Below are 57,671 nucleotides of genomic sequence, written 5' to 3'. Positions count from 1 at the left end.
CGCCCGTATTGAGAAAGAAGTCCACTTTTTTCTTTTTCACCTCCTCCAAACACTTCCTAAACCGCGCAGGAATGCCATTTTCGGGGCGAATATGAACGTCGGTAATGTGAGCAATCGTTAAGGCAGGTTTAGGAGCAGACGCCGTAGGAGGATTCATCGACGAATTGACCCCCGCAGCGGCGGTCATGGCTAAGGGAAAGTTCTTGACAAAATTTCTTCTTTTCATGGAAATGGTTGCCCTATATGAGCTTATAATTCTTATATGGTTCCAAAAAATGCGTCTAAAAAACCAAAGATAGTTCACAAATATTAAACAATAGTTTACAAAATCAAATACTAGGCCCCATTCATCCATTTTCCTGCCTGTTCATTTGCCTAAAAAAACTTTTCATCAGCCCATAACGGCATTTTATCCTTTCGATTTTGGGCTTTATCCTTTTTTGTTTCACGAATGCCTTTTTGTGTTCCAACTTTGTAACGTTAAAACCAAACGGCCATGAAACAATTATCTTTACTTCTCGCCATTACGCTTTGTATTTCTACTTTTTCGGGTTCAGTACACGCCCAATTTCCAATGGGTGGAGCGGCTCCTGTCAAAGCACTCCCTGGCACAGCAGGTGACCAAACTCCCAAAGGAAGCGCCAAAATCACAGGCTTCGTCGTTGATTCCTCGGTGACCAAAGCCGTTGAATTTGCGAGCATTGCTCTCTACAACAAAACGACTGGTAAGGCCGTTGACGGTACCATTGCCGACGAAAAAGGGAAGTTTATCCTCAACAAATTGGCCGATGGAAATTACCAAATCTTGATTTCTTTCCTTGGTTTTAAAAACAAAACCATCGACAACATCACCTTAGCCAAAGGACAAGACCTTGACTTGGGCGTCATCAAACTTTCGCCTAGTGTGCAGACACTCAACGAGGTAGTCGTAACGGGACAGGCTGCAATCATTGAAGAAAAAGTGGACCGCTTGGTCTATAACGCCGATAAAGACATCGCAGCCAAAGGCGGTGACGCCACCGACGTGTTGCGTAAAGTACCTTTGTTGACGGTCGATTTGGACGGAAACGTATCACTTCGTGGTAGTTCAAATATCCGCGTCTTGATTAACAACAAACCAAGTACTATCATCGCCAGCAGCATTTCGGACGCGTTGAAACAAATTCCTGCCGACCAAATTAAGACCGTGGAGGTCATCACGAGCCCATCAGCCAAATACGATGCGGAAGGTTCGGGTGGGATTATTAACATCATCACGAAGAAAAACAGTTTACAAGGATTGAACCTCAACGTGGACGCTGGGGTAGGTAACCGTGGTTCTTCGCTGTCACTCAATGGCAACTACCGCAAAGGGAAAGCTGGACTTACGTTGGGAGGTTTTGGTCGTGCCAACTACAACACCATCACCAAAACCAACATGGACCAAACAAGCATTTCAAACGGAGTTTCGACGCTCATTCGCCAAAAAGGGGATGGCTACAGCGAGTTTTTGTTTGGCCAATACAACTTAGGGTTTGACTACGATTTAGCCAAAAACCAAAGCCTAACGGCGGGGGTTCGCTACGGTGCTCGTAACATGAAAAGCCAACAAGACTTGATTACCGAACTTTACAACAACGGGGTAGCAGGTACAGGCTCTCGCCGCGACGTGGACGTTAAAAACTTGTCGGGTACGGTCGATGTCAATTTGGATTACCTTCATACGTACAAAAAACCACAGCAAGAATGGAGCGTATCGACGCTGTATAGCCGCAACGATTTGACCAACAACTTCGACGCCAACATTTTGAGTGGCGAAGGCAACTTACTAAGCCGTCAGCGCAACTTGAACTCAAACTTGAACCAAGAGTTTACCCTCCAAACCGATTACCAAACGCCCATCAAGAAAAACCAAATGATTGAGTTTGGGGGAAAAGGCATCTTCCGTCAAGTAAACAGCGACTACCGCTTTTTGGCCGCTGGCTCAACTGGTGATTTCACTACCCAAGCAGGTCAGCCTGCGGGTGAGTTGCTTTACCACCAAAACATTGCCGCAGGATATACCTCTTATACTTATACCACCAAAAAACGCTATACGTTCAAAGGAGGTTTGCGTTATGAGCATACGTTTATCGACGCCTCTACTCGCGAAGGCGGGCCAATTGGAGTCGCAGATTATGGCATATTAGTCCCTAGCTTGAACGCCTCAAAAACCATCAAAGGAACTACCCTAAAATTAGGTTATAACCGCCGTATCCAACGCCCAGGTTTGCAGCAATTGAACCCTAACTTCAACTCGGCTAACCCTCAAAACATCAGCGTTGGTAACCCAGCATTGCGCCCTGAGTTGACCGACAACATCGAATTAGGCTTGAGCAAAACCATCAAGAAAGTGTTCATCAATGCCTCGTTTTTTGGACGTTATACCGACAACGCCATCACGCAAGTACGTCGCCCCTCTGATACCCTGTCGGGTGCTATCATCACCACTTTCGAGAACATCGGTCGTCAACAAGCGTACGGAACGAATATTTTTGCCAACATTGCTTTCACCTCGAAGTTCAACGTAGGATTGTTCTCTAACATCTTCTACACCAAAATGACAGGACAAGCCCTTGGTTTGAACGGTGTAACCCAAGACTTTACCAACGATGGCGTCAACGTAAGCGGTGGTTTGTTTTCGCAAGCACAGTTCAAAAACGGTTGGGGAGTACAAGCCTTCGGATTTATGCAAGGCCGCCAAGTACAACTTCAAGGGTTTCAGGGCGGATTTGCTTTCTATACCTTCGGGGTCAAGAAAGATTTCAAGAACAAAAAGGGAAGCCTTGGCTTAGCGGGGGAAAACTTCTTCAGCAACCGCTTCAACATTCACTCGGAGCTAAAATCACCTGTGTTTAACCAAGTGAGTAACGTGTATCTTTACAACCGTGGGGTGCGTTTGACCTTCACTTACAAACTCGGAAAAATGACTACCGACGCACCGAAGAAGAAAGCCCGCTCGGTCAACAACGACGACGTAAAATCAGACGGCGCAGGCCAAACAGGCGGCGCTCCTGGAGGAACCCAACAACGTAACCGATAGTCACTTTTTAATAATATTTTCGTCTATACAAAAACAACCATAACTAAAATGAAAACTAACAAATTCCTTGCCGCAGCCCTCGTTGCCTTTGTATCAGTTGGTGCTTATGCCCAAAACGTAGATGAAATTGTCGATAAACACGTAGCTGCCTTGGGTGGCAAAGACAAATTGAACAGCGTAAAAAGCCTCATTATTGAGCGTTCGCTTGCCGTACAAGGCATGGAAATTCCTAACAAAACGATTTTGGTGGTGGGGAAAGCTGCCCGTTCTGAATCGTCGGTCATGGGAAATACCATGGTGCAAGTGTTTGATGCTACCTCGGGCTGGATGGTTCGTCCAACGATGATGGGCGGAACGGGCGAGCCTGAAGATATGCCTGCCGAAATGGTAAAACAACAAGGCGGTCAGCTAGATCCGTTTGGTGGATTGGTCAACTACAAAGAAAAAGGGAATAAAGTAGAGTTGATTGGCACAGAGAAGGTGGACAAAAAAGACGCCTATCACCTTAAACTTACCACTAAAGACGGACAAATAGTAGATGAATACATCGACGCTGCCTCGTACATGATTGTTAAAGTCAAAGTATCGGCGGGTGGTCAAGACAGCGAAATTTCTTTCTCTGATTACAAAGCCGTAGAAGGCATTCCGTTTGCCAATACCATGGAAATGACAAGCCAAATGGGTGCCCTTTCGTTTGCTACGACCAAAGTAACCATCAATCCTCCCGTTGATGAGTCTATTTTTAAGAAGCCTGTGAAATAACTAGCACGCACTACAGTTGGCCGTTAATTGTTATCAGTTAACCGCATTATATAACACAAAAGCCACCTCGAACGGGGTGGCTTTTATGTTTATAACTTTATCGTTTTTCCAAACCGACTAGCCTCTGCGGTAAGGGCGGTTGTCAAAACGCTGTGAGTGATGATACGCGGTCCAGCGGTCGCGTTGGGCTGGCGTCAACACCGACCAAATGTCTTGTTGTTTTTCGCGTTGCAAACGTTGGTATTCAAACTGGCTCAACCGACGGTTTCTGAACAAACGGTCGTAGCGGTCTTCGATGCGTTTGATTTCATTTTCTTGCTTCCGCGTCAACTTCACTACGTTGTCGAGTCGGTTGATGTTTAGCTCTTCCAACGCATTATCTACGCGAGGATTCGCCGCTTGAGGAGCAGCAGGAGCTGGACGATAATCGCGTTGAGCGTTTACATTGGCAATGCCCAAAATGGCGAAAGCGGCGATGGTTACGATGGTCTTTTTCATGGTTGTTGCTGTTTTAAATTGTGTTTAAGTAATTGCTTTACGATTCTTAGAACAATTATGCCCCCTATGGTTTAAGACCTCTATGTTTGCAATCTGCCAAACGCCATTTCGTATCGATGGCTGGGAAAAGTTGACCGATAAATCCCCCATACCTACCTCGTGCTTATTCATTATCTACCCCACCCCTTATTCCAATAACTTACTCAATACTGTTTTAATGGTATTTCCAGAGGAAGGGCGCGGTGCTTGCCTGTTGATAATTTGTCCTTCTTTACTGATAATCATGTACGTAGGAAACCCCTCCAATTTCAGCCTGCTCTTTAGTAATTCTGATTGATCTTTGTCAAAGAAATAATTTTCTCCCGCTATTTTTTGTTTTTCAATCGCGTTTTTCCACGCTTCTCGATCAGATAATAGACACAAGTTTACAAACACGATGGGTTGATTTTTGTATTGATTGTGCAAATCAATGGCGTGCGGAACTTCACTTCGACAGGGGCCACACCAAGTAGCCCAAAAATCGAGGTAGATGATTTTTCCTTTGTGTTTTGCGATAAGGCCATTCATAAAATCGCCTACAATTTCTTTTTCTTCTTTAGAATCTGACTTAAAAAATGAGATGTGATACTTGGCGTGATTATCGTCCTTTGTCATCTTTTCATTTAGAATCGACGTTAGTTCTTTGGTCGATACGTACACCTTACTGTTTTTCATTAGCTCCCGAAAAACGTTATTTGCTTCTTCGGAAAGCATGTACAGAATTTGATAGCAAACAATATCTCTGCCGATGCCAGGTTTTTCTGTTGCCATAATTTTTTTTAGAACAGCACGATACGTTTCTCCCTTTTTTTGCTCTTTTAGAAGCCCCTGTATAACCGAATCGCGTTGGATGTATTTATTGGTAGCATACTGCCACAGATGGTACTGGTACCAAGAAGAAACAATGGCGTCTGTGTCATTGACAGGAAACACATTGGTATCATAAAGTACGCCTTCAAACTTCGTTTTTTGCATCGAATGATGGTATTCAAAATCAACGAGGTAATTGGCATTGCGGTAGATAATATCCTTTTTTGCCCAAACTTTGAATGCTTCCGTCGGTTGAAATTTTAGGTTAAAAAGGGCAAGGAGGGAATCTTCAGTAGCAATTCGGCGTCCAATAGCTGCTACGTATTCTTCGGTGGACTTATGAGCGGGGGCAGGCTCAAAATGCTTGAGTTTGTTAAATAAACGATAGCTCAGCATGTCCTTCGATGTTTGAGCATTTTTCCCTGAAACAACAAAATCTGGGTATTGATTTTTTTGAAAATCCTCCGAATTTAATTGAACATCCAAGCTATCTAACGGCCTGACATACAGCAGCGAAGTTCCTTTTTCATACCTTAACGTAATATCATGCGGATGTAGAATTTCAAACTCAAACTGGAAGTATCCCGTCGAATCAAGAATGGCGCTCAAGCGGGTTGGAAAAGCTGACAATTGTGAATAAATCAAGGAAATCACCTTGGAAGAGCTTTTGGCCAATTGTACATGTCCATTGATGATGACTTTGCCCTTTTTGACTTCAGTGGCTTCTTTTGCAAAACCATAAGAAAGGCTCAATGCAAGTACGAATAAAAGTACAGGCATTGTTTTAAAAGATTTATTTTTCGGGGAGATGGCCATAATGGGATTCCAGTAGATGTAATATAAAAATAAATTATATATACAAATAAGAGACAACTCTTACACATCTACTGGAATTTCACCAAAATATGCTTGCGTGGCTGGTTGCCAAAGCTATCACCGTTTCTTTTTCAGCTGCAAATAATCCAAGAAGTAAATCACTTTTACCGAAATATTGTTGTTTTGGTCGGCTTGGAGGGTATTTTGGAGATTATCAAAATAGCGTTCGTCCACGAGGTTAGAGCTGTGGAAAGTAGCATTTTTCCAAACAGCATTGAAGAAACTACCTGGTGCAAACTGCCACGTATAGACCATGTCCACGTTGAAGAAATTTACGTTTCGGTTGAGTTGGTCGCTCAATTTGGCGCGAGATTCTAGCGAACCATCCTTTTGCAAGGTAAAAAACTCCTTGTTGTTGACCACACTCGAATAATGCCGTGCTCTGAACGTCAACCACATTTTGTTGGTAAAGCTGTATTTGAGGTTCACGACGTTGTTGATGGTGTTGACTTTACGCAGCGCCATCACGATGCTGTTATCGTCCAAAATCGTGGTAAAACCAATACTGCGCGGCCGAGGTTCTAACCCAAGCAGGTGACTTACCGATAATTTACTGTTGAATCGGTAGGTTTGGTTGATGTACAAATCCAAGCCGTTTAGCTGGTAGAAATTGACGAAAGCTCGCTCAAATGCCTCCACTGAATAGGAGTATTTTTTGGCAGGGTTGCTTTCTATCCAGCCGCCGATTGTCACGCTATTGCCACGGGCATACATATAACCCGTTTTGCGTGGCTCGTAGAAATCGTTCTCTTTCGGACGGAAATTAAGCATCAGTCCAAACCAAATCAGTTTTTTGGTTTGGGCATTAAAATTAAACTGCACCCGCGATTGCTGGTACTTCGATTTGATGTCGCCGATGGGCGAATACAACGAACTTATGTTGGCATTAAGATTTAAAAAAATGCGGTTGTACCACCCTTTGGGCTCCGTGTAGCGGTAGCCGACATACATGCGGTGATTGATGAAGTTGTTGTTGGTAAAATACCCCAAATCATTGCTCGTAAACTTGGTATCCGTCAACTCTTGGGCGGCATTGAACGTAAAACGGCCACTGGTTTTGGCAAACGAAATGGTATGGCTGTAACCTGTGCTGTTGTCGGCTGCACTTTTAAAATTTAAGCGACTAATGGCCGCGCTTCCCGCCAAGTTGTAGGTATTGGTTTTATCAAAAAAACTAAACAAACCCGCACTCACGTTGGCGTTGTAGTTGTTGTTTCCTCGAATAACGCTCGTGTTAACAAAACTCACGCTTGAGTTGTGTTTGAAGGTTTGGTCTAACACCGCAATGTTGTAATTGGTGGTTGGGTCGGTTTCAAAGCGGCGGGTTTGGCCCGTTTCAGTATTTTCAATCAGGGCGTATTGGGGGCGAGTAATCGCGTTTAGAATCCCAATTCCCAGTCCATTTTTGGTACGTCCCGAGATTTTGGTGGCGTTGAGCAGCTTCGATTCCGTGGGGTTTTTCGTTACCCGTTCTCCCGCTTCCAAATCGTCATACACTTTTCCCAAATGAATCGGTGTTCCACCAATTCGGCGCGAATAGAACAGATTTCCTTTGTTAAACAACTCCGTTCCTTCGGTAAAAAAGGTACGGTTTTCGTTGAATTTTACCTCAAACGGGCTCAAGTTTAGCACTTGATTATCGCTTTGGACTTGTCCAAAATCGGGAATTAGCGTAGCGTCTAACGTAAATGCTTGACTCAGTCCTACTTTTACGTCCATCCCGCCCGATACTTGGTGCGTCCAATCTTTTTGGGCGGGTTGACTCGTTGGAAAATGATTGGCATACACCGAGAAATAAGGTGAAAATTGCAAACGCAACGGCGGTTTTATGTCCTTAATGCCCGTCCATTGTCCTTCTTGGGTCAAAAAGCCATTGACGTTGGGGTCAATGGCATTCCAAGTATATTGTTGTTCGGTTTTTCGACGGCGGCGGGTGATGTTTAGCCCCCAATCTTGTACGTTGGATTTGCTAAAACGAATGGCCGAGTAGGGTAAAAACACCTCAAACGACCAGCCTTTGTCGTGCATCACCACGGCGCTTTGCCATACGGCATTCCAGCTAAAATCTTCCCCGCCGTTATCGCTGTTGGTGTTAGACGTCATTTTGGCGTCCCATTGCTCGCCCAGCGGCGTGACAAAATACTCAAAGCCATTGAGTTTGTCGTTGTAAGTATCGAAGATAATACCGATGTAATCGTTCATCCCAAATCCATCCCGACCTTTGAGTTCTTTTGAAATACTGTCGAGGCTACGTTCGTAACACGTTCCACCAAAATAAATCCCTTCGTCGTTGTACATCAAGAAGGTTTCGGTATGGTTGCCTTGCTCTTCTTTGCGTCCAATTACGGGGCGAAATTCGGTGTAATCGTCGGCTTTGGCGGCTTCCTTCCACGCAGGGTCGTTTAGTTTTCCATCAATCAATACGGGCAGGGTAGTGCGTTGGGCGGGAAGTTTTTTGGGAATTACTTGCCCCATGAGGAGAGAGGTTTGCACCAACGCAAACCCCCAAAAAAGAATAAATGTCTTTTTCATCGACTGTTTAGGTAACGAGATAGGCTGTAAAAATTAAGTACACAAAGCTACTTCAAACTTTATTGGGGGGCTGTTAAAGAATCTTAAAAAATGGCTGTTGGGATAAAGATGTATTTCGGAGGGCATTCGTTGCATGAGTAAAAAAAAAGTTACCGAAGAATGTTTCTTTCCTCGGTAACCGGTGGATATAGCCGCAATTGATGCGTTCTTTATTCTGACTTCAAACTCTTAACAGGATTGGTCAACGCCGCCCGAATCGACTGGTAACTTACCGATGCAAACGTAATGACGAGGGCAATGATACCCGTGGCGATAAAATACCACCATTCGATGGTCGTTCGATACACAAAATCATCGAGCCACTGCTTCATCAAGTAGTAAGCGACGGGAAATGCAATGAACATCGACACCACCACCAGTTTGATAAAATCTTTGGAAATCATCAGGGTGATGTGGCTCACGGTGGCTCCCAGCACCTTCCGAATACCGATTTCCTTAACGCGCTGTTCGGCCACAAATGTCACCAATCCAAATACGCCCAAACAGGCAATGAAAACAGAAAGCAGCGAAGCAATGCGGTATAACAAGCCCAGTTGTTGCTCGGTTTTATAGTATTTCTCCAGTTTATCCTCGTAGAAATTTCCGTTAAATACTACTTCTGGAAAGACCTCGCTGTAAATCTTTTCGATTTTGGCAACGGTTTCGGTGAGGTTGGCCGACGTTATCTTGATTCCACTTCTCCAGTGGTATTTTTCTAATTTGGCAATCATCACGGGGCGTATGGCATCGCGGGCGCTACCCACCTGAAAGTCTTTGACGACTGCCACAATCGGCGCGGGCTCCCACCCTCCTACTCTGACCATTTTACCAATGGCGAGTTCAGGATTTTTGACGTTTAATTTTTTCAAAATGGTCTCATTCACAATGATTTTACGCAAAGTATCACTCACCAAATACGGATTACCTGCAATGATTTTTAAGCCATAAGTAGCGGCATAGTCGCCATCGGCAAGTTTCAAATCAGAGTTAAAAGGAGCATCTTTCGGCGAATTATCGTATGAAAAATTCACCTGCCAGTTGTTTTGTGAAGAAGGCTCATCGCTCGAAAACGACACCGCTTCTACTTCCGAAAGTTGCTTGAGACGGTTGCGAAAGAGGTCATAACGGTTTCGGTACTCCACGTCCATCGCCAAGGTATATACGCCCGTTTTTTTGAAGCCTAAATCCATTTTACTGATAAACTCCATCTGCTGAAAGTTGACAATGGTGCCAAAAATCATCACCAAGGCAATCGTAAATTGGAAAACAATCAGCCCCTGACGCAACGAAACCCGCCCTGTCCAATTGGTTTTGGCTTTTTGCCGAAACGCATCCAACGGTGAAAATGACGAAAGAATCGACGCAGGATAAATGCCTGACAAACTATTAATCACAAAGAACAACACCCCCACAAATACCCAAAGAATGGGCTCTGAAAAAGGCCTGGCCTCGCTCGGAAAGTCAAATAACTGCGTAAGCAAGGGCAATGCCATCGACGCCAAGGCCAGCCCCAACCCTATCGCAATGCCGACTACCACCACGGTTTCAATCATAAATTGACTGACCAACTGACGATTGGCACTGCCGAGGGTTTTGCGAACACCCACTTCTTTGGCGCGCTTGCTGGCAATGGCCGTAGAGATGTTGATAAAATTGATGCAAGCCATCAAAATAATCAATACGCCCACAAGTGCCACCCCGATAAGCTTGTTTTTGGAAACAACACGGTCGCTGAAATTGCCATAACGGTCGTCGTAATGCACCGTTGATAACGCTACGATTGCATGTTCTTTTTTATCGTTTGTATCGTCTTTATAATGTTTTTGACCGAAAGTTTTTAACAATTTATTGGCGTTTTCGGCTGAAAATCCTTTGGGCATCAACACGTAAATATTATCCATGCTACTGGTAGAGCCCCAATTGTCAAACGTACCGAAACCAAAGGTGGCAGGGTTTTTCCGCTTTGATTCGTACGAAAAAAGGATATTGACGGGGAAGTCGGTGTTGAGGGGTACGTCCTCCAGGATACCTGCCACGCGCATCGTTACTACGTTGTTGACTTTTACGTATTTTCCTACGGCATCCGTATAATTTCCAAAGTACTTATTGGCGTATTTTTTGGTCAACACTACCACATTAGGCTCTTTCAGCACCTGAGGTGTCCCGATAAGCCACTGATAATCAAATACGTCGAAAAACTCAGGGCCTGCACAAATCCCCTGTTTTTCTTCATTAAATTTCACGGAAGTATTGGTGCTTTTGGCGTCGTTGCCAAGCACCGTAATCTGCGGGTCAATCGTTCCGCACAAAGGCACTACCTTTTCAAACTGCGGAATGTCTTGCGGCAAGGCATCCACCATGGCCAAGGGCGCTCCCGACGTATGTTCTACATTCCCATCGGCGTAGGTATTGGTCCGAACAATGCGGTAAATGCGATCACTTTTTTCGTGAAATGTATCGTAGCTCAGTTCAAAATGAATTAAGGAAAAGAGCAGCACAACTGCCGCCACACCAATCGCCAATCCCGCCACATTAATGACCGAATAGACACGATTTTTTGAGAGGTTTCTCCACGCGATTTTGAAGTAGTTCTTTAGCATAGGTTCTAGTCTCAGTTCTTACAGAATACTTTTCCTAAAAAACCGTCAAATAGTTTGCCAACTACCAAGAAATGAAATAAAACACTGATTATCAGTATTATAGAAAAGAAAAATTCAACCATAAATGTCCGTTTTCGTACACATTTGTACGGCATAGGACATTGTGGTGTTTATTCCGACTTCAATGATTTAGCGGGATTGGTTTGTACCGCTCGCCATGAAAAATAACCCACGATGGCCAACGAAACGCCCAAAACAACTAAAAGAAGAGCCGCCATCGTGAAATAGCTAACGCCGTTATGAAACACAAGGTAACTATTCATGTACAGCCCTATCGCCACTCCCAGCGGAACTGCCACAACAGCCGCAATGCTGAGGAGTTTGATAAAATCGGCGGCCAACAGCCTCATCACTTCTTCCGCAGTAGCCCCGATTACTTTACGGATACCAATTTCTTTGGTTCGTTTTTCTAAACTGTACGTCAGAATGCCAATCAGTCCTAGAATCGCTACCACAAAAATGACAATGCTCTGCATACCCGCAAACTGCATGTCTTCGTAGGGATAGTAACGCTCATACATGTCGGTATCAAGCCACGACGCATTCATTTCGACGTACGGATGGTGTTTTTTCCAAAGCGAGGCCAAGGTAGCTTCCAAAGATGCTCGGTCGGTGGCAGGCGAAGTTGTCAGGCACATAACCCTGAACGCAGCAGGCTGGTACTGAAACACGACGGGTTCGATTTTGTGCTCATAATCGTAGTGACAAAAATTGGCCACCACCCCAACAATCGTTGCCGAAACGGTATCGTTCAAAACGATGAGTTTGCCAATCGCCTCTTGGTCAGCCCCTAAGTGCAAATGCTCTACCGCTTTTTGATTCACTACCACCATGGGCAAAGCCATTTCGGACTTGGTTTCGGGCAGGTTTTTGCCAGCTACTATTTTTAACCCCATGTTGTCGATAAACTGGCGGTCAGCCGCGTAAAAAAACGCGGGCTTTGGGGCGTCATTTTTGGTGTTTTTTATTTCGATGTAAGGCGGAGTATTGCCAAAACTCAGCGACGTGTAGCCGATTTTTTCCACTTCTTTGACGGTGCTTACCTCCGCCGCAAAACGCTCGTTCGACGTTCCTGTCAGGTGAATGTTCAGCCTATTTTCGCGCTGGTAATTTACGTTGTCATTCGCCATGTACTCTATTTGGTGGTAGGCGTGCCCAATGAAGAAAATATACACCAGTGCAATCGTAAACTGAACAATTATCAGCGATTTACGAAAACCGATTTTACCAAAACTCGCGGGCGAAATAGTGCCTTTTAGTACTTTGACAGGCTGGTAGGACGACAATACAAGGCTAGGAGAAGCCCCCGCAACAATTCCCAAAACGAAGTTAAAGGCCAAAAACAGCAAGATAAGGTATTCCCAATGGTCAATCTCCCACGTAAGCCACGAAACGTGAATAAACGTTTTTATCATCCACAGTAAAAACAAACCCATGCCCAGTGCGAGGTACGAAATCAGCACCGATTCGGTCAAAAACTGAAAAATGATTTGCGACTTGGTCGCTCCCGCTACTTTTCTCACGCCTACTTCACGGCTTCGGTTCATCGAACGAGCCAGCGTAAGGTTGATGTAGTTTAAGGCTGCGAGAACAAGAATAATTAACTGAAACCCAAAATTGATGTAAATGCTTCGGACGTCTTGAACGTACGGGTCGTTTTTTAACTCATTTTCCGACGGAGAAATGTCACCCAAGGTCTGTGCCTGAAAAGCCAAACCCTTTCCCGCCGCTGCGTTCAGTAATTTGTTGACTTCGCTCGAAGTTGCGCCCAATTGTTTGTTAAATGACGCGATGCTCCGCCCTTTCGATAGTTTGACAAAGGTATGGGCATTTAATTCCGACCATTCTTTTGCTTTATCACTACCGTTCGAGTACCCCGCTAAAGGCACCAGCACATCGGTTCTGAACTGCGTTTTTTGCTGGTTAAAAGGCTTGAGAACGCCTACTACTTTAAAACCACCGTAGGTAGGGTGTTCCAAAATACGCCCGATTGGATTTACTTCTTTAAAAAACCACTCGGCAGTTTCGTGGGTAAGCACCACGGTATGGGCTTCTACGGGATAGCTCCCTTTTTCCAAAGGAAAATGAAAGACTTGAAAAAAGGCCGCGTCGGCGTAAATCGCCCGTACGTTTTTTGTTTTGATTCCACTGCTCAACACCCATTTAGAATCACGCACAAGCGTCGTGGATTGTTCGACACCCACCCATTTTTCCTTGATGTATTTCCCCAACGCTACGGGACTTGACGCCCAGTGCGTCATTTCTCCATCTTCTTGCTTTTCATCGGTGATGATTCGGACGATGCGGTCGCTGTCTTGGTGAAAATTGTCGTATTCGTAATAGGAAACGATTTGAATCAACGCCATTAGTGCCGACGGCAACGCAAGACTCAGGCCAAGCAGGTTGATAAAAGAAAACAATTTGTATTTCAGCGCATTACGAAAAGCGATTTTGAAATAATTACGTATCATCGTTGGACTGTATAAATAGGTTGTGGGATACTGAGATTGTTTGTCTTTGGCAAATGGGCGTAAAAGTTTCAAGGCATTCAAGGTATATTTCCAATTGGCTTTGCGTTCGCCAACGGTAGCTACCCAATAGTTGTATAATTCTAATAAATCACCTTCAACTTCTTCCGAGGTATTGGGGTCGGCCCACCATCTCAGCAGTGTCCTGACCCAGCGCGGTGGCGTGTGCTGCATAAATGGGTGGCGTTTATTCCGATTTTAAGGATTTCACGGGGTTGACCATTGCGGCTTTCATGGCTTGATAACTGACCGTTAGAAGTGTAATGCCAACGGCCAAAATCGCCGTAAACACAAACACCCACAACGAAATCTCGGTACGGTAGCTGTATTGTTGCAACCAACCATTGGCAAAATAATACGCGACGGGCGAAGCAATGACGAGCGAAACCATTACCAATCCGATAAATTCTTTCGAGAGCAACCCCCAAAGATTTGGAACAGATGCACCCAGCACTTTACGAATCCCGATTTCTTTGGTGCGTTGTTCTGCCACAAAACTAGCCAATCCGAATAATCCCAAACACGAAATAAAAATGGCTAAAACCGCAAAGAGCCCCGAGAGGGTTTTAAGCCGTTGTTCATTTTCAAACTGACTGGCGTATTCTTGGTCTATAAATTGATAATCAAATGGATACGCCGCATTGAACTTTTTAAAAATCTGCTCGGCAGTAGCAAGGTTATCTGCCGTAGGGCGATTAGGGTTTAATTTGATGTGCATCGTATTGAACCACGCCCCAGGGCCTTCAATCACCGTAGGAGGTATCTCTTCGTAAGGCGATCCCGTCAGATAATCTTTCACCACTCCCACTACTCTCCACTGGGTTTTCCCAGATTTACTAAACAGGAGTTGACCAATTGGGTTTTGAAAGCCCATCAACTTAACCGCCGTTTCGTTCAAAAGCACCGAAAAACTATCTGTAGGGTATTTCGTGATGTCAATGTCTCGTCCTTCTACCAACTGTAGCCCTGCGGTTTTAACAAAGTCTGCATCGGCACTGAATAACGTAAGGGCAGTGTTCGTGTCCTTGGGCGCTTCACCTGCCCATCGTAACCCCCACGTCCGTGAGCCACTTTCAGTGAGCCGGTTCATGGTTTTGGTCACCGAGGCGGCACTGCCCGAACGGAGCAGCTCTTGCTTGAGCAATGCATAGTTTTTATCAATATCACCCACAAAAGGAACGTGAATCAAGTTATTTTTTGAATACCCCATTGCCCTATTCTGCGCGTGTTGTATCTGGTTTCTCACCACCAAAGTAGAAATGATGAGCAAAATAGCAAACGTAAACTGCGTCACTACTAACAACTTACGCGGCGACACAGCGGCTTGGCTCTTTTTGAATTGTTTTTTAAAAATTCCAATGGGGTTAAAAGACGACAAGTAAAACGCAGGATAACTCCCTGCCAACAAACTTGTGAATACCAAAAAGGCCAATACCCAAACCCAATATGAAACATTGGAATAGGGAATGATGAGTTCGGTATTGATGAGCGTATTGAAAGAAGGTAGTGCCAATTGGACAATCAACAATGCAAGAACCCCCGCAATGCCCGCTGTCATGAAGGCTTCCATCATAAATTGGCCCACGAGCAGCCCTTTGCCAGCCCCTACTGCTTTCCGAATCCCCACTTCTTTGGCACGTTTTTCGGAACGAGCCGTGCTGAGGTTCATAAAATTGATGCAGGCAATCAACAAAATAAAAGCAGCAATCAACCCAAACATTCGCACCATATCAATGCGCCCACCGACCGATTGCCCATTTTTAAATTCATCGTACAAATGCCAGCGGTCGAGTGGAAATACAAAATGAGTCCAAACATCGTTGCGCCCTGCGTAGCGCCGTGTTAAGTCTTTGATTTTTGCGTCAAAAGCCGCTACATTGGTGTTAGGTTTTAAGAGCAGATACGTTGGGGTATTGTTACTGAGCCAGCTTTCATTGATCGACCCGTCGCCGCGTTTTTTTAGGTAATCCCAAGGCAGTAGGTACTCAAAATGAAAGTCCGTATTGGAAGGTAAATCCTTCAAGACACCTGTCACCGTAAAATTGTCAGAGGCATCAATTTTAACAGTTTTGTTTAGCACCTCTTTGGTTCCAAAAAGCTTTTTAGCCAACTTTTCGGTAATGACAATGGAATTTGGATGAACTAACTGCTTCATTTCTCCACCTTGCAGCAGAGGAAAACTAAATAATTGAAAAAAATCAGGGTCAACAATGTTTCCTTCAACCCCTGAGATGCTTTTATCGTTGGCTGTGATCAAAAAACTGTTGGTTCCCTTCACGCGAGCAAAGGCTTCTACTTCGGGATACTCCTTTTTTAGGGTTGGCCCTAGCGGTTGCGACGTCACAGGAATGGCATACGCTTCCCCATCAACGTTGGCCGCTAAGCCATATACTTGGTAAATACGGTCTTTGTTTGTGTGAAAAGTATCAAAACTGACCTCATTTTGCAACCACAATGCTATCAAGCACGTACCCGCCATGCCGATGGCCAAGCCAGTAATATTGATAAAAGAAATGCCTTTTCCTGCGACCAAATTTCGCCAGGCGATTTTGAAATAATTACGTAACATCGTTGGACTGTATAAATAGGTTGTGGGATACTGAGACCGTTTGTCTTTGGCAAATGGGCGTAAAAGTTTCAACGCATTCAAGGTATATTTCCAATTGGCGCTTCGCTGGCCAAAAGTCCCTACCCAATAGTTGTACAATTCTAATAAATCGCCTTCAACTTCTTCCGAAGTGTTGGGGTCGGCCCACCATCTCAGCAGTGTCCTGACCCAGCGCGGTGGCGTGTGCTGCATAAATGGGTGGTGTTTATTCAGATTTTAAGGATTTTACGGGATTAATCATCGCCGCTTTGATAGCTTGAAAACTGACCGTTAGGAGAGCAATGCCAACGGCCAAAATCGCCGTAAACACAAATACCCACCATGAAATCTCGGTATGGTAGTCAAATTTTTGTATCCAGTTGTTCATCCCATACCACGTTATTGGCCCCGCAATAACGCAGGCTACCACGACCAAAATCACAAACTCTTTCGATAAAAGTCCCCATAAGTTGGACACCGAAGCGCCCAATACTTTCCGAATACCAATCTCCTTCGTGCGCTGCTCGGCCACAAAGCTCGCCAGCCCAAACAATCCCAAGCAAGAAATGAATATGGCCAAAATGGCGAAGAACGTGGCTAACTTGCCGATGCGAACTTCATCGGTGAATTTTTTGGCGTATTCCTCATCAATAAATTGATACTCAAACGGTGCGGCAGGGTTGTGCTTGCGGAAAACGGTCTCGATTTTGGCCAAGGCATCGCTTGTGCTGGTCGTAGCGTTGATTTTAATGTTGATGATACTAACGTCTTTGTAGTCCAACACAAAACTGGTACGAAAAACGGGCTGGTATGGCGACTGCATCACCATGTCTTTGACCACCCCAATGACGTGAAACACTTTGTCGTCGATTTTTACAATTTCTCCAACAGGCTTTTTCAATCCCATAAACTTTACGGCCGTTTCGTTGAGAATCATCGCAGTAGAGTCGGTCGGAAACTCCCGTGAGAAATCACGGCCTTCTTTTAACTCCCACCCAATGGTTTTCCCGAATTCGTGCGTTGCCGACACCGCCGCAAAATTGCCTTGAATGCCTGGATCTTTGCCTTTCCAACTGTAGCCGTTATTAATTGCCCAAACGCTCGTAATTGGGCTCGAAGATTCGGATACCTCGGCGATAGCACCCGTTTTTAGTAAATCATTGCGCACTACTTCGTATTTGTTGGCCAAATCGGGGGTTGAAATAGGCACAAAAAGAAGCTTATCAACGGCATAGCCAGCGGGACGTTTTTTGGCAAAATCTATCTGTTGGAAAACAACTATCGTTCCAATCATCAAGGCCACCGACACCGTAAACTGAACCGTTACCAGTACTTTACGCGGCACCGACGCAAAACGCCCCACTCGAAATGTACCCTTCAAAACCTGCACAGGCCGAAACGACGATAGATAAAACGCGGGATAACTCCCCGCAATGATGCCCGTGAGCACCGTAAAACCAATTGCCGACAGCCAAAACAGCGGCTCCTGCCACAATATGACCATCTTTTTGTCTGCTACTTCATTAAACATGGGCAAAGCAAGCTGTACCAACAAAATAGCTACGCCCAAGGCAATGAGCGTTACTAACAACGATTCACTCAAAAACTGGTTGATTAACTGTCCGCGTACCGAACCTACCGCTTTGCGAACGCCTACTTCTTTGGCGCGTTTTTCGGAACGCGCCGTGCTGAGGTTCATAAAATTAATGCAGGCCAACAGCAGTACAAACCCGCCAATAATGCCAAATAACCACACAAATTCAATGCGACCGCCGATGTTAACTCCATCTTTGAATTCTGAAAACAAATGCCATTTACGCATCGGATGCAAAAACACCACGGGCTTAAAGGCCCGTTCTTCGGGACGCACTTTGTGTAGTTTGACGTCTTTAATTTTGGCCGAAACTTGGTCAATATCAGCGTGCTCGGCCAGCATGGCGTAGGTTTGGGTAAAATTGCTGCGCCACGGGTTGGTCATTTCTTTGATCCAAGACTGACTGCTAAGGTACAACGACCATGGCAAGAGAAATGTCAAATCTTTGAAATCGGAGTTATAAGGCAAATCTTTGTAAACGCCCGTTACTTTAACGTCGTTTTTGTTATCTATCTTCATCACTTTACCCATCGGGTCTTCACTGCCGAAATACGCTTTTGCCGCCGATTCAGACAAAAGAATCGAATTGACGTCGTTCAAGCCTGCCCGAGAACCTTTCAGCATTTGAAGGCTCAACATTTCGGTAATGCTTGGCTCAAAATAATTGCCCGTTTTGGTCAGTTTTTTATCACCGTAGGCCAAAATATGGCCGTTTGTCCACGACGACATCACAATGTATTTAAAATCATTGCCGTACTTATTTCGGATTTCTTCCCCCATCAAATAGGGGTTCGCCATTTGGGTATTCACCTGACCATCAAACGTTTGGTGTTGCATTACTTGAACAATACGGTCATAATTTCCAAACTGTTTGTTATATGATACCTCATCCCAGACCCAAAGCCCAATGAGCATTGCCACGGCCATACCCATGGCCAAGCCTGCGACATTTATAAACGAATATCCCTTGTGTTTGAGAAGGTTACGAAAAGCGATTTTGAAATAATTGCGTATCATCGTTGGACTGTATAAATAGGTTCTTGGATAGTGAGCCCGTTTGTCTTTCGCTAACGGACGTAAAAGTTTGATGGCATTCAAGGTATATTTCCAATTGGCGCTTCGCTCGCCAACGGCTGCTACCCAATAGTTGTATAATTCCAATAAATCACCTTCTACTTCTTCCGAAGTGTTGGGGTCGGCCCACCATCTCAGCAGTGTTCTGACCCAGCGCGGTGGCGTGGGAGTGGTGTTACGTAAGCCCATTAGCCTCCCATTAATTGCAAGGTTTGAGGGGGCAAAGCTCCCCAAAGCTCTTCTCGCACTTGTTTGACTTCTACCAGTGCTTTTCTTCCTGCAGCCGTCACCGTAAAAAACCGTTTGCGACGTCCACCGCGCTCGGCCGTCGCACCGCCCATCTGAGAAGCCAGAAATCCCTTCTCTTCTAGGCGTTGCAGGGTCGTATGCACGGTGCTAAACCCCACCGAGCGTCCCGTTTTTTGCTCCAGCTCTTGCGTGACGGTCACGCCGTAGGCTTCCTCGCCCAAAATAGCCACCGTTAGCAAAACGATTTCTTCAAATTCTCCCAAAAAGGTTCGTTTCATTGGATTAATTTATTTCCTCCGATAATGTCGATAAAATGCCGTGCCAACGAAAGACAACCCTTAAATCGGGTCTTTCCAGCGTCCTTTTACGTAAAATGAAAAATAAAAATGTCCGCTTTTGGACAGTATTCGTACCAAAGCGGACAAGGTAAGTGAGACAAAAGAAGGGAAAAAACAAGCAGACTTATACCTTGTTTTTGACAGGATTTAGGATAGCCTATTTTAATGGGATTACATTACAACTTCTTAAATACATCAGTTGACACCCAATAAATATCTTTCCTGCTGGCGTAAAAAAGATACTGTCCATCGGGGCTTACGTAAGGGCAAAAGTCGTCAGTTTCGGTATTGATGGTATTTCCTAAGCTTTTTGAAGGTGACCAGGTTCCGTCTTTTTTGCGGAAACTTACGTATAGATCCCCCTGTCCCAATCCGCCTGGGCGGTTGGCTGAAAATACCACATAAGATTCATCAGGGGCAACATAAACATCGGCCTCATACGAACTTGTATTTATTTCAACGCCTAATTTGACGGGTGGTTGAAAATCTCCATCTTTTAATTCAGAGGAATAGATGTCAAAATTATTCACTCCATTTTTGTCCGGTTTGTTAGAGGAGAAATACATTTTACCTGATTTCGTAAAAGAAATGTAGTATTCATCCTTGTCCGTGTTTATGTTTCTGCCTGCGTTCTTTGGCTCAGACCAAGTGCCGGCTTGGCGTTCAACATACCAAATATCATAATCTTTTTTGGGCCCTGAGCCTGACAGTGGCCGGTCGGAGATGAAGAATAACTTCCTGTTGTCAGGTGTCAGAAAAGGGTCATTGTAACTGTAAACTTCGTGAGAAAGAATGGTAACGGCAGAGCTCCAGCCTCCATTTTCAAATTTCATCATACGGGTTTCTGCTTTACCGGCTATTTCTACGCCGTAGTAAAACTCAGTTCTATCGTTAGAGAAAACAGAACCGAATTCAAATTCATTTTCTTTTGAAATCCTGCCCGGTGCAAATACCTTAGGATTTGTATCAGGAGGCACCTCATTGAAGTATTTCGGGTCCGGTTTCGATTGACCAAAAACGAGATCACTTACCCAAAGGGCACTAAAAAAGAGAAGGGTTTTAATCATATCTATGTTCCTTATAGTTGTTTGCGAATTGTGCAATTTCAGTGCAACCGGATTTTTATTCAGTCTTCAAACTCTTTACCGGATTCATTAAAGCCGCTTTAATGGCTTGGAAACTCACCGTCAGCAACGTAATGGTCAGCGCCCCTGCGGCCGATGCGGCAAAAATCCACCACGAAATCTCGGTTCGGTACGTATATTTTTGGAGCCATTCATTCATGAAATAATAAGAGATCGGCGCGGCAATCAGGCAGGAAATAATGACCAACACCACAAAATCTTTGGAGAGCAGTTGCCACAGATTCGCCACCGTGGCACCCAATACTTTACGGATTCCAATTTCTTTGGTGCGCTGCTCGGCCACGAAAGAGGCTAATCCGAATAAGCCCAAACAGGAAATGAAAATGGCCAGAATAGCGAAAAAGGTAGCCAATTTACCGATGCGCTCTTCGGCTTTAAATTTCGTATTGTATTCTTCATCCACAAATTTATAATCAAAAGGAACGGAGGGAACAATTTTCTTAAAAACAGCTTCAATTTTAGGGATAGCTACACTTGCACTTACGGCAGGATTGATTTTTATATTGATAAAATTTACACCACCATTGTGTCCTTTTATGTAAAAAACAGTCGGCTCAATCGCATCATAAGGTGATTCCATTACCATGTTTTTGATGACACCCAGAATTTTATAATCCAATACCTTATTGTTTCTCCACCACGTCCAGCGTACGGGTTCGCCAACGGGATGTTCTAAATTCATAAGCTTTGCGGCAGCTTCATTGATGATCAACCCCGAAGAATCTCCCGGAAAATCGCGGGAGAAATCGCGCCCCTGCACAAATTGCCAATCGACGGTTTTTCCGTGTTCGTGAGTAACGGCCAACGTTCCGAATTGTTCTTCCGGGTCGCCGCCTTTCCATTCAAATCCTTGATTTCCGGAAGCCAGGTTGGTCACAGCACCCATTGATTGCGACATTTCATAGACAGCACCTGTCTTTTTCAATTCAGCTCTTAATACATCGTATTTTCCATAAAAATCGTCAGATTTCATTTGTAGCATGATCAAACCGTCGCGCGTATAGCCAACAGAGCGATTTTTGGCGATTTGAATTTGCCTAACAATGATAACGGTACTGATGATCAACGTGACAGAAACCGTAAATTGAGTAACTACCAATACTTGGCGGGGAATAGAGGCAAATCGTCCAACTCGGAATGTGCCTTTTAAGACTTTTACCGGTTGAAAAGAAGATAAATAAAGCGCTGGATAACTGCCTGCCAATAGCCCCGTAATCAAAATAAAACTAAGACTGAACAGCCAAAAGTAAGGATTAGCCCAAAGCACAGTCAATTGCTTTTCTGCAATGTTATTAAACCACGGCAGTATCGGTAAAACCAACAAAAGTGCTAAAATGAATGCAAGAACGACAATCAAAAATGACTCGCTGAAAAATTGATTGATCAATTGTCCGCGCACTGAACCGATGGCTTTACGAACACCTACTTCTTTCGCCCGTTTTTCGCTTCGTGCCGTACTCAGATTCATGAAATTGATGCAAGCCAAAAGCAACACAAAGGCACCGATAATGCCTACGATCCACACCATACGCATGGGTTCTGTATCAGGTACGCCACGACTGAATCCGTACAAATGCCATTTGCTCATGGGTTGCAGAAAAACCTGCGGGTTTTGGGCAGCTTGCTCTTTATAATTTGCCAAGTTTTTGAGTTCGGCATTTTTGATGATGGAAGAAACATTTTCAAACGTATCGTTGGGCTTGATTTCGGCGTATATCGTCAGAAAATGGTTACTCCAATCCTGTAAGGCTCTTTCTTTGATCCAAGGATTTTGGGTAACCCACAATTCAAAAGGTCCAAAAAATTCCCGGCTGTGAAATTGGGTATTCAAAGGTAAATCTTCGTACACTCCCGTTACTTTTACATCTACTTTGTTATTTAAGCGCAGTGGTTTATTGGTTGGGTCTATATCGCCAAACAGCGCTTTGGCCGTGGAAGCAGAAAGCAGAATGGAATAAGGGTCTTGCAGACCCGACCAAGAGCCGTAAATCATCGTTAGGGAAAGCATTTCAGGTGCTTCCTGATCCATAAACTGCCCTTTTCGGGAAAGTTTCTTTTCGCCGGTGGAAAGAATATAATCCTGCACCCAGGAGGCCTTTACCAAATGTTTAAAATGGCTCCGATAGTTGATAGCGAGTTCCGTCGATAAAGGATACGGCATGGAATGATTGTGTCCGAGACCGTCTCTCTCATGGTTTATAAGAGTCATCACTTGGCCAATACGGTCGTAGTTCTTGTGGTAGGTATTGAAGGATAATTCATCGTATATCCATAATCCAATCAGGATCGCTACGGCCATGCCGGTCGCCAATCCGAAGATATTGATGAAGGAGTAACCTTTGTGCTTCAACAGGTTCCGAACCGCGATTTTGAAATAATTGCGTAGCATATTGAGGCTGAATAAATAGGTTTGAGGGTATTGAGAGGATTTTCGTTTGATATAGCGCGGCTGAAAAAAGCCCAGCACGTCGCGCCAGTAACGCCAGCGAGCGCGCCGCGCACCCACGTGTTTGACTTGGTACTCAAATTCTTCGTGCAAATCTCCCTGCACCTCTTCCAGTAAGTGAGGCGCACAGAAAAACTGCAAAAAGCGGTCGGCTAGGCGGGGTGGGTTGGAGTGCATGGGGCGTTGGGGAAGTTTGCAAGGGGCAAGTTTACAAGAGGCAAGAGGCAAAAGGGGGTACTTTTTGCCGATTTGCCCTTTGCTATTTTGCCTCTCTTTTTATTCAGATTTTAAGCTCTTCACGGGATTCACCAAGGCAGCTTTGATGGCTTGAAAGCTGACGGTGAGCAATGTAATACCCAAAGCACCTAGACTGGTCACGCCAAAAATCCACCACGAAATCTCGGTTCGGTAAGTATATTTTTGTAACCATCCATCCATGAAATAGTGAGAAATAGGCACTGAAATCAGGCATGATAGAATTACTAATACCACAAAATCTTTGGACAACAATTGCCAAATACCAGCGACCGAAGCACCCAGCACTTTACGAATGCCTATTTCCTTCGTACGCTGCTCGGCCACAAACGATGCCAGTCCAAATAAGCCTAGGCAGGAAATAAAAATAGCAAGAACAGCGAAGAAAGTAGCCAGTTTTCCGATGCGTTCTTCGGCTTTAAATTTGGCATTGTATTCGTCATCCACGAATTGGTAGTCGAAAGGAACGGTGGGAACAATTTTCTTAAAAACAGCCTCAATTTTTGGCAATGCCTGACTGATACTTACAGATGGATTAATTTTGACATTCAACCAATTAGGCTTCCCATTAATGGGTTTTATGTAAAAAATAGCAGGTTTGACGGGCTCATAAGGAGACTCCATTACCATATCTTTTATAATACCTATCACTTGAAAGTAGGCCGTGTTTTCGCGAAACTTCCAGCTGATTGTTTCCCCAACAGGATTTTGTAATCCCATGTATTTCATGGCAGCCTCGTTAATAACGATACCCGAAGAATCAGTGGCATACTTCCTCGAAAAATCTCGACCTTTTACAAACTGCCAGCCTACGGTTTTGCCATGCTCATGGGAAACGGTTAAGGTGCTGAAATTTTTGTCTTGCTCGGGCTTTTTTCCTTTCCACTCCAAACCATCATTGTTTGAAGACACCTGCGTCATTCGTCCCATTGATGCCGATATTTCGGACACGGCACCTGTATTTTTCAGTTCAGTTCTAAGTATCTCATGTTTCCCCGAAAAAGCATCAGATTTCATGGCCAACATCAATAACCCTTCGCGGGTATAGCCCACAGGGCGGTTTTTAGCAAATTGAACTTGGCGATACACAACAATCGTACTGATAATGAGAGTAACTGAAATGGTAAACTGAAAAACGACCAAGACTTTTCGGGGTGTAAACGCAAAGCGATTGACAACGTTTATGCCTTTCAAAACTTTGATAGGCTGGAAAGAAGACAAATAAAAAGAAGGATAACTACCTGCTAACAGCCCAGTTACAAAAATAAAAAGCAGACAAAATAGCCAAAAATAAGCATTAGTCCAAGGTATGCTTATCGCTTTGGCAGACAAATCATTGAACCAAGTGAGCGTAAATAGCAGCAGAACAAAAGCGAGAAAAAAGGACAGCAGTACCACTAAAAAAGACTCGCTAAAAAACTGACTGATTAATTGACCTTGAACCGACCCAATCGCTTTGCGAATACCTACTTCTTTGGCACGTTTTTCGGAGCGAGCTGTACTTAAATTGACAAAATTAATGCAAGCCAATAGCAGTACAAATGCCCCAATAATACCAATTAACCAAACCATTTGAGTAGGTTCGGGATTTACGGCTCCGTTTTTAAACGGATACAAATGCCAATTGTGCATCGGATGTAAAAATACCTGTGGATTTTCAGCGACCTTGTCTTTTAAGTCACCAATATTTTTCAGTTCAGCATCTTTGATTGTTTTAGAAACGCGCTCAAAATCCGTCGTTGGTTGAATTTCTACGTAAACTTTCAAAAAATGGTTGTGCCAATTGTTAGCAGATTCCCTCACCCACTCATTGTCCGATACCCACAAGTCAAACGGTGCAAAAAAGTTGATGTCATTAAATACTGAATTAAGTGGCAAATCTTCGTACACGCCCGTGACAGTGACATCTAATTTGTTATTGATTTTCATCACCTGATTAAGTGGGTCGGTATTCCCAAATAGTGCTTGTGCCGTAGAAGCCGAAATCAATATAGAATGAGGGTCGTTAAGACCCGCCCAACTACCATAAATCATTTTTAAGGAAAGCATTTCGGGGGCTTTTGCTTCCATAAATTGGCCTTTCCTTAAAAATTTATTCTCACCTGCCGTCAGAATATAATCTCCTGCATTTGAAGATGTTACAATGTGTTTAAAGTTACTTTGGTAATTCGTTTTTAATTCTGTTGCCAGCGGATACGGCACCGAATTAGAGTAACCTACATTTCCTTCATCCGTTTCCTTTATCATCACTTGGGCAATCCGCGCATAATTCTGGTGGTATTGGTTGAAACTCAATTCATCCCAAACCCAGAGCCCACTGAGGATAGCCACGACCATGCCTACAGCCAAGCCACCGATATTGATAAAAGAATAACCCTTGTTTTTCAACAGGTTCCGAACCGCGATTTTAAAATAATTGTGTAGCATATTGAGGCTGAATAAATAGGTTTGAGGGTATTGAGAGGGTTTTCGTTTGATATAGCGCGGCTGAAAAAAGCCCAGCACATCGCGCCAGTAACGCCAGCGAGCGCGCCGCGCACCGGCGTGTTTGACTTGGTACTCAAATTCTTCGTGCAAATCTCCCTGCACTTCTTCCAGCAAGTGAGGCGCACAGAAAAACTGCAAAAAGCGGTCGGCAAGGCGGGGTGGGTTGGAGTGCATGGGGTGTTGATTATTTTGTCGTGATGTAGAGACGTTGCACGCGTAGATACGTTGCATGCAACGTATCTACTCTGATTTCAACGATTTCACGGGATTCACCAAGGCGGCTTTGGTCGCTTCGTAAATTACCGTCAGGGTAGCGACAAGCAGTGTGATGGCAATGGTTACGAAGAATATCCAAGGCTGAATCGTGATGTGAAACTTAAAATCTTGCAGCCATTGGTTCATAAACCACCACGCAATGGGCGCCGCAACCAGAAAGGCAACGACAATTAAACGGGCAAACTCTTTTCCAAAAATCCATAAAATCTGTGCGAGGCTACTGCCCAATACTTTCCGAATCCCAATTTCCTTGGTTTTCTGCGCTGCCATGAAAGAAATAAGACCGTACAATCCCAAACACCCAATAAACACCGCAATGAGCGAAAACAGCTGAATGAGTTTTAGCATCAGTGCCTCCGTTTCATAAAACGACGCAATGTGCTCGTCCAAAAAAGTGTATTCGTAGAGTTGGTCAGGGTGCATTTTACTCCAAGTTTTTTCCACCGCAGCCATGGTAGCAGGGACGTTGGCGGTGCTGATTTTGACGGCATAATTATTGTAAAAATCGCTGGCCGAAGGAATACAAACGGCGTTGATGTCTTCGTGAAACGAATGGTCGTGGAAGTCTTTGACCACGCCCACAATCGGCCCCGTCATGTTGCCGTTGACGCGGAGGTTTTTCCCTAGTAAATCTGAAGGAGAGGCTACGTTCAGTTTTTTTGCAAACGTTTCGTTGACCAAAAACTCTTTTACGGTATCCGAAGGGTATATATTTCGACCTGCTGCCAATTGTAGGTCAAACGTAGCAAGATAATCATTGTCGGCAGCCCTTACCGATACCCTAAACGACTCCTCTTCTGAGTGGTTATCATAGTGAGGCGCCGTTTGCCAATGGCCATTGGAGGCGGGTGCAGAATAACACAGCGACACCTGTTCTACACCTGCCAAACTTTGCAGTTGCGCCTTAACGGTTTTGGCCTGTTGAGGCGTTGAGGCAATGGGTAGCAGCATGATGGCGTCTTTATTAAACCCTAAATCTGCTTTTTGGGCATAATAAATCTGGCGCGCAATCACAATCATCCCGATGATTAGTACCTGGGAAATTGAAAATTGAACAACAATCAAGGCGCGGCGCGTATTGAAGCCTCCGATATTTTGCTGAGAAAGTTTGCCTTTGAGCGCCAAAATAGGTTGAAAACCCGCAAGAATTAATCCTGGATACGAGCCAGCAAAAAAAGTAACAATCAATATCAACGCGGGGATAAAAGCTACCAATCGCCAGTCGGTCAGCAAGTTAAGCGATATTTCGGTGGCAAACCACTGATTCACATACGGTAAAGCCAGCGCGGCTAGCCCCAACGCAATCCCCCCTGCAATGGCTGCAATGAGACCCGTTTGGGCAATAAATTGCCAAAATAACTGCCCGCGAAGGCTTCCAAGTACTTTTCTTACGCCCACTTCTTTGGAACGATTGAGGGCTTGGGCCGTGGCCAAATTGATAAAATTAACACAGGCGGTTATGATCAAGAAAAGCCCAATTAGCGACAATATCCATAAGGTCTGCTTGTTCATTGCCCCTCCGTATTGAGCGTTAAAATGCACATCGTTAAGGGGTTGCAGTTTGTAGTGGTGTACGTTTTTGCTGGTAGGCCGATACCTCTTCACATAAGCAGGAAACACTTTTTCCACTTCCGACGGTGACACCCCTGGTCTGAGACGAACAAAACATTTCATCGAGCTTTGAATCCCTCCCCAAGCGTCGTCGCTGCCAAGCCAGTCGTTGTAAGATTTGAGGGTGGGATACGAGACAAAAATCTCGGCTTTTTGGTCTGAGTTGGTCGGTAAGTCTTTCAACACGCCCGTTACCCGAATGTCAAGCTTATTGTCCAGTCTAAAAATTTGATTGATGGGATTGGTATTACCAAAGTATTTGCGCGCAATTCGCTCGGTAATAATGCCCGTATTGGGTTCATTGAGCGCATTTTGGAAGCTACCGACTGACAATGGGAAATTAAAAATAGCAAAGTATTCGGGCTCCGTAAACGCCACCCCTTGGGGTTCTTTAAACTTGTTGAGTCCTTTTTCAGCCTTTATCGAGATAAGCATGTCTTCGAAAGTACAGATTCGCCCTACTTTTTCGGCAAAAGTGTAGTCATTTCTAAACACTTTCCCCAGCGGGCTTGGCACGGCCGATACATACGAGATATTGTCGCGGTGCTGTTCGGTGACAATGCGATAAATGCGGTCGGAGTGCGCATGAAAATTGTCGAAACTCAAGTGGTATTTGACCAAAAGAAAAATAAGAAGTCCGCAAGTCATGCCAAGCGATAATCCCAACAAGTTGATGGAAGTATAGACTTTGTTTCGTTGGAGGCTTCTGAGGGCGATTTTAAAATAGTTACGTAACATATTGAGGCTGAATAAATAGGTTTGCGGGTATTGAGAGGGTTTTCGTTTGATATACCGTGGCTGAAAAAAGCCCAGTACATCGAGCCAGTAACGCCAGCGAGCGCGCCGCACACCCACGTGTTTGACTTGGTACTCAAATTCTTCGTGCAAATCGCCCTGCACTTCTTCCAGCAAGTGAGGCGCGCAGAAAAATTTGAGGAAACGGTCGGCGAGTAGTGGTGGTTTAAGTGGCATGGGGCGTTGGTGAAGTTTGAAAAGGGCAAGTTTGCAAGGGGCAAAAGGGTCTGCTTTTTTGTTAATTTGCCATTTTGCCTTTTGCCTCTTTTTACTTGATTAATTATTAAAGAACACTTTTCATATTGGCATCGTTAGCTTCAGGGGATTGGCCATACGTTCCCAAAAACTCGCTCTTACTTCTTGAATTTCTTGAAGCGTGCGCTGGCCAAAGGCCGTCACCGAAAATAGGCGTTTGCGACGTCCGCCGCGCTCGTTGGTAGGCTCCCCCATTTCCGAACGAACCATCCCTTTTTCTTCGAGTCGTTGCAAGGCCGAATGCACCTGATTCAAGCGAACGCTGCGGTCCGTTTGTTCAATGATTTCGTGCATCAGCAATACCCCGTAGGCTTGGCCGTTTAGAACGGCTACCGCGAGTAAAACGATTTCTTCAAATTCTCCTAGGTACGTACGTTTCATCGGATTTTATTATTTCTACTTTTGCTGATAAAATACTTTGCCAGCAACGAAACAACCAAACAACCACCTGACTTTCAGACATATAAACAATACACAAGTTTATTTTGATTGTCCATAATCGGACAACTTTGTACGCTTTAGGACAGTGATTGAAAGGGTAAAAAGGGTCGCCTCCTTACTTTTGTCCAAAAAACAAATCATTGATTTTATGAAACATACTGCCAAATACTTCTTGTGCGGACTGTTGCTTTCGCTAGGCGCATTTTCTGTTCAAGCACAAAAAAACCCTGAGGACAAAGCAGGCTGGCGTTTAGGCGCTCAATCGTACTCGTTTCGTTTGTTTTCCTTTGCCGACGCACTGCGCAAAATCGACAGCTGCGGCCTGAAATACGTGGAGGCGTTTCCAGGACAGACCATCGGGGGCGGTATTGAGGGAAAAATGGATTTTACGATGGACGCGGCCAAGCGTCAGCAAGTAAAAAAACTCATCAAAGACAAAGGCATTACCATTGTGGCCTACGGGGTAGTGGGTGCCAAAACCGAAGAAGAATGGAGAACTTTGTTTGAGTTTGCCAAAGACATGGGCGTGATGAACATCAACTCGGAGCCGTCGGCGGCCCAAATGCCCATGGTTCGGAAGTTGGCGGAAGAATACAAAATCAACGTAGCGTTGCACAACCACCCCAAACCTTCACGCTACTGGCATCCCGATACGGTCATTGCCGCCATTGCGGGGAGCAAATACGTAGGGGCTTGCGCCGATATTGGTCACTGGGTGCGGTCGGGACTTGACCCCGTCGAGTGTTTGAAAAAATTGAACGGGCACGTAATTGGTATGCACTTCAAAGATGTGAAAAAAGATACCCCCGACGGAAAGTACCACGACGTGATTTGGGGAACGGGAGATTGTAAAGTGGAAGCGGTACTTGGTGAATTAAAACGCCAGAAATTCAAAGGCCCGATTTCGGCCGAATACGAGTATCACTGGGAAAACAACGGCCCCGAAATCGCCGAAAGCGCGAAAAACTTCCGCGAAATTTATACGCGAGTGAAAGCTTCGCAGTAAAAAGGGCAAATTTGCAAGTAGCAAAGGGCAAAATAGTAAGACGTTCCAAGTTTTTGAAACTTGGAACGTCTGTTTTTTAAAACTATTCCGATTTTAAACTCTTCACAGGATTCATCAGCGCCGCTTTGATGGTCTGAAAACTGACGGTCAAGAGGGTAATTATCAAAGCCCCTGCGCCCGTCAAGGCAAAAATCCACCACGAAATCGCGGTGTGATAGGTGTATTTCTGTAGCCATTGGCTCATAAAATAATACGCAATGGGCGACGCAATAAGCAACGAAAGAACCACCAACACTACAAAGTCTTTCGACAATAAGCCCCACAAATTGGCAGTCGTTGCCCCAAGTACCTTGCGTACTCCCATTTCTTTGGTGCGTTGTTCGGCCACAAACGACGCCAACCCAAACAAGCCCAAGCAACTGATGAATATCGCTAAAATGGCAAAAATGGAGGCTATTTTGCCCAAACGTTCTTCATTGGCAAATTTTTTGGCATATTCCTCATCCACAAATTTGTAATCAAACGGCACCGCAGGATTATACTTTTGAAACACCTCGGCTATTTTGCCAACGGCGGTAGAAGTGGCCATTGTCTGATTTAGTTTGATGTTAATCGTGTATTGGTTGTTGTAATCCAACAAAAACACCGTAGGCAATATCGGCTCAAAGGGCGATCCCATCACAATGTCTTTGATGACACCAATCACCTCGTAGCTTTTCCCGTTCCATTTTACCGTTTCGTTAATGGGGTTTTTCAAGCCCATGTACTTTACGGCCGTCTCATTGATGACAATGGCCGAAGAGTCTGTTGAAAACTTTTTGGAAAAATCGCGTCCTTCCCGAAAGCGCCACCCTACGATTTTGCTGTAATCGTGCGTCACTCGGAAAGTCGCAAAATTATCTTCAAAGCCTGGGGCTTTACCTTTCCATTCAAACCCACTTTGGTTTTCCCACACATCCGTAATCGGAGAAGAAGAAACGGCCAAGTTGGACACCGCTCCCGACTGAAGTAACTCGTTTTTAATCACTTCGTAGTTTTGGTAAAGGTCGGGCGTAATCATATAGACGGCCATCAGCCCTTCTTTATCGTAACCCACGTTTCGGTTTTTTGCGTGCTGGATTTGGAGATAAATAACACTCGTGCCAATGATTAGCACAATGGAAACCGTAAACTGTATCACTACCAAAATTTTCCGTGGCGTCGGGGCAAAGGCTCCTCTCCGCAAACGCGACGACGGGAAACCGATTCCTTTAAGCACTTTTATCGGCTGAAAAGAAGACAAGTAAAACGCAGGATAGCTTCCTGCCAATAAGCCCGTAAATACGCTAAAGCCCAGTACCGACAGCCAAAAAACAGGGTTTAACCATAACATTGTTATTTTTTTATCGGCCAACTCATTGAAAAAAGGCAACGCCAGTTGCACCAAAAGCAACGCAAAACCCAAGGCAATAAAAACAACCAAGAACGATTCTCCAAAAAACTGCGCAATCAATTGTTGGCGAAGCGACCCCATCGACTTCCGAATCCCGACTTCTTTGGCCCGCTTTTCGGAACGTGCTGTACTCAGGTTTGTAAAATTGATGCAAGCCAACAACAACACAAACACGCCAATAACGCCATACAGCCAAATAAATTCGAGTTGGTCGCTCATCACGCTTTTTCGGTTGGCAAACTTGGCATACAAGTGCCATTGGCTCATCGGGTGAACAAACAATTCGGGATTGTATGCGACGCGCTTTGCATCCAAATGCTTCCGTTTTATGTCTTTAATTTTGGCCGAAACACCCGCAAAGTCAACTTGAGGAGCAAGCTGTACATAAATCTTGTATGAATTATCGTTCCAATCGTTTTCTTGCTCTTTCATAAAACTCATAAAAGAAGCCAGTAAATCCCACGGCCCGATAAAGGTCAGGTCTTGAAATTCCGAGTTTTTGGGCAAATCCTTATACACGCCCGCCACTTTTGCCTCCATCCGATTTTTTATCTTTACGATTTTATCCAACGGATTTTCTTCGCCAAAAAGCTTTTTGGCGAGCGATTCAGATAGTAAAACCGAATGAGGGTCTTTAAGCGCCGCGCGGGTTCCATACACCATGTCTAGCCCAAACAATTCGGGGGCATCGGGCTGCATAAAACTCCCTGATTGAAAGAACTTTTTATCCCCCGACAATATCGCATACTTCTGCGTGGAGGTAGTCATGGCGATGTATTTAAAATCAGAACCATACGACGCGCGCAACTCGGCTGCCAACGGAATGGGGTTTGTCATGTACGTTCCTTCGCCATTGTGCACCATTATTCGCCCAATGCGGTCGTAGTTTTTGAAGTTTTTGTTAAAACTCAGTTCATCCCAAACCCAAAGTCCGATGAGCATTGCCACGGCCATGCCCGTCGCCAAACCAAAGATGTTGATAAACGAGTAACCTTTGTGTTTCAACAGGTTACGAAATGCGATTTTGAAATAATTGCGTATCATAGCGGGGCTGTATGTGTAAGAGGTTGAATACTTTGCATCGGCACGAAAACGGCGTTTCAGAAAATAAGGGCGACAAAAACGGATAACTTCAAAGAAATACATCCAACGGGCTTTTTGCACTCCAAGCTCTTCGGCCTGAAACGCAAACTGCTCGTGTAAATCCCCCAACAGCTCTTCGTAAAGCTCCGAGGGTAGAAATCGTTTGACCAAGGCATCGAGCCAAGCGGGTGGTTTCATGGTGCTTAATTAAGTAGGCAAGTTGGCAAGGGGCAAATAGGCAAGTTTAACTCATTGCAAATTTGCCTACTTGCATTTTGCCTTTTAAAATCACTCTGATTTTAAACTCTTTACGGGGTTCACCAGCGCCGCTTTGATGGCTTGAAAACTGACCGTCAAGAGGGTAATTATTAATGCTCCCGCTCCAGCCGCCACAAAAATCCACCATGAAATAGCGGTATGGTAGCTGTATTTCTGAATCCAGTTATTCATAAAGTAATACGCAACTGGCGACGCAATAAAAAGCGAGATAACCACCAACAGTACAAATTCCTTTGAAAGTAAACCCCACAAATTAGTTATACTGGCTCCTAACACTTTTCTTATTCCGATTTCTTTGGTGCGTTGCTCAGCAATAAAGGAAGCCAAGCCAAATAAACCTAAGCAGGAAATCATAATGGCTAAAATGGCAAAAAGGAACGCTAATTTGCCGATGCGTTGTTCAGCTGTAAACTTTTTACTGTACTCCTCATCCACAAAAAAATAGCGAAAAGGGGCAGACGGAACAAGTTTTTTCTGAGTAGCCTCAATTTTGGTAAGTGCCTCCGACATAGGTAAGTTAGGATTGATTTTTATTTGCATCTGTCCCAAAGCACGAACATTTCGTTGGAACATATACAAACCCATTTTCACAGGCTCGTAGGGCGATTCAGCCACTAAATCCTCGATAACACCGATGATTTGCCAGCGGCGCTTACCGTCGCCTGTCGAGGTGATATACTCACCTATTGGATTTTTCAAAGCCAAGTATTTTGCTGCCGATTCATTGATGATAACAGCGGCGGTATCCATCCCAAATTCTTTAGAAAAGTTACGCCCCTGTTTTACTTTCCATTGAATGGTAGCCCCAAAATCTTCGTCTAATTGGGTCACCGAAAAACTGGATTCGGCATCTGGATTTTTGCCTTTCCAATCAAACCCTCCCCAATTGTCCCAAACGGATGTAACGGGCATATTTGAAAAAGCGACATTTGACGCTATGCCATTTCGTAGTAACTGATCTTTCATGACCAATTTACTATTTTCAAAGTTGGGGTCGTCCATCGAAATCCTCACCAAACTGCTTCTATCATACCCCACAGGACGGTTTTGAGCATATTGGATTTGCTGATATACGACGATAGTACCGATAATCAACACCACAGAAACCGTAAACTGCACAACCACCAAAACTCTACGCGGCAGCGAAGCGTATTTACCTAACCGAATTGTGCCTTTCAGTACTTTTACAGGTTCAAAGGAAGACAAATAGAAGGCAGGGTAAAGCCCTGACAACAAAGCCGTAGCAGCAAGAAAAATGAAGCTAATCCCCCAAAAATACACATTGAAAAACGGAATACTCACTTGCTTATCGGCAAGTTCATTAAACCCGCCAATAGATGCCCCAACGATACCCAGCATGACGAAAAACGCCAGCCCTACCACCAAAAACGATTCCCCTAAAAATTGGTTGACCAATTGGGATTTTATCGAACCAACGGCCTTACGGATACCTACTTCTTTGGCTCTTTTCTCGCTTCGAGCCGTACTTAGATTCATAAAATTGATACAAGCCAAAAGCAATACAAATATCCCCACGATGCTAAACAGCCACACAAAAGTAATCCGTCCTGTGGCTGGGTATCCGTCTTTGAATTCAGAATACAAATACCAGTTTTTCATGGGGTTTAGGTAAAGTATTGCCTTGTATTTAGGGGCTAGTTCTTTAAGATTGTCAGGTGCATCTTTCAAATAAAAATCCCTCACTGCGGCATTTGCCTGTTCCATCGTAACATTATCGGCCGTTTGTACAAAAATGCGCTGTGAGCTGGCATCCCACCTCTCTTCGTTGTTTTTTATCCACTTCTCGTTGGTACGTAGGTATTCAAAATTACCGATAAAATGGATGCCGCCTAGCGTAGAATTTTGGGGAATATCTTCATAGACACCGCTCACTTTGCAATAAAACTTATTGTCTAATTTTACGGCTTCCCCTATGGGGTCTTTATCGCCAAAAATAGACTTAGCTGCTGATTCAGACAGAATCATCCCTTGTGAGTCATTGAGGCTTTCTTTGCTGCCTTTGAGCATTTTTAGGGAAAACATATCTATTACGCCGTTTTCAAAAAACTGCCCTCTTTTGATGTAATTATCATTACCCACACCTAAGGTGGTTTCGCCCTCCCATTGTACTAATAACACATGCTTGAAAATGTGTCCATATTTTTCTCGTAACACTTTAGCCATTGGTTGTGGCTGACTACTCCCTTCTACTTGTTTTTGATCCAAAGGCTCAGTGACGTGATTGTAAACTTGAGCAATATGGTCGTAGTTTCTAAAGGACTTGTTGTAAGATAACTCATCCCACACCCAAAGTCCAATGAGCATCGCCACGGCCATGCCCGTTGCCAAACCGAAGATGTTGATAAAGGAGTAACCTTTGTGTTTCAACAGGTTACGAAAAGCGATTTTGAAATAATTGCGTATCATAGCAGGGCTGTATGTGTAAGAGGTTGAATACTTAGAATGGGCACTAAAAGGACGTCGCAAAAAATAAGGGCGACAAAAACGGATGACTTCAAAGAAATACATCCAACGGGCTTTCTGCACTCCAAACTCTTCGGCTTGAAACGCAAACTGCTCGTGTAAATCCCCCAACAGCTCTTCGTAAAGCTCTGAAGGGAGAAATCGTTTGACCAAGGCATCGAGCCAAGCGGGTGGTTTCATGGTGCTTAATTAAGTAGGCAAGTTGGCAAGGGGCAAATAGGCAAGTTTAACTCATTGCAAATTTGCCTACTTGCATTTTGCCTTTTAAAATCACTCTGATTTTAAGCTCTTTACGGGATTCATCAACGCCGCTTTGATGGCTTGAAAACTCACAGTTAGCAGCGTGATTACCAAAGCACCAACTGCAGCCAACGCAAAAATCCACCATGATATTTCGGTGCGGTATTCGTATTTGTGCAGCCAACCGTTGAGGAAATACCACGCAATCGGCGTAGAAATAAGGCAGGAGATAATCACCAACACGACAAAATCCTTGGATAATAAGCCCCAAAGGTTGGGAACAGTAGCCCCAAGTACCTTTCGGATACCGATTTCTTTGGTGCGCTGCTCGGCCACAAACGACGCCAATCCAAACAAGCCCAAACAGGAAATGAAGATGGCCAATGCCGCAAAAATCCCTGCCAATTGACCTATGCGCGTTTCGGCTGCAAATTTTCGTTCGTATTCTTGGTCAGAAAATTTATAATCAAACGGGCTTCCTGGGTTGAATTTTTGGAACACGGTTTCTATTTTTTTGAGCGATTCGCCCGCACTCAACGCAGGGTTTAATTTGATGTTTATCACATTGGCCCACCCATAATCCATCATAAAAACGGTCTGATAGACAGGCTCAAAGGGCGACCCCATCATCATGTCTTTCACCACACCGACCACTTGAAAAGGTTTTCCATTCCACTTCACAATTTTGCCTACTGGGTTTTTTAATCCCATATAGCGTGCTGCCGTTTCGTTAAGCACCATGCCCGATGAATCAGTCGAGAAGTTTCGGGAAAAATCCCTGCCCTGCACAAATTGCCACCCGACTGTTTTTCCGAAGTCGTGTGTGACCGCAATGGTTCCAAATTGTTCTTTAAAATTAGGGTCTTTGCCTTCCCAGTCGAAACCGTTGTTTTGTGAATTCAAATTTGTAGCGGGGGCAGACGAAGTTGACATTTCGACGGCTCCGCCACTTTTTATAAGCGCGTCTCGGAGAGTATTGTAGTTTTGATGTAACTCAGGCGTGTTCATCGTTACTGTTATCAGCCCATTGCGGTCGTATCCAATTGGGCGATTTTTGGCGTGTTGAATTTGGCGAAGCACAATCGTCGTCCCAACAATGAGTGTCACTGATACCGTAAACTGTATCACTACCAACACTTTACGAGGAATTGAGGCAAAACGCCCAGCCCTAAATGTTCCTTTTAAAACCTTTACTGGCTGGAAAGAAGACAAATATAACGACGGATAACTGCCTGCAATCAAGCCCGTTAGGATGCTAAAGCCAATGCCCAACAACCAGAAAATAGGGTTAGCCCATAAAAGCGTTAACTTTTTGTCGGCCACTTCGTTAAAAATCGGGAATAGCAAAAGCACTAACACCAAAGAGACCACAAAAGCACAGGCCACCACCAACAACGACTCACTGAAAAATTGACTGATTAGCTGCGAACGAACCGACCCCACTGCTTTGCGAATGCCTACTTCTTTGGCGCGCTTTTCGGAACGAGCGGTACTCAAGTTCATGAAATTGATGCAAGCCAGCAACAACACAAAAACACCAATGATGCCAAACAACCAAACGTACTGAATACGGCCTTCTGACTTCCCTGTTTTGTCCCAACCCGTGTATAAGTGCCATTGACTCATCGGTTGAAGGAACACTTCATTTTTAAAAACAGCTATTTCTGGAACGTGTTTTATTTTTATACCCTTGATTTTTTCATTGATTGTCTCAAAATCACTATTGGGTGCAATTTGAGCCAGTATTTGCCACGAATTGTTATTCCATTCGGCATTGTCTTTTGCACGCTTTACCCAACCTTCTGTCGAAACGTAAAGATCCCACGGAGCAATGAAGGTCATGTCTCTAAACTCGGTATTATAAGGCAGGTCTTCATAAACGCCTGTTACTTTGACGTTTAATCTGTTGTCGATTTTTACGATTTTCCCCATGGGGTCGTTATCACCGAAAAGAGCCGTCGCTACCGATTCAGACAATAAAATAGATGAAGGATCTTTTAAGCCCGTTCGGGTGCCTTTAAGCATGTTGAGCGACAGCATATCGGGTGCGTTGGGGCTTAAATAATTACCTTGTTTTGTAAACTTTTTATCCCCGTATGCCAAAATATGCTCATACGTCCATGAAGACATCACAACATGTTTAAAATCAGCAGCATACATCGTTTGTAGTTCATTCCCCAACGGAATTGGCATATGAGCGCCTGCCCCAAACTCTCCGTTAAATACGCCACGCTGCATTACTTTGGCAATGCGGTCGTAATTTTTATGGTATTTGTTGTAAGATAACTCATCCCACACCCAAAGTCCAATGAGCATGGCCACGGCCATGCCTGTCGCCAAACCGAAGATGTTGATAAACGAGTAACCTTTGTATTTCAACAGGTTACGAAAAGCGATTTTGAAATAGTTGCGTATCATAGTGGGGCTGTATGTGTATGAGGTTGAATACTTAGTATCGGCACTAAAACGACGTCGCAAAAAATAAGGGCGACAAAAACGGATAACTTCAAAGAAATACATCCAACGGGCTTTCTGCACTCCAAACTCCTCGGCCTGAAACGCAAACTGCTCGTGTAAATCCCCCAACAGCTCTTCGTAAAGCTCCGAAGGGAGAAGCCAACCCAAAAATCGGTCGGGCCAGCGGGGTGGACTTGGTTGTTGTTCCATCACTCAAGAAAAAGAAGGAGTTGGAATAGCGTCCCACAGCTCATTACGCACTTGTCGCATTTCGGCCAAGGTACGTTTACCCAATGCCGTGATTCGGAAAAAGCGCTTTCGACGCCCACCACGCTCGGACGTAGCGCCCCCGAGCTCAGATACGACAAAGCCTTTTTCTTCCAAGCGATACAATGCAATGTGTACCCCGCTCAGACTAATGAGGCGGTTGTTCATGCGCTGTTTTAATTCAGCCGCAATCGTGACGCCGTAAGCCGTTCCTTCCAGTACCGCGACCGTGAGTAAAACCAATTCTTCAAATTCACCTAAGTAAGAGCGCCCCATGGGTATGTTAGCGTGTTTTAGTATTTCATTATTATTTGCTAAACAAATAACCATGCCATGAAAAAAACAGCCCCAAAAAGAGCTGTTTTCAAAAATCAGTGTCCGAAATCGTACAGGGTTTGTCCGCTGGTGACCAGAGACATTCCAAGTTTTAAAAACTTGGAATGTCTATCCGTCGAAGAGACAAATCAGCAAGTAAGCAAGGCGCAAATAGACAAGTTTAACTCATTGCAAATTTGCCCCTTTTAAAAATTACTCCGCCTTCAAACTCTTCACGGGGTTTACCAAAGCTGCTTTTATCGCCAAATAACTGACCGTCAAGACCGCTACGACCGTAGCCAACACGCCCGCCAGCGCAAAAGCCCACCACGGCAAGTCGATTCGGTAGGCAAAATCGCGTAGCCATTGGCTCATGGTATAACCCGCAATCGGCGAGGCAATGAGGGTGGCAATAAGAATTAATTTGAGGTAATCGGTCAGCAACAACGTCACAATGCCCGTCACGGAAGCTCCCAGTACCTTGCGCACCCCAATTTCTTTGGTGCGTTGATGGGTAGTAAAGGCAGCCAATCCAAATAACCCCAAACAGGCAATCAGCACGGCTAAGCCTGCAAAAACGGCAAATAACTGGCTGATATGCTGCTCCGATTGGTACATCTTGCTAAAACGTTCGTTTAAGAACGAATACGCAAACGGATTATCGGTAGTAGCTTTCCATTGTTGTTCTATCTTTTGGAGAAGCGTCGGAATATCATTAGTCTGAATGCGTAACGCAAGCTGATTGTTGTCTTTACCGTAGAAAATAACCAAAGGAGCGATGTGCTGGTGCATGGATTCAAAATGAAAATCTTTGACCACGCCTACCACCGTATAGGTACGTTTACTGCCCGCTGAGCCGTCGCCTACGGTAGAAATTTGCTGACCAATCGGATTTTTAAAGCCATAAGTCCGAACGGCGGCTTCGTTGAGCAAAACCGAAGCGTTTTCAGTAGAAAAAGCTTTGGAAAAATTACGCCCTTGCGCCAAGCCAATCCCCAAGGTCGGCAAGTAATCTTCGTCGATGTAGTACCCTTTGGTACGATGTGTGGCGGTACGTGCTCCGTCCTGAATCTGAACTCCGTCAACGCTTTGACTGGTGTGTCCCGCTGGCAAAAACCCAGCCGATGCCACTTTCACAACCGATGATAGTTTTGCCAATTCAGCTTTAAATGCGTCAGCTTTGGCTTCTAACACGTGCGTATCGTGCAGCACCAGCACTTGTTCTCGGTCAAATCCCACTTTTTTGTTTTGCATAAATTGGATTTGACGGTTGGCCACGATGGTCGCAACAATCATCCCAATAGAAACCACAAACTGCGTGGTTACTAAGGCATTGCGCAACCAACCACCCCGCCCGCCAATTTGTAGCTTGCCTTTTAACACCGTAATGGGCTTGAACGACGCCAGTACAAACGCGGGATAACTTCCTGCCAACAAACCAATCACCAAGGAACACACCACCGCTCCCATGAGAAGCCGTCCATTGACGAGGTCATTGACGGTAAACTGTTTGCCCGATAACACATTGAAACTAGGTAAAAGCAAAAAGACCAAAACCAGTGCCAGTACCAATGCAAAAAAAGTAAGTAAGACCGACTCGGTCAGAAACTGAGTAACTAATTGCGTCCGCACCGAACCCAACACTTTCCGTATTCCGACTTCTTTGGAGCGGCTGGCCGAACCTGCCGTCGATAAATTGGTAAAATTGATACAGGCCAATAACAGAATAAAAAACGCAATGACCGAAAAGATATAGACGTACTTAGCATCGCTGTTGGCTTCTAATTCATCGTCCAAATCAGAATGCAAATGAATATCCGTAATCGGTTGAAATTGAAAGCCAAAACGATTGCCTTTTTTCTGAAATTCGGTAAAGTCCATGCCAAAAAACTCTTTGATTTCGGGAGCGATGTACTTACTGACAAACCCCCGACTGATGGTTTCTACCTGCGTCAGGGAATGCCCTTCCCGAAGTCGTACGTACGTATAAGCTCCACTCGCCAGCCACTTATCCCCCGTTTTGACCGATTCAAACGACCCAAACATATCGTAGTGGAAATGCGTATTGGAAGGAACATCTTCACAAACCCCCGTTACCCGAAAAAGCCCTAAATTGCCCAAAGTAAGAGATTGTCCGATGGGGTCGGCCTTGCCAAAATACTTTTGGGCAGTTGTTTGGGTGAGTACCAACGTATTGGGTTCAGCGAGTGCATTTTTGGGGCTTCCTTTCATCATCGGAAGCGAAAAAACGGAGAAGAAGTTAGAATCCACAAAGGCAACTTTTTCCTCTTTTATGATGTCCTGACGATGCTTGACCAAAAAAGCCCCTTCTTTCCGCAGTCGAGTAACAGCCTCTACCCCTGACGATTCGCGCAACAGGGCTTGTCCCGAAGGCCCCGTTGAATAGGCTAAATTGATGTCTTTTTCATCCATACGCGCGTGCATCGTCATTCGATAGATGCGGTCTGCGTGTGCATGGTAACTGTCGTAACTCAATTCGTGCAACACATACAGTACAATCAGCAGGCAAGAAGCGAGTCCTACCGATAAACCGACGATATTGATGGCCGTAAATGCCTTTTGCCGCCACAAGTTGCGGAAAGCTATGGTTAAATAATTGGATAACATGACTGTAGAGGGTTGATTGGAATAACTGGATTTGATCGTTTGTCGTTTAGTAAAAAAGGGAGTAAGGCAATGAAATACAGCCCACAGGTACTCGCGGCGGGCGCGAGCGATGCCTACTTTTACGACTCGCTTATGAAAGTTTTCGTGCAGGTCACCCTGAATGTATTCCAGTAAGTGTGGCGCAACAAACCATTCCAAAAGCTGATCGGCCCAGCGGGGAGGTTGGTCTGGCAAAGAGTTGGTTGACTTTTTCATACGGGCATTTAAAACGGATTGGCTGATAAACCCATGAGTTCAAGTTTAGCTTGCGGTATCGACTGCCAAAGTCGGGTGCGGGTTTGTTGGATTTCCAGCAATACTTCACCACCTGCGGCAGTCAGCGCAAATAATCGCTTGCGCCTCCCTCCTCGTTCGGCCGTTGCCCCTCCCACCGAGGACGACAAAAAGCCTTTTTCTTCCAAACGATACAGCGTAGTATGTACCGCGCTGATGGTAAAGTCGCGGCCCGTTTGCTGCTGAAGTTCCTCCATAACGGGGATTCCATATACGTCTTCATTGCAAGCGGCAACCACCAGTAGCACCAGTTCTTCGAGTTCTCCCAGTATCGTTTTTCTCATAAAATGGTCGGTCATTGATTAGATACAATTTTTTAGATGAAATAATCGTGCCACAACAAAAACCACCTTTGTTGGAGCTATTTTCAAAAATCAGTGTCCGAAATCGTACAGACATTGTCCGTTGATGAAGTAACAAACGGCATAAGTAACAAGATTCCAAGCCCTCCAAAGTGCAAAGAGTGTTACAAACTTGGTTAACATTAGGTTTAATAATTGGGGCTCAACAGAACACTTAAATAGCAGAATATCAATTTTTTATAAATAAAAATCAACAATTAACCATTAACGAACTGTTACATAGTAGCAATTTAGGGCAATCTAAATTTAGTTTGCAGTGAAAACACTTTTATAAAACAGACCCATGCCCTACTTGCTTTATCTCTGTATCAACGACGGCTCGGATACTAGAATCAACAAAGAAATCAAAACGTTATCGAAACACTTTGATGTTGTCTATTTGGGCATTGGTCGGGACGAATCTCAGTCGTTTGTGAAACCGCTTTGCCACGAGTTTCATTTGGTCAGAGGTCATCATAAATCCATCGGAACGTTGGTTCGGTACGTGGGTATGTTTTTAAAGCTGTATTTTACTCACGCATACGACAGCATCCACGTCATAAACGAGCAGCTTTTGGTGATTTTTTATCCGTTGTTGTGGTGGAGTCGCGGCCGCTTGGTGGCCGATATTTTTGATTCCATCTTTTTGCGCTCTAGCAGTGCGTTGGTGCGGTCGTTACAATCGTGGGTGTACAGCCTTCCTTCGGCTATCATTGTTACCGACGACAATCGGTTACAGCTCGTACCCGAAGGCTTTCGGAAGAAAACAGTCGTCGTAGAAAATTATCCTTATGCCTTTACGGACGTCCAGCCCAAAACCGCCAGCGACGACGAATTACTGATTTTATACAGCGGTTCGTTGGGCGTAACGCGCGGAACCCAACTGCTGAACGACTTGGTAACACTTTCTCCCAAAGTGCGCGTTTGGGCCATTGGATGGGTATATGACGAACCTACTCGCCAACTTTGTCAACATCCTCAAGTGGCGTTTTTGGGGGTAAAAACGCAGCAAGAAACCATGCGATTGGCCTCAGCATGTGACTATATTTTGTCGGTCTATGAACCCATCAACGACAACAACCTCAACGCCAGTCCCAACAAAATCTACGATGCGGTTCAGGCACAGACGCCCGTTATTATCAATGCTGAAATCAAAGTCGCTTCCTTTGTCGAAAAGGAAAATTTGGGCTACGTCACCGACTCGTACTACATTACGGATACTCAAAAGCTGCTCGAAGCATTGGTTGCTCAAAAGAAAACCTTTGTTTTTGACCAAAATCTAAGTCAACGTTACACTTGGGAAGCCGTAGAAGGAAAGCTGTTGGGGGTGCATCGGTAGAGGTTTTTCGTATTTTTTTCTAACTTTGATAAAACGCAAAATACATTCCAAGAATGGATAAGCAGAAATTACCTTTACAGGTTTTACGGGATTTAGAAGAATTAAAACCGCTTATCAAAGACCCCAGTTTAGATTTGGTGGTTAGTTCTGATAAAGAATTTCTTCTTTTGATAAGAACAAAAAAGTATGAAGATTTCTATTTTAAGATTGCTAAAGGTTCAAATAGCTATTTTAAGAGGATTTTTCCTTATAATGATAATGGGTCCGATTTATATAAGTCTTTTGATGGAAGTATAAAAGAAGATTTCATACAATGGACTGAAAAAATCAGGGAATATGATTCAATAAACCTTAATTCTCTTTTTGAAAGTCCACAATTAGAACCAGAAGAAGATATCTATGAAGAAGAGGACAAAGTTCTTCCTTGTTGTCTCAAAAGTTTATTGGTAAGCAATTTTCAGGGTATTAAATCAGCAGAGATAGACAATCTGCCCGTTGACACCCAATGGGTATTTTTGGTAGGAGAAAATGGTTTTGGTAAATCTACGGTACTCCAATCTATTTTGCTGGGGCTAAACGGCAGCAAAGACGGAAACTTTGAATTGATTCAGGATGAAAGTATCAATATACAAGTTGCGTATAAAAATGACAAAGAAAATTTCGTTAACGACTGTTGGAGAAATCCACACCCGCTACCATACCTTGCAGCCTATGGCCCAGTAAGGCTGAATCTAAAAGCTGATGCTAAAATCAGTGACGAAGCGCGCATGAGTTCATTGACCTACAATCTCTTCAATTCTGATGGAGCACTGCTCAATATAGAGGCTAAAATGAAAGATTGGCTGCTTCAAAAAAACACAAAACGATTCGATTTGGTCAAAAAAGCGCTTTGTAAACTTATTCCAAACTTATCTGATGTACGTTTTAACGAAAAAACAAGCGAAATCGAATACATTGAAAAAGATATAGTAGATGGTTCTGAAACCTACGAACCTCTACCTTATCAAAAATTAGCATCTGGATTTAGAGCTATTATTGGCTTGGCAGGCGATATGATTGTCCGCCTTTCCCACTTACAACCCGAAGTGAGCGACCCTTCCCAATTGAAAGGTATTGTTATCATTGATGAGTTGGATCTACACTGGCATCCCAAACTCCAAAAACAGATTCCGCAGTTGTTTTCAAATGTTTTTCCCAAAGTGCAGTTTATTGTTTCTACGCATAGCCCAATTCCGTTGCTCGGTGCACCTACCAATTCTGTTGTTTTGAAGGTGAATCGTACTAAAGAAGAAGGCATTAAAATAGAGAATATCAAGATTAATCTTAAATATCTCACACCTAATTTACTATTGACATCGGGTATTTTTGACATGGAAGATGTGCTTTCGGTCAATAATGATGACATAACCAAAACGCGAACGGAGGATTTGTTTGAAGAAATGCAACATAACAACGAAGTAGAGCAGTATTTGGCTGAATTTGAAGCCAGTAATCGACAATTTCCCGATGCACTTTTTGAACCCAAGGCCAACTAAAAATAGGAGATGATTCGAGTCGAGAAAGATTTCACCAATCCACCTGTCAAACTAACTACCGATGAGCGTACGAGACTTATCCAATTGACTTTGAGCGAGAAAGGCAACCACGAGTTTAAGAAAAAAGTTTACCGAGACAGTGTGTATGATGAACTCGTTGTTCTTTATCATGGCAAATGCGCTTATTGTGAAACAGATACTCGTGCGGGTGCTCCTATGCAAGTAGAACATTATCGACCCAAAGCCAAAGTAACTGAGGATAATTTGCACGAGGGATATTATTGGATAGGCTATGAGTGGAGTAATTTATTTTTGAGCTGCTCTAAATGCAATAATAAAAAACGCAACAGTTTCCCCGTATCAGGGATGCGTGTTATGTCGCCTAACTTCACCCAAGAGGGCTTATTGGATGTTGATTCCAGCATTGCTAATTCACAAGTGTTTCAGCAAGAACAAGCTCTTCTGCTACACCCAGAAATAGATGAAGCAGAACGTCTTTTTATTTTTTTGCCTAATGGGAGAGTTGATGCGGCGAATCAAAATTTAAGAGCCATCAAAACAATTGAAATTTGTGACCTAAATCGAAAAGACTTGGTTGAAAAAAGATTAAAAATTCTCAATTATTTCTTTGATCAGCTACAAACAGAGTTGAGAGATTTAGAAATGCAAAAAATTACCGAAGAGAAAGCTCGTCATGCTATAAAACGGCTTTTTGAAAAATTAGCACTACTTCAAAACCCTAAAAATGAGTACTCTCGTTTTGGGTATTTTATGTTTGTCAAATTTGATAAATTTTTCAGCGAAAGGTTACCAACAAAACAAGGAAACGCAGCCAAGAGGCTTTTCGAACAATTTAGAACTGGCCAACTTTAATGGTTAAATTTGCTCACTTCCATTTACCCAAACGCCAACCGAAACTCCGTCCCAACGTTGGGCGTGGGGTTTACCGTGATTTTGCAGGAAATCGCTTTGGCCAAGTCGCGAATTAGGTGCAAGCCCAGCCCCGATTTTCCACCCACGTTGGCCGTTTCGGAGTAAAGGGCGCTCAATTGCTGTTCCGAAACCCCACCTGCATTGTCCGTAATGGCCAAAATAACCTGCCCTTTTTCCTCTCGTGCCTCCCAACGAATGTGGCCATTAGGAACGTTTTTAAGTGCTTTTAAGGCGTTGCCCGTCAGATTTTGCATAATCACTTTGAGGTAATCTTCGTCCGTTACGACGTGTAAATGGCTGGGGTTTTCAAACTGAAACACCACTCCCGTATTTCCAGAGAAGAATTTTTGCAAATATTCAAACAATTCATTTACAGCCACTTCCTTCACCTGTGGCCGAAAGTTTTCCATTTGACTTTTACTCCACAACAGCATCGACTCCATCGTATCGAGCAATCCTTCGGCAGCAGTCGTGATGCGTTGCTGGTGCGCGGCAGCCAATTCGGGCGAAAGCAAATCAGGGGCTTCTTTTTGGAGGTTCAAAAAGCTGATAAGGTTCGACACGGGGCTTCGTAGGTCGTGGCTCAAAATAGCAAAGAATTTGGCTTTCACTTTGTTGGCTTCGTCCAATTCGTTGTTGAGGTGCAACAGCGTCGTATTGGTGCGCTTCCGCGTCTGATTTTGCCAATACAACAAAGCCCCAATCACTCCCAACAGCACAAGCCCAATCACAAAACCCACTCGCTGTTTTTTCTGACTCTCCAATTCCAATCGATTGATTTCAAGCCGTTTGTCGCGCAACTCTATTTCACGTTTGCCTTCTACCTCGGCTATTTTATTTTTATTTTCTTGGGAAAAAATGGAATCTTGCCCCGCTTGAAACTCCCTGAAATTGAGATAGGCGTTTTTATAATCTCCTCGTTCTGCCTGTAATTCGGCCAAAACGCCCGTCCAGTACGATTGGTTGCTTACCTCTCCCTTTTGCTTGCTTCGGCTGATGGCGATTTGAAGGTATTTTTCGGCTTGTTGTAGCAGTTCCTTTTGTTGGCTCGGCTGGCTTTTGGCTTTTTCAATGTACGCTTCGCCGAGGTTTCCCGCATTCTGAATCGCATCCGACTGCATGGGGTTTACTTTCGACCATGCCTCAAATGCCTTGAGATTATAGCGAATTTTACTGTCGATGTCCTTATCCGAAATCGTACCTAAGCTACCATACGCATTTGCTAACCCTTCCAAATTTCCCGTTTTTTCTAAGAGAGGAATGGCCTGAAACAGGTATTTTTTGGCATTTGTATAGTCTTCTTTGGCGATATACACCGAAATCACCTTCATCATCGACTGCCCTACTTCCCGTTGAGCCTCGCCTTCAGACTCCTTGGTTTGTTTTTTTGCTTCCTGGAGCCCTTTAAGCGCATAAGCTAGTGCTTTTTCGTAGTTTTTTTGAGCTAAAAATGTGGTGGAAACGTTGCCCAATGCCAACGTTTTCAGGTAAGTATCGCCCAGTTCTTCGGAGATTTTTAATGCTTTTAAGTAATAGTCGATGGCTTTGGGATAATTGGACGCAATGTTTTGTTCCGCCGCCCCCAGATTGTTCAAAATCGAGGTCATGTTCCATTTATCGTCAATTTCGCGGTACACCGCCAGTGCCCGTTGAAAGTACAATTGGCAAGAATCGTACATCCCCTTATCACTGTAAGCACGCCCTATTGCCCCCGTAAACACGCCAATTCCCCGCTTCCACGGCATTTTTTGCGCGTGTTTTAGCCCCAATTGACTGTAATAAAGGGCTTTGTCTGAGTTAATAAAGAAGTATTCTTCCGCAATACGCTTATACGTACGGGCTTTTAGGGTATCGTTTTTAATCGTAGGCAAAACCTTTACCAACGAATCAGCCAGGGCCTGTCCTTGTTTTTGGGCATACGTAGCGTTGATTAGCCCAAACAGAAACAAAATAATCCCGCCCCCCTTTTTTAACGTCTTCATTTTAAGTTCAGTAAAGCCTCTTTGTAACTTCTCCCCACGGGCAACGCAAATTCCCGAACCTGTACCTGCTGCGCCGATACTCGCTCAATGTAGTGCTTCTGCACGGCATAGCTACGGTGAATTCTAACAAACGACTGAAAAGCTTGCTCTTGCAATAATAGCCCAATCGACGCCAACACACTATATTTTTTGGTCGGGGTCACAATCCGCGTATAGTCTTTGAGGGCTTCCAAATACAAAATCTCATGTAAGTTCAGCTTGACTTGCTGGTGACCATCTTTGATAAAGACCGTATTTCCACCCAAACTGTATTCAAAAAGTTCGGCTTTTCGCTTGAGCGACAGGTAACTCTGCAAACGCATCATGCTATGGTCAAAACGGTCGGCTTTCAGTGGTTTTACCAGAAAATCAAAGGCATCGACGTCAAAACTCTCGGCGGCATAATCGGGGTAGGCCGTGATAAAAATGCACACGGGAATGGCCCTAAACTGCGCTCGAAGCTCCAAACCCGAGGTTTCGGGCATGTCAATATCACTGATTAATACGTCTATTTGTCCTTGTTGCAACACGGGAATCGCCGCTTGGGGCGATTCAAAAACCCCAACCACGCGCAGCATCGGGTATTTTTTGGCATACATCAGTGCCGTCAGACGATCAATCTCATTGTCATCAATGATAACACAGGTATAAGTAGTATCCAGGTTCATGTAATAGTAGCACTTGACCAGTTAAAGATAGATGCTTTTGGGATAGAAGTGTGCTTCTATCAGGATTTATTTACTTTTCGGTAGGCTTGATTTCCCTTTCCATTCTGTCTTCCGTCTATTAAAACTGTTGTTGGTCGAGTACCGATTGATACCCCACCTTCTTCTGTATAGTTTTGACTTGCTTAGTTCACAAAGCAATTATTCAAAACGAACGATACCATGGAACGACGAGATTTTTTACTCAATTCGGCACTCTTGACCGCCTTTACTGGATTATCACAAACGGCTTTTGGAGAAAGTAGTCATGGGATTTTACCAGACGGTATCAAACCCGTTTTACTACCATCTTTACCTCCACTCGACCACAAAGGTAGCTCAGACATACGGGTTTGGATTCGGACTTCGATGACCAACGGGCTGTTTTCGAGCGTGGAATGTGCCGTAGCTCCCAAAACCATGGGCCCCGCCCCACATTGGCACAAAGAGCTCGACGAGTTGATGTTTGTTCTCGAAGGCACTGCCAGCGTTTTGGTGGGCGATGAAGTTGTGCAAGTAGAAGCAGGCGGGTGGCACCTGCGCCCACGCATGATTAAGCACACCTTTTTTAATGCCTCCGATAAGCCACTGCGCTTCGTAGATATGTACTTCAACCAGCCGTTTGAGGAGTTTTTAGAAAAAATCTACCATCAACTTACCCCCGAAAACGGTTTCCCGCGTGGTTCGGCGGCACTAAGTCGGGAGCGTGATGTCCTCAATGAAAAATTTGGGCTTTTCTATGGTGCCAACTCAGGTGAAGAACGAGCAGCTATTGTGAAGAAATACGGGTTAAAATAGTGAAAAGCCCTACTAACGATGCGCACGTACAATGTCCGTTTTTTACCACTAACTATCATACGCAAATCCCAATTTTTGTATTTCATTAACCCCATTCTCAAAACCATGAAACGACTCGCATTTTTTCTCATAGGAACCCTTCTGTGGATTGGGTGCTCACCCACGGAAGATTCTCCCACGCCCAACGACCCCGACACTACGAATCCTGTCACCAACGGGGCTATGGGCAAAGGCCAACCTGGCGTAGTTGGTACGGCGGGTGTTGCCGACTGGGACAAACTTTCGACTTCCGAAAAAGGCCGCATCATGGGCTGGAACGCCCTGTTTTTGCACCAATCCGTCGGGCAAGATTTGGAAGAAGGCTGCAAAGCCAACGGCTATCCTTTTGATTATTACGGCAAAGGCGACAAAACCGACGGTGCGGCGTCGGGCAAAGGGCTAAAAGGCGGGATTTTTGTCGATGTGGGTGGTATTCCAAACGGAAACCCTTCCGAAAAAATCAGGGTATTTCGCGAAAATGCGACTCGCAACAAGGACGTACTCCAAATCATGATTTTTAAGTTTGGCTACGCCGACATCATGGACGATAACTACGAAAAAGTACAAACCGAGTACAAAGCCATGATTGATGCCCTCCGTGCCCAATCGCCTTCGCTTCGTTTTGTGCACGTAACCCCGCCGTTGGTGTATTCCACTTCATCGTACGAAGGAAACGCCGCCAAAATGAAAGTAGGGCAATGGATGAAAGACACCTTCAAAGGCACTGATGTCATTTTTGACTTACAAGCCCTTGAAGCCAACGACGGTAGCTGCCAACAAAGCAACGTCTGGCGCATTTGTCCCGACAATCGTAATACCTCTGCTGACCCCAGCGACGTCAACGGGATAGACACGTCCGATGGCCAAGGACACATTGGCAAAAAAGCAGGCCAACGCATCAGCAAAGCGCTGTTAATGAGCATCTATAACGCTGGACGATAACCCTTTTAATTCCTCTCTCATGAAAAAGCTATTATTACTATTTTGCACAATCGGCTATGGAGTGCTACACGCCCAAAACCCCGTCGTAGAGATACGCACTTCGGGTAGTACCGCCATTACTTCAAAAGCTTCACTCCACGCACTTTATACCACGTCTCCTTACATTCCTATTTTTTCACAGGCATCTGGTACGGGGATTTATTCCCAAGAAGGACTGCACGGAGAAATTACGCCTGACGCGAGCAACCCCAAAAGTCAATTTATTGGAGTGGTCGGACTAGGGAAAAACGCTCCTTCCCTTGGTGGAAACGGCGCCTACAACATAGGCGTATTTGGTTCTGGTAAACATGGACTTTGGGGAAAATCAAGCGAATCTTTTGGCTATGGCGTCTATGGTGATGGGCATACGGGGGTACTTGGCATATCGAATACGGGCGGAATCGGAGTACAAGGGATTAGTTACGGAGGCGGGTTTGCTGGTTCATTTTTGGGAAATGTTACCATAACTGAGCGGCTTGGAATAGGCATTAGTGGAAACGCTCCTGACTTCACGCTGGACGTCGGCGGGAGAGCTCGTCTGCGCAGCGGCGGAACCAACGAAAACAGCGCGGGAGTTTGGTTCAACAACAACGCCAACAACCAATTACGGGCGTTTATTGGAATGCGTGACGACAACGAGTTTGGCATTTATAGCCAAAGCATGGCGCAATGGCTTTTGCGATTGAATGTAAATATAGGCTCTATTTGCTCATATTCCACCATCACCAACTGCTCGGATATACGCCTCAAAACCGACATTACGCCCATTCAAGGCTCTCTTACCAGAATTCAAGCACTAAACGGCGTCAACTATCACTGGAAAAAACATCCAGAGACATCGCTCCAAACGGGGTTCATTGCCCAAGAAGTTCAGAAAATTTTTCCTGAATTAGTCGAAACCGACCAAGAAGGCTTTTTGAGCGTCAATTACACGGGGCTGATTCCGCATTTGTTGGAAGCCATCAAAGAGTTGCAAGGCAAAAATGGGCAGTTAGAAGCCCGTCTTAGCGCCATTGAAGCAGCGTTGAATTTGCCTACAGGTACAGGAAAATAAACGTTCACAGGGTATGAGAACATGGCTTTTGTTATTGGTTTTTCCTACGTTGCTCAAGGCGCAATGTGATAAAACGCCTAGCGCAACTCCTACGACTTGGTACGTGGCCACCAATGGTAACGATGCCAACGCAGGGACAGTTTTGCAACCTTTTCGGACTATCCAAAAAGCCATTGATACCGCCCGCCCCAACGATACAATTGAATTGCGAGGCGGTACGTATGTCCTTAACAATGAACTCAGAATCAGAACCTCAAACCTCACCCTACGGTCATATGCCAGCGAATGGGCCATTATCCAAGCCCCCACGCATATCGAAGACATCAGCAGTACGATTTGGTACAGCGAACCCTGCGTTGTGGGCGGAATGTTAGAGAACCTAGAAATTATTGGTGGTTATTATTATGGCCTTAAATTTGAAAATAATTTAGGCTGGGACGAGCCGATTGTGCACGGTACAAGCAACATTACCGTCAGAAACTGCAAAATTCACCACACAGGCCGCGATTGTATTAAACTGGTTCCTTACTGCGACAACATAGCTATTCTCAATTGTGAAATTCACCACTCGGGTGTAGGTATTGCCAATGTCTCTGCCCAAAACGCCGAAGGAATTGACAACGTCAACGGCGACCAGATGCTCGTTCGAGGATGCTACATTCACGACATTGCCACGACGGGGCTTTACGCGAAAGGAGGAGCCAAAAATACAGTTATTGAGAATAATCTTATCGTCAATTGTGGTGAATTTGGAGTCATGTTGGGTGTGGGAGGCACCGATAACGACCTTTTTGATCCCAATAATCAAACCTATTATTACGAAAACTTCGATGGAATTATTCGCAACAACATCGTTGCCAATACCAAACATGGTGGCGTCGGGCTTATCGCAGCAGTACGCCCTCAGGTACTTAACAATACCTTTGCCAACGTAGGCAGCGAAGCTTTAGCCCCCTTGTACATTGGCCCCAACGAAGTATGGGTCAGTGAGACCACGACCATTGCATCGCCTTGTGTTGATGTAAAAGTCATCAATAATATTTTTGTTGAAAACGAAGCCAGCACTTTGCCGATGGTGCGCATTCGTTTCCACCAAGACTACCAAGCGAGTGGCATTTCGGGGACAAATAACGAAATAGATTACAATCGGTATTTTCGAAATACCACCTCCCCGACTTACACCTATCTCCAAACATCCAATCTTACCTTTACCCAATGGCGTACTACCTCGGGGTTTGATGCCCACAGCAGCGAAGGAAATCCTGCGCTTACTCCCCAATATCACCTCAACTCCAATAGCGTATGTATCAATGCTGGGAAGTCGCTACAAAACGTAAACGTAGATTATGATGGCACCAACCGTACGTTTCCACTTGATATAGGGGCGGATGAATGGGGTGGAAATTCGCTTACCGTTCCTCCACCTGTAGGAGTTATCGGAACGGGGTTACGTACTATTCCCTGCGTATCCAGCATTTCAACTACCGATTTACCCTCTACGATTGCCACTAACCAGCGCTTCGAAACCAACGGGGCTATTACAGCAACCAACAAAGTGCTTCCTACAGGAACGGCCACGTATGATGCTGGTACGTATGTGTTACTTAAAGCAGGTTTTGAAGCGCAAAAAGGGGCTGTTTTTACCGCCTTTTTAGAGGGCTGCGGAAATAAATAACGAGTTTTAATCGCAAAACACCATGAAAGACACCATTGAACTCTGCCCAAAATTACAATTGAAACAGCCCTTTTACATTGAAGAAATTGCGTGGCTGGAAGGCATGGGCAATTACACCACCATTTATTTTCGGAACGGCAAGAGCATTCTCACCTCTAAAACCCTAGCGCTTTTTGCCCGCGAACTCCCCAAAGAGGTTTTTGTAAGGGTAAATCGTTCTTTTTTAATCCGAATCAGCGAGGTGTCAGTTCATAAGTCCGATACCCGAAAATACCTATCGCTTGTCTTACACAATGGACAGCAAGTAGAAGTGTCACGTCGAAAAAAAACGTTGGTTAAAAAGTATCTCCGCCAAACAACATGAAAAAGCTACTCATTTTTGGGCTCATCATCTCATCGGTGATGGGTTGTAAAACAACAGAAATAGCCCCCGCCGAACAACTCACTAACAGTATTTGGACGGGCTTTTTCAAATACAAACCCGTTCGCGAAAACGACAACAGGCAGTTTGTACTCACGCAGTGTTTTGCTGTTTCCTTTTTGCCCAATGGTGTTTTTAAGTTTTACGAAGCGTTGGGCGAGTCAGGAGGCACGTGGGTTTTGGGCGAAGACAACGTCATTACCATCACCCAAACCAATAAAAACATACTTAAGTTTGAGTACAACCCTGCCAGCCAAGCACTTACGTTTAAAAGCCTAACAGGTGCCCCCGACGAGTGGACGGCCTCAAACATGGAGCTATCGGACGTAGCTAAAACCAGTAAAATGGAAAATGTCAAGTGGAATTACCCTTATGCGGGTAATTATATCATCATTAAAAAAGACAATTTTAATGACAGTTATTTTGAAACTGTAACGGGCAAGCAGTCTATACAGCGGTTTAAAACCGTAATTATACAGTCGGGCAGGGTGTTTATTTATCGAAACAACGACGAAATGTACAATACCACTGCCACAGGCCCCACTACAGGAATCTCCATCCAACTTATTAAATCATAAAGCAGATTCAGATGAAAAAACTTCTCGCTCAAGGTGTAGTTACCCTGCTGACCTTACTCGCCATAAATCACTCTCTGTCAGCCCAAAGTATCGTGGGTGCTTGGAAACGAACTGCCATCATCACTACCTATTCGGACGGAAAAACCACCGACGTGATGGCAGAACTTACCAAATCAATGCCTTGCACCGCTGATATTGTGTATGTTTTTGAAGCCAACGGAAATTTGAGTATGCGCGTCCCGAAAGGCTGCCCCATCCCTGCGGTACTTTCTACTTGGAAGCTCAACGGCTCCACCCTCACAACCAGCATGAAAGACCTTACAAATACCGACCAAGTGAGCATCTCTGGCAACACCATGACCACTACGCACGCGTATAGTCCACAAGATAAGTATGTACCCGAAGGGGCAAAATCAATGAAGGTTATTTATAAAAGGAATTAAAATAAATCCTCCAAATCATGAAAAAACTCCTCATTTACGGCATTTTGTTGGTTGTATTCTTCGTGAATATGGGCGCAGGCTGTGGCTCTCAAACCAATGACCCACAACCCGATAATTTCCCTGGAATCGTCGGAAAGTGGAAACTAACCAAAACAGGCTATTATATCACAAAATCTGACGGCACAAAAGTCAACGACACTTTCGATACCGAGCCTAGAGGCATCAATATCGTGTATGAATTTTTTAGCGATGGGCGATTAGTAGTTACCGATCTACAAAAAAATACTACTGCCGAAATTCGCTGGACACTGAAAGTAAACAAGTCTGACGCTAATGGAATTTTAGGAGGCCAGCTTATCCAGATTGGAAGTGAGCAAAAAAAGCTGGCAGAATCTATTGGCCAAGCGGGCGACCTTACCTTTCAAATTTCCACCGCCTCTAACTTCATAGCATTGACGGTCGATGTCACTAAAATATCGACCTACAAAGAAATGACGCTCATGCAAAACTTTAAGAAGATATAATTTCGGAAAGAAGCGTAATTTTACTCGCAAACAATCAGAATGGTACTTTTTCAGGTTTTGCAATTTTGAGATTATGAACAAAAGAAAAATAGTGCTCGCCCTTGGTTCTTTGATACTCCTCAGTTGGCTTGTTTATGAATGTAAGTACTACACAAGCTACTGGTTTGATACTTTCGACCGACCGTGGGCTTACAGTTCTGATGAAAACGCAAAATTATTGGTAGGAAAATGGCACGGAAGTTTTATCGACCCCGATAATGTAAAAAAAACGCTCGAAATAGAAATCGATGAGCCAGTGACGGAAGAAGAACGCGAACGCAACGCAGCTCGTAAACGTAGTAGCCGAAGAAGGGACAACAAACGTGCTTTTGACGGCAAAGCCATTGCTCAAAGTCGATTAGGTACCGAAATATATGAGATTTATGGAGCTGTTGAAAAAGACGATTTCCATCATCTTCACTTTAATTTCCGCCCCGAAGATGAGAAAAAACGCGTTCTTCCTAATTTCACTCTATTAGAAGCAAACAGTGGGAATTGGCAAGACGATGGCATGACCCTAACGCTTTCTTTTACATATCATAATGCCGACGGCTCTAGTACATGGAAAAGTTCGGACCCTCGCCATTCTAAAAAAATAACCGCTACGCTGAGCCGAATTCCCAAATAATCTCTTTTTAAGGACATTTTTTATCCATTGCGAAGCTGTTTTTGGCTTCGTTAGGTACGCTTTTGCCTTTATTTTCCATACATCGACACTCATTTTAAATTCATACATTGATGAATCGCCCCTCTTTTTACATTACCATTTTTTTGTTGCTGGGTATTTTTGGATGCAGCAAAGAAAACATCGAAACCGATGAATGCGACACTGACCCAACAGCCTGCGGGTGTTCCCAAGCCCCGCCCAACTGTGATAGTAGCAGTGGTACACTTAGTGGCATTGTTTACGTTTCCCCATCAGGCAACGACTCCAACGATGGAAGCGAAAATAAGCCGTTTAAAACCATTCAAAAAGCCGCTGACGGCGCTGACCCTTCCAAAGCTTTGGAAATCGTTCTGAGAGGTGGAACGCACGAAAGCAAAGAGATTAAGTTTCGTACGTCCAACATTCATCTTCACTCCTATCCTGGTGAATGGGCTATCATTAAGGCATCCACGACCGTTGAAGACATCACAAGCTGTTTGTGGTTTCGAGAACCAACCACTGAAAATATCACCATCGAAAACCTCGAAATAGTCGGTGGTTATCTTTATGGGATAAAGTTTGAAAGCAATTGGGACGACGACCGTAGCGTACCTTTTTCGAAAAGAAGAGGCGTGCGAAATGTAAAAATCTTAAATTGTAAAATCCACGATACGGGTCGGGATTGCATTAAAATTGCGCCAGGTTGCCAATACCTTCAAGTTCTTAATTGTGAAATCTATCGCTCGGGCATTGGGCCTCCCAATGTTTCGGCCCAAAATGCGGAAGGCATTGATAACGTTAATGGCTCCAACATGACCGTCCGAAATTGCTACATTCATGACATAGCGACGAATGGTCTTTATGCCAAAGGAGGCGCTAAGGATTGTGTTTTTGAGCAAAATTTACTCATGAATTGTGGTGAAGGGGGCTTAATTGCAGGTTATCTCGACACTGATGTTGAGTGGTTTGACACCGATAGTAATCCCAATTATTATGAAAGTATCAATATAATTATTCGAAATAACATTGTTGTGAATACAAAATGGGAAGGAGTGGGGCTTTATGCTGCCCAAAATGCGCAGGTATATAATAATACGTTTATTAATGTAGCACAAAATGCCAGTGCGGCGTTATTGATTGCACGGGGTGAGATATACGGCACTCCCAAAGGGGATAAATTCCCAAAGTCTAAGGACATCAAAGTAGCTAATAATATTTTTGTACAAGCCGCTTCGGCTCAAGGACACATGGCGCGTTTACGAGGTTTGCCCGAAGGGGTAAATGAATTAGGCTACAATATTTATTACAAACCCAGCCAAGTGTCGTATCGCATAGATAAAAATGACGACGAATACGAAGAGTTTTTAGGGTTCGACAACTGGAAGAATAAAAGTAAATTTGATAGTAACAGTTTCCTTACCAATCCTAAACTTGACAATTCCTATCATTTAGCCGACGGTAGCCCGTGCATTGGAGTGGGGAAAGTACTACAAAGTTTGGTAGAAAAAGATTATGACGGCAAGGCGCGGGGTGCTAAACTAGATATTGGTGCTGATCAGTACAACAATGGTTCTTCATTGAGTGTACCACCCGTGGCTATTACAAACGGCACGCGAGGCACTGGTGGGGAGTAAATTGTATGACAAAAAAAGAGGAGCTCGTTTCTGAGCTCCTCTCGGATTTTAATATTGTGGCGGCTACCTACTTTCCCACATTTT

At 44.4% G+C, this 57,671-nt stretch carries 38 protein-coding genes (1 of these 38 running past the window's edge); 16 read left to right on the top strand and 22 right to left on the bottom strand.

Features of this window, described 5'->3' with window-relative positions; translation table 11 throughout:
- A protein-coding gene (locus tag FHS57_RS20940) for a metallophosphoesterase family protein (RefSeq protein WP_183977112.1) crosses the window boundary here: on the bottom strand, positions 1 to 226 show its start. 671 nt of this gene lie to the left of the window's left edge; the window shows 226 of its 897 coding nt (coding positions 1–226); its start codon is at positions 224 to 226; its stop codon lies beyond the left edge, outside the window.
- Positions 227 to 496: 270 nt separating this feature from the next.
- Here FHS57_RS20940 and FHS57_RS20935 point away from each other — a divergent pair, with 270 nt between their 5' ends.
- Positions 497 to 3,061, top strand: coding sequence for a TonB-dependent receptor (locus FHS57_RS20935; RefSeq protein ID WP_183977110.1), 2,565 nt, complete (start codon positions 497 to 499; stop codon positions 3,059 to 3,061).
- Positions 3,062 to 3,109: 48 nt separating this feature from the next.
- Complete coding sequence (locus FHS57_RS20930; protein ID WP_183977108.1) at positions 3,110 to 3,823, top strand: outer membrane lipoprotein-sorting protein; 714 nt, start codon at positions 3,110 to 3,112, stop codon at positions 3,821 to 3,823.
- A 117-nt stretch (positions 3,824 to 3,940) separates the two neighbouring features.
- Here the strand turns inward: FHS57_RS20930 and FHS57_RS20925 are convergent, their stop codons facing one another.
- The 13 genes from FHS57_RS20925 to FHS57_RS20865 form a co-directional block, all read right to left on the bottom strand.
- Positions 3,941 to 4,321: a hypothetical protein gene (locus FHS57_RS20925; protein ID WP_183977106.1), complete on the bottom strand. Its 381-nt coding sequence runs from the start codon at positions 4,319 to 4,321 to the stop codon at positions 3,941 to 3,943.
- 186 nt (positions 4,322 to 4,507) lie between these two features.
- A complete protein-coding gene (locus FHS57_RS20920; RefSeq protein ID WP_183977104.1) occupies positions 4,508 to 5,950 on the bottom strand; it encodes a TlpA family protein disulfide reductase in 1,443 nt (480 codons plus the stop codon).
- Between the two features lie 153 nt (positions 5,951 to 6,103).
- Positions 6,104 to 8,578 (bottom strand): DUF5916 domain-containing protein, encoded by a 2,475-nt coding sequence (locus FHS57_RS20915; protein WP_183977102.1) that lies wholly within the window; start codon positions 8,576 to 8,578, stop codon positions 6,104 to 6,106.
- A gap of 209 nt (positions 8,579 to 8,787) precedes the next feature.
- A complete protein-coding gene (locus FHS57_RS20910; RefSeq protein ID WP_183977100.1) occupies positions 8,788 to 11,217 on the bottom strand; it encodes an ABC transporter permease in 2,430 nt (809 codons plus the stop codon).
- A gap of 170 nt (positions 11,218 to 11,387) precedes the next feature.
- The gene (locus tag FHS57_RS20905; RefSeq protein WP_183977098.1) at positions 11,388 to 13,979 is read right to left on the bottom strand and encodes an ABC transporter permease; all 2,592 of its coding nucleotides are present in this window, start codon (positions 13,977 to 13,979) and stop codon (positions 11,388 to 11,390) included.
- A 13-nt stretch (positions 13,980 to 13,992) separates the two neighbouring features.
- The gene (locus FHS57_RS20900) at positions 13,993 to 16,605 is read right to left on the bottom strand and encodes an ABC transporter permease (RefSeq protein WP_221225691.1); all 2,613 of its coding nucleotides are present in this window, start codon (positions 16,603 to 16,605) and stop codon (positions 13,993 to 13,995) included.
- Between the two features lie 13 nt (positions 16,606 to 16,618).
- Positions 16,619 to 19,249 carry an ABC transporter permease gene (locus tag FHS57_RS20895; protein WP_221225690.1) on the bottom strand — a complete coding sequence of 877 codons (2,631 nt, stop codon included), beginning with the start codon at positions 19,247 to 19,249 and terminating at the stop codon, positions 16,619 to 16,621.
- On the bottom strand, positions 19,249 to 19,587 hold the full coding sequence (locus FHS57_RS20890) for a PadR family transcriptional regulator (RefSeq protein WP_183977096.1): 339 nt from the start codon (positions 19,585 to 19,587) through the stop codon (positions 19,249 to 19,251). Before FHS57_RS20890 ends, FHS57_RS20895 begins: the two co-directional genes overlap by 1 nt.
- A 236-nt stretch (positions 19,588 to 19,823) precedes the next feature.
- Complete coding sequence (locus tag FHS57_RS20885; protein WP_183977093.1) at positions 19,824 to 20,714, bottom strand: TolB family protein; 891 nt, start codon at positions 20,712 to 20,714, stop codon at positions 19,824 to 19,826.
- Between the two features lie 55 nt (positions 20,715 to 20,769).
- Positions 20,770 to 23,415 carry a permease prefix domain 2-containing transporter gene (locus FHS57_RS20880; protein WP_183977091.1) on the bottom strand — a complete coding sequence of 882 codons (2,646 nt, stop codon included), beginning with the start codon at positions 23,413 to 23,415 and terminating at the stop codon, positions 20,770 to 20,772.
- 99 nt (positions 23,416 to 23,514) lie between these two features.
- Positions 23,515 to 26,154, bottom strand: coding sequence for a permease prefix domain 2-containing transporter (locus FHS57_RS20875; protein ID WP_183977089.1), 2,640 nt, complete (start codon positions 26,152 to 26,154; stop codon positions 23,515 to 23,517).
- Positions 26,155 to 26,220: 66 nt separating this feature from the next.
- Complete coding sequence (locus FHS57_RS20870; protein ID WP_221225689.1) at positions 26,221 to 28,839, bottom strand: ABC transporter permease; 2,619 nt, start codon at positions 28,837 to 28,839, stop codon at positions 26,221 to 26,223.
- Between the two features lie 120 nt (positions 28,840 to 28,959).
- Positions 28,960 to 29,298 (bottom strand): PadR family transcriptional regulator, encoded by a 339-nt coding sequence (locus tag FHS57_RS20865; protein WP_183977087.1) that lies wholly within the window; start codon positions 29,296 to 29,298, stop codon positions 28,960 to 28,962.
- Positions 29,299 to 29,506: 208 nt separating this feature from the next.
- Here FHS57_RS20865 and FHS57_RS20860 point away from each other — a divergent pair, with 208 nt between their 5' ends.
- Positions 29,507 to 30,364, top strand: a complete 858-nt coding sequence (locus FHS57_RS20860; protein ID WP_183977085.1) for a sugar phosphate isomerase/epimerase family protein — start codon at positions 29,507 to 29,509, stop codon at positions 30,362 to 30,364.
- 82 nt (positions 30,365 to 30,446) lie between these two features.
- Here the strand turns inward: FHS57_RS20860 and FHS57_RS20855 are convergent, their stop codons facing one another.
- The 6 genes from FHS57_RS20855 to FHS57_RS20830 all read right to left on the bottom strand — a co-directional run bounded on the left by FHS57_RS20855 (position 30,447) and on the right by FHS57_RS20830 (position 42,166).
- Positions 30,447 to 33,077: an ABC transporter permease gene (locus tag FHS57_RS20855; protein WP_221225688.1), complete on the bottom strand. Its 2,631-nt coding sequence runs from the start codon at positions 33,075 to 33,077 to the stop codon at positions 30,447 to 30,449.
- Positions 33,078 to 33,167: 90 nt separating this feature from the next.
- Entirely contained in the window at positions 33,168 to 35,822 is a 2,655-nt protein-coding gene (locus FHS57_RS20850) for an ABC transporter permease (protein ID WP_183977083.1), read from the bottom strand.
- Between the two features lie 90 nt (positions 35,823 to 35,912).
- Positions 35,913 to 38,549: an ABC transporter permease gene (locus tag FHS57_RS20845; protein WP_183977081.1), complete on the bottom strand. Its 2,637-nt coding sequence runs from the start codon at positions 38,547 to 38,549 to the stop codon at positions 35,913 to 35,915.
- Positions 38,550 to 38,552: 3 nt separating this feature from the next.
- Positions 38,553 to 38,882 (bottom strand): helix-turn-helix transcriptional regulator, encoded by a 330-nt coding sequence (locus FHS57_RS20840; RefSeq protein ID WP_183977079.1) that lies wholly within the window; start codon positions 38,880 to 38,882, stop codon positions 38,553 to 38,555.
- A 252-nt stretch (positions 38,883 to 39,134) separates the two neighbouring features.
- Positions 39,135 to 41,804, bottom strand: a complete 2,670-nt coding sequence (locus tag FHS57_RS20835) for an ABC transporter permease (RefSeq protein WP_183977077.1) — start codon at positions 41,802 to 41,804, stop codon at positions 39,135 to 39,137.
- A gap of 8 nt (positions 41,805 to 41,812) precedes the next feature.
- On the bottom strand, positions 41,813 to 42,166 hold the full coding sequence (locus FHS57_RS20830) for a PadR family transcriptional regulator (protein ID WP_028523456.1): 354 nt from the start codon (positions 42,164 to 42,166) through the stop codon (positions 41,813 to 41,815).
- Positions 42,167 to 42,527: 361 nt separating this feature from the next.
- Between FHS57_RS20830 and FHS57_RS20825 the strand changes: the two genes are divergently transcribed.
- The 3 genes from FHS57_RS20825 to FHS57_RS20815 are packed head-to-tail and all read left to right on the top strand — an operon-like array spanning position 42,528 to position 45,970.
- Positions 42,528 to 43,562, top strand: coding sequence for a glycosyltransferase family protein (locus tag FHS57_RS20825; RefSeq protein ID WP_183977075.1), 1,035 nt, complete (start codon positions 42,528 to 42,530; stop codon positions 43,560 to 43,562).
- 53 nt (positions 43,563 to 43,615) lie between these two features.
- Entirely contained in the window at positions 43,616 to 45,097 is a 1,482-nt protein-coding gene (locus FHS57_RS20820) for an AAA family ATPase (RefSeq protein ID WP_183977073.1), read from the top strand.
- Between the two features lie 9 nt (positions 45,098 to 45,106).
- Entirely contained in the window at positions 45,107 to 45,970 is an 864-nt protein-coding gene (locus FHS57_RS20815; RefSeq protein ID WP_183977071.1) for a retron system putative HNH endonuclease, read from the top strand.
- 23 nt (positions 45,971 to 45,993) lie between these two features.
- Here FHS57_RS20815 and FHS57_RS20810 read toward each other — a convergent pair whose 3' ends face one another.
- Together FHS57_RS20810 and FHS57_RS20805 are read right to left on the bottom strand one after the other, a co-directional pair.
- Positions 45,994 to 48,012, bottom strand: a complete 2,019-nt coding sequence (locus FHS57_RS20810; protein WP_183977069.1) for a tetratricopeptide repeat-containing sensor histidine kinase — start codon at positions 48,010 to 48,012, stop codon at positions 45,994 to 45,996.
- Positions 48,009 to 48,719, bottom strand: a complete 711-nt coding sequence (locus tag FHS57_RS20805; protein ID WP_183977067.1) for a LytR/AlgR family response regulator transcription factor — start codon at positions 48,717 to 48,719, stop codon at positions 48,009 to 48,011. The genes FHS57_RS20810 and FHS57_RS20805 overlap by 4 nt, the downstream gene beginning before the upstream one ends.
- Positions 48,720 to 48,938: 219 nt before the next feature.
- Between FHS57_RS20805 and FHS57_RS20800 the strand changes: the two genes are divergently transcribed.
- The 10 genes from FHS57_RS20800 (at position 48,939) to FHS57_RS20755 (ending at position 57,587) form a co-directional block, all read left to right on the top strand.
- Positions 48,939 to 49,553 (top strand): cupin domain-containing protein, encoded by a 615-nt coding sequence (locus FHS57_RS20800; protein ID WP_183977065.1) that lies wholly within the window; start codon positions 48,939 to 48,941, stop codon positions 49,551 to 49,553.
- 105 nt (positions 49,554 to 49,658) lie between these two features.
- Positions 49,659 to 50,534 carry an SGNH/GDSL hydrolase family protein gene (locus FHS57_RS20795; RefSeq protein WP_183977063.1) on the top strand — a complete coding sequence of 292 codons (876 nt, stop codon included), beginning with the start codon at positions 49,659 to 49,661 and terminating at the stop codon, positions 50,532 to 50,534.
- 19 nt (positions 50,535 to 50,553) lie between these two features.
- A complete protein-coding gene (locus FHS57_RS20790) occupies positions 50,554 to 51,627 on the top strand; it encodes a tail fiber domain-containing protein (protein ID WP_183977061.1) in 1,074 nt (357 codons plus the stop codon).
- Between the two features lie 13 nt (positions 51,628 to 51,640).
- On the top strand, positions 51,641 to 53,302 hold the full coding sequence (locus tag FHS57_RS20785; RefSeq protein ID WP_183977059.1) for a right-handed parallel beta-helix repeat-containing protein: 1,662 nt from the start codon (positions 51,641 to 51,643) through the stop codon (positions 53,300 to 53,302).
- Between the two features lie 22 nt (positions 53,303 to 53,324).
- Positions 53,325 to 53,666 carry a LytR/AlgR family response regulator transcription factor gene (locus FHS57_RS20780; RefSeq protein WP_183977056.1) on the top strand — a complete coding sequence of 114 codons (342 nt, stop codon included), beginning with the start codon at positions 53,325 to 53,327 and terminating at the stop codon, positions 53,664 to 53,666.
- The gene (locus FHS57_RS20775) at positions 53,663 to 54,301 is read left to right on the top strand and encodes a hypothetical protein (protein WP_183977054.1); all 639 of its coding nucleotides are present in this window, start codon (positions 53,663 to 53,665) and stop codon (positions 54,299 to 54,301) included. Before FHS57_RS20780 ends, FHS57_RS20775 begins: the two co-directional genes overlap by 4 nt.
- 11 nt (positions 54,302 to 54,312) lie before the next feature.
- Entirely contained in the window at positions 54,313 to 54,744 is a 432-nt protein-coding gene (locus FHS57_RS20770) for a lipocalin family protein (RefSeq protein WP_183977052.1), read from the top strand.
- 17 nt (positions 54,745 to 54,761) lie between these two features.
- The gene (locus FHS57_RS20765; protein WP_183977051.1) at positions 54,762 to 55,268 is read left to right on the top strand and encodes a hypothetical protein; all 507 of its coding nucleotides are present in this window, start codon (positions 54,762 to 54,764) and stop codon (positions 55,266 to 55,268) included.
- A gap of 73 nt (positions 55,269 to 55,341) precedes the next feature.
- Positions 55,342 to 55,935 carry a hypothetical protein gene (locus FHS57_RS20760; protein WP_183977050.1) on the top strand — a complete coding sequence of 198 codons (594 nt, stop codon included), beginning with the start codon at positions 55,342 to 55,344 and terminating at the stop codon, positions 55,933 to 55,935.
- Between the two features lie 110 nt (positions 55,936 to 56,045).
- Positions 56,046 to 57,587 carry a right-handed parallel beta-helix repeat-containing protein gene (locus tag FHS57_RS20755; RefSeq protein ID WP_183977049.1) on the top strand — a complete coding sequence of 514 codons (1,542 nt, stop codon included), beginning with the start codon at positions 56,046 to 56,048 and terminating at the stop codon, positions 57,585 to 57,587.
- Positions 57,588 to 57,671: the final 84 nt, after the last annotated feature.

The organism is Runella defluvii (assembly GCF_014195535.1).
GTDB lineage: Bacteria > Bacteroidota > Bacteroidia > Cytophagales > Spirosomataceae > Runella > Runella defluvii.
The sequence above is the reverse complement of the archived record's forward strand: the minus strand, read 5'-3'. Positions and strand labels throughout refer to the sequence as shown.

What these genes read in the sequence shown, in the direction of transcription:
- FHS57_RS20935 (WP_183977110.1), top strand. Translation starts at nt 497, where the DNA reads ATGAAACAATTATCTTTACTTCTCGCCATTACGCTTTGTATTTCTACT.
- FHS57_RS20930 (WP_183977108.1), top strand. Translation starts at nt 3,110, where the DNA reads ATGAAAACTAACAAATTCCTTGCCGCAGCCCTCGTTGCCTTTGTATCA.
- FHS57_RS20925 (WP_183977106.1), bottom strand. Translation starts at nt 4,321, where the DNA reads ATGAAAAAGACCATCGTAACCATCGCCGCTTTCGCCATTTTGGGCATT.
- FHS57_RS20920 (WP_183977104.1), bottom strand. Translation starts at nt 5,950, where the DNA reads ATGCCTGTACTTTTATTCGTACTTGCATTGAGCCTTTCTTATGGTTTT.
- FHS57_RS20915 (WP_183977102.1), bottom strand. Translation starts at nt 8,578, where the DNA reads ATGAAAAAGACATTTATTCTTTTTTGGGGGTTTGCGTTGGTGCAAACC.
- FHS57_RS20910 (WP_183977100.1), bottom strand. Translation starts at nt 11,217, where the DNA reads ATGCTAAAGAACTACTTCAAAATCGCGTGGAGAAACCTCTCAAAAAAT.
- FHS57_RS20905 (WP_183977098.1), bottom strand. Translation starts at nt 13,979, where the DNA reads ATGCAGCACACGCCACCGCGCTGGGTCAGGACACTGCTGAGATGGTGG.
- FHS57_RS20900 (WP_221225691.1), bottom strand. Translation starts at nt 16,605, where the DNA reads ATGCAGCACACGCCACCGCGCTGGGTCAGGACACTGCTGAGATGGTGG.
- FHS57_RS20895 (WP_221225690.1), bottom strand. Translation starts at nt 19,249, where the DNA reads ATGGGCTTACGTAACACCACTCCCACGCCACCGCGCTGGGTCAGAACA.
- FHS57_RS20890 (WP_183977096.1), bottom strand. Translation starts at nt 19,587, where the DNA reads ATGAAACGAACCTTTTTGGGAGAATTTGAAGAAATCGTTTTGCTAACG.
- FHS57_RS20885 (WP_183977093.1), bottom strand. Translation starts at nt 20,714, where the DNA reads ATGATTAAAACCCTTCTCTTTTTTAGTGCCCTTTGGGTAAGTGATCTC.
- FHS57_RS20880 (WP_183977091.1), bottom strand. Translation starts at nt 23,415, where the DNA reads ATGCACTCCAACCCACCCCGCCTAGCCGACCGCTTTTTGCAGTTTTTC.
- FHS57_RS20875 (WP_183977089.1), bottom strand. Translation starts at nt 26,154, where the DNA reads ATGCACTCCAACCCACCCCGCCTTGCCGACCGCTTTTTGCAGTTTTTC.
- FHS57_RS20870 (WP_221225689.1), bottom strand. Translation starts at nt 28,839, where the DNA reads ATGCCACTTAAACCACCACTACTCGCCGACCGTTTCCTCAAATTTTTC.
- FHS57_RS20865 (WP_183977087.1), bottom strand. Translation starts at nt 29,298, where the DNA reads ATGAAACGTACGTACCTAGGAGAATTTGAAGAAATCGTTTTACTCGCG.
- FHS57_RS20860 (WP_183977085.1), top strand. Translation starts at nt 29,507, where the DNA reads ATGAAACATACTGCCAAATACTTCTTGTGCGGACTGTTGCTTTCGCTA.
- FHS57_RS20855 (WP_221225688.1), bottom strand. Translation starts at nt 33,077, where the DNA reads ATGAAACCACCCGCTTGGCTCGATGCCTTGGTCAAACGATTTCTACCC.
- FHS57_RS20850 (WP_183977083.1), bottom strand. Translation starts at nt 35,822, where the DNA reads ATGAAACCACCCGCTTGGCTCGATGCCTTGGTCAAACGATTTCTCCCT.
- FHS57_RS20845 (WP_183977081.1), bottom strand. Translation starts at nt 38,549, where the DNA reads ATGGAACAACAACCAAGTCCACCCCGCTGGCCCGACCGATTTTTGGGT.
- FHS57_RS20840 (WP_183977079.1), bottom strand. Translation starts at nt 38,882, where the DNA reads ATGGGGCGCTCTTACTTAGGTGAATTTGAAGAATTGGTTTTACTCACG.
- FHS57_RS20835 (WP_183977077.1), bottom strand. Translation starts at nt 41,804, where the DNA reads ATGAAAAAGTCAACCAACTCTTTGCCAGACCAACCTCCCCGCTGGGCC.
- FHS57_RS20830 (WP_028523456.1), bottom strand. Translation starts at nt 42,166, where the DNA reads ATGAGAAAAACGATACTGGGAGAACTCGAAGAACTGGTGCTACTGGTG.
- FHS57_RS20825 (WP_183977075.1), top strand. Translation starts at nt 42,528, where the DNA reads ATGCCCTACTTGCTTTATCTCTGTATCAACGACGGCTCGGATACTAGA.
- FHS57_RS20820 (WP_183977073.1), top strand. Translation starts at nt 43,616, where the DNA reads ATGGATAAGCAGAAATTACCTTTACAGGTTTTACGGGATTTAGAAGAA.
- FHS57_RS20815 (WP_183977071.1), top strand. Translation starts at nt 45,107, where the DNA reads ATGATTCGAGTCGAGAAAGATTTCACCAATCCACCTGTCAAACTAACT.
- FHS57_RS20810 (WP_183977069.1), bottom strand. Translation starts at nt 48,012, where the DNA reads ATGAAGACGTTAAAAAAGGGGGGCGGGATTATTTTGTTTCTGTTTGGG.
- FHS57_RS20805 (WP_183977067.1), bottom strand. Translation starts at nt 48,719, where the DNA reads ATGAACCTGGATACTACTTATACCTGTGTTATCATTGATGACAATGAG.
- FHS57_RS20800 (WP_183977065.1), top strand. Translation starts at nt 48,939, where the DNA reads ATGGAACGACGAGATTTTTTACTCAATTCGGCACTCTTGACCGCCTTT.
- FHS57_RS20795 (WP_183977063.1), top strand. Translation starts at nt 49,659, where the DNA reads ATGAAACGACTCGCATTTTTTCTCATAGGAACCCTTCTGTGGATTGGG.
- FHS57_RS20790 (WP_183977061.1), top strand. Translation starts at nt 50,554, where the DNA reads ATGAAAAAGCTATTATTACTATTTTGCACAATCGGCTATGGAGTGCTA.
- FHS57_RS20785 (WP_183977059.1), top strand. Translation starts at nt 51,641, where the DNA reads ATGAGAACATGGCTTTTGTTATTGGTTTTTCCTACGTTGCTCAAGGCG.
- FHS57_RS20780 (WP_183977056.1), top strand. Translation starts at nt 53,325, where the DNA reads ATGAAAGACACCATTGAACTCTGCCCAAAATTACAATTGAAACAGCCC.
- FHS57_RS20775 (WP_183977054.1), top strand. Translation starts at nt 53,663, where the DNA reads ATGAAAAAGCTACTCATTTTTGGGCTCATCATCTCATCGGTGATGGGT.
- FHS57_RS20770 (WP_183977052.1), top strand. Translation starts at nt 54,313, where the DNA reads ATGAAAAAACTTCTCGCTCAAGGTGTAGTTACCCTGCTGACCTTACTC.
- FHS57_RS20765 (WP_183977051.1), top strand. Translation starts at nt 54,762, where the DNA reads ATGAAAAAACTCCTCATTTACGGCATTTTGTTGGTTGTATTCTTCGTG.
- FHS57_RS20760 (WP_183977050.1), top strand. Translation starts at nt 55,342, where the DNA reads ATGAACAAAAGAAAAATAGTGCTCGCCCTTGGTTCTTTGATACTCCTC.
- FHS57_RS20755 (WP_183977049.1), top strand. Translation starts at nt 56,046, where the DNA reads ATGAATCGCCCCTCTTTTTACATTACCATTTTTTTGTTGCTGGGTATT.